Origin of the sequence: Winogradskyella psychrotolerans (assembly GCF_018860565.1) — a bacterium.
GTDB lineage: Bacteria > Bacteroidota > Bacteroidia > Flavobacteriales > Flavobacteriaceae > Winogradskyella > Winogradskyella damuponensis.
Map to the genome: position 1 here is coordinate 115,343 of NZ_JAHKPS010000009.1, position 57,671 is coordinate 173,013.

The following is a 57,671-nucleotide window of genomic DNA, read 5'->3' on the forward strand; positions in this document are numbered from 1 at the left end:
CAAACCAAAGGTTGCGGTTAATAGTGACACTTTTAGTCCACCTGCAAAAATTGATGGATCAGGATCTCCCATAGCTTCAACAGAATCAAAAGCTGTTATTAAGCCAATAACAGAACCTAAAAATCCTAATACTAAACCTAATAAACTAGAATCTACAGTTAGTTTCAGCATTTTTTTAGATTGTTCTCTATTCTTTTTTAAGGCGATAAAACCTTTTACCAAAAAAAACACAGATAATAAAAGACAGATTAAAATTAAGGACATAAAGAAAGGGCCGCCTTCATTAAACCGATCTACAAATGGATTTGATACTATGAAGTGATTTAAAACTAACTGTTCGTTCATGATTGATGATTTTAAATTAAATATAAGCCAAACTTAAATGATTTACACATTCAATAATTATAATTGCGACGAATAACCGTTTTAACTTGCGATTAAACCTATTGCTAAATCCATCACTAAATCCGTCATTCGTCTATAAAATCATTATACACTACAAAAATGCAGTATTATTGTATTAATATTATTGTAAATGCTTAAAAAGGAATTCATATTAAAAAAAATAGGACAAGGACTACTCCATGCACTTTTTTGGTGTGCTGTACTCCTATTCTACACCTATTTTTTTGGTGTGGGCAGTAATAATTTTAACGACACCCTTGTATTCTCATTGTTTTTAATGCCAATTACCATAGCCACAACGTATGTATCTATTTACAAATTAATACCAGATTATCTTATAAAAAAGCGCTATTTCCTATTTGTTCTTTACAGTAGTTATACACTGATTATTTCAGCCTATTTGGTAATGGTTTCTATCTTTTTTAGTTTGATTTATATTTCTAATTTCGAATATAATGACATGAATCCACTAACAAGAAACATCCTATTTGTAATGACAGGCATCTATCTTGTTACCTTTATTGTGAGTGCTTTTAAACTTATGAAGTTAAACATCAAAGCATCCCAAAAGACTAAAACCCTCGAAACCAAAATTCTTGAAACACAACTTAAATTAAAAGAACAAGAGCTAAAGTATTTAAAAATGCAAATTCATCCACACTTTTTATTTAACACACTAAATACCATGTACGGTTTTGCTTTAAAGAAAGCAGATGAAACTCCAAAAATGATATTAAAACTGTCTAACTTATTAGATTACCTACTGTATCAAGCCGACAAACCTTTTGTAAATTTAAAGGATGAAATAAATCACATTGAAGACTATATCAGCTTAGAGCAAATGCGTTTTAGCGATACTTTAAATGTAGAATTCTCCAAAAACATAAGTTTAGAGAATATTGAAATGGCACCAATGTTATTAATTCCGTTTGTTGAAAACAGTTTTAAACACGGAAAAATTAGAAACGGCAGTTTAGACATTTCTATTTATATAAAGGCAAATGCAGAAAACATTACATTCAAAATTAAAAACAGTTCTACTAAAGACTTAAGCATTAAAGAAGGTATTGGTTTAGAAAACATAAAAAAACGCTTAGATTTTTTGTATCCCAACCAGCATCAGTTAGAAATTATTAACAGCACCAATGATTTTGAAGTTTTACTAACGTTAAATCTAAAATCTAAATTAACAGATGTCTAAATCCATAACATGCATTATAGTTGACGATGAAGCTATCGCGAGAGAAATTATTGCATCTCATGTGGCGCAAATTGAAACTATTAAAGTTATAGCACAATGCAAAAATGCCATTGAAGCCTTTAATTTTATCAGCAATAACAAAGTAGACCTAATCTTTTTAGACATTAATATGCCTGAGATTTCAGGAATATCATTTGCCAAATCCATAAACAAAGACATCAAGATTATTTTTACTACAGCATACAGAGATTATGCTGTAGAAGGCTTTGATTTACAAGCCGTAGATTACCTTTTAAAACCCATTGCTTTTGAACGTTTACTGCAAGCTGTAAATCGTTATTTTGAAGTCACCTCTACTACTATTAATACGACTTTAACCACCACAGAATCTAACGACTTTATATTTGTACGCTCAGACAGACGCATGCTAAAAGTAGATTTTAATGCCATTATATATGTTGAAAGCTATAGCGATTATATAAAAATCCATCTTCAAGATGAAACCATAACCACTAGAGAAACCATTACGTCTATTGAAGCAAAATTACCTAAAACGCAATTTTTAAGAATTCATAGGTCTTATATCCTCTGTATTGCCAAAATTCAATCGTTTACTAACGAACATATTACAGTTAATCGAAAAGCGCTCTCCATTAGTCGAAGTTATAAGAAAGAAGTTTTGAAACGTCTAGAAAATTTTTAACTTTAAACCTGAGTTCGATATAAGAGTTAATTTCCAGAACCCTAAAAAAAGGTGAGATTTGAAGTATAAAATTTAAAGTAATATCGAGATATTTCAATAATTTTATACGAATAGATTGCATTTTTTTAGGTTTTCCGTAGGATTTGATGAATTTTTCCCAATTCTTGATATGATTTTTTTAAATTAACAAGTTAGTCCTTCAAAAATATATCTGCGAATTGAATAAAAATTCATTCAAACTGAAACAAATATTATATCAAACTCAGGTTTAAGAAAATAAACACCCAAATCTTAACGTTGTATAGCAAATGCTATTCTTTTGAAAACCTGCTAAATGAGTGATTATCTACACAAAACTATTCCAAATTTAAAACCTTTTAGCTATGAACGTCATCACGATTCGCATTTTATAAATCAGCGATGGGTTTTGGTGAATGGCATTTCTAATAAGAAATCAATTTATACGTTTAAAGAAGACAATATTCTTGAAATATCACAAAAAGACAATGTGATTCAAACCTCATGGAATATTAACATCCAAAATATATTTTCTATTGAAACTGAAGATGGCTTAATTACCGTTAAAGCCTATTTTAAGGACGATGATATATTAGTCCTTAACAATCAAAACAAAGACGAATTTGCACTTTACATAAATACTTCCAAATATGATGTTGAGTTAAATTCTATTGAAGACATCAACACCTTTTTAAAAGAAAAATACAAAAAGAAAGTCAGCACCATAATTTACGATCACGAATTTTATTACATCGAACAATCAAAAGAATATGGGCCTTTTACAGTAGAAACACTAGCTGAAAAAGTAAAATCTGGTGAGATTAGTGCGTATTGCTTTGTTAAGGATGTTAATGAATACGATTATAGTAAACGAATGCGAATCGAAGATTTAATCAAGGAACTATAATTAGCAACTATAAAAATAAAGCGAAAACCTAAATAGATTTTCGCTTTATCCTATTATTTATTTACAAACCGTTAGTTACTCCTGTAATCCAGGAATAGCAACCATTTCGTTAACATCTTTATCGTAATCAACTCCTTCAACATTAAAGCCAAACAAGTTAAAGAAATCCGTTTTATAACCTTCTAAATCACCAATGTTTGGTAACGTTTCAGTTGTGGCTTCTTTCCAAAGTTCTAACACTTTAGCTTGGATATCATCACGCATTTCCCAATCATCAACACGAATTCGTCCTTGCGCATCCAATTGTAAATCTTCAGCATATAAACGCTCGTTAAATAAACGCTCTATTTGCTCAATACAACCTTCATGAATCCCCTCTTCTTTCATCACTTTATACAACAACGAAATGTACAACGGAATTACAGGAATTGCAGAACTCGCTTGTGTTACTAAAGCTTTGTTTACAGAAACATAACCTTTTCCATTAATAGCCTTTAGTGAATCGGTAATTTCAAAAGCAGTGGCTTCTAAATGATCTTTAGCGCGACCAATAGTCCCTTTTCTATAAACCGCTTCAGTTAATGAAGGGCCAATATAAGAATAGGCAACCGTTTTAAAATCTTCCGATAAAACATCAGCAGATTTTAATAGATCAATCCACATTTTCCAATCTTCACCGCCCATTACAGCAATAGTATTATCAATATCATCACCAGAACATGGTGCTATTGATATTTCTTTTACGACTCCTGTATGAAAATCTACCGTATTATTGGTAAACGTATCGCCAATAGGCTTTAATACCGATTTAAAACGTTCTCCAGTATCTGGATGCGTTCTTACCGGTGAAGCCAAACTGTAAATAACCATATCAATCTTACCTAAGTCGTCTTGAATCAATTTTAAAGTTTGTGCTTTAATTTCGTTAGAAAAGGCATCACCATTAATACTCTTAGCGTACAAACCATCTTTATGAGCTTGGGTTTCAAAAGCGGCACTATTGTACCATCCTGGTGAAGCCGGACGCCCTTCTGTTGGTGGTTTTTCAAAAAACACACCAATAGTTGAAGCATTAGAGCCGTAAGCACTTGTTATTCTTGATGCCAAGCCAAATCCTGTTGAAGCTCCTATAACTAAAACGTTTTTAGGACCGTTAGTTGTTGGTCTTGATTTTATATAATCTATCTGATTTAATACATTTTTCTCACAGCCTGTTGGATGTGATGTTAAACATATAAACCCTCTAGTTTTTGGTTCTATTATCATATTTTATGTTCTATACGTGTAAAGCTCTATCGTCTGTGGCTGCTAAAGCAGCTTCTTTTACAGCTTCTGCAAATGTTGGGTGGGCATGAGACATACGTGAAATATCCTCGGCTGATGCTCTAAATTCCATAGCGGTTACAGCTTCTGCAATTAAATCGGCACAACGGGCACCAATCATATGAACTCCTAAAACCTCATCAGTGGTCTTATCGGCTAAGATTTTTACAAACCCATCAATATCTCCACTTGCTCTAGCACGACCTAAAGCTCTAAATGGAAACTGACCAACTTTATACTCCACATTATCAGCTTTTAATTCCTCTTCTGTTTTACCAACAGCAGCGACTTCTGGCCATGTGTAAACCACACCTGGAATTAAGTTATAATCGATATGTGGTTTTTGTCCCGCTATAGTTTCGGCTACAAAAACACCTTCTTCTTCCGCTTTATGCGCTAACATTGCTCCTTTTATAACATCTCCTATAGCGTAGATGTTAGACACATTAGTTTGTAAGTGTTCGTTAACTTCAACCTGTCCTCTATCTGTCATTTTTACACCTGCAGCGTCAAGATTTAAGCCGTCTGTATAAGGACGACGACCTACAGAAACTAAACAGTAATCTCCTTTAAATTCTACAACTTCACCTTTCTTATTTTCTGCTTTAACAATGACCTCATCACCATGACGCTCTACAGACTGTACTTTATGAGACAACATCATTTTGCATTTTGCTTTCTTAAAGACCTTATTTAGTTCTTTAGATAAGCCAGCATCCATAGTTGGTAAGATTCTGTCCATAAATTCTATAACAGTAACTTCTGCACCTAAACGACGGTACACTTGTCCAAGCTCTAAACCAATAACTCCACCACCAATAATAATCATGTGTTTAGGAACTTCTTTAAGTTTTAAAGCTTCTGTAGAAGTAATAATACGCTCTTTATCTAAAGTAATAAACGGTAAGTTACTTGGCTTACTTCCTGTGGCGATAATGATTTTTTTAGCTTCAATCTCTTGAGCGTCTTTACCTGCAATTTTTATATGAGTAGCATCTACAAAAGACCCTAAACCTTCAAAAACATCAATATTGTTTTTCTTCATTAAGAAATCAATACCTCCTGTAGTTTGATCGACAACAGCTTGTTTACGACCAATCATTTTTTCTAAATTCACTTTGATCTCACCAGGGATTTCAATACCATGATCTTCAAAATGTTTTGTTGCTTCTTCGTAGTGATGCGAAGAACTTAATAAGGCTTTACTTGGAATACAACCAACATTTAAACAGGTTCCTCCTAGTGTAGAATACTTTTCAATAATAGCTGTTTTCATCCCTAATTGTGCGCAACGAATTGCTGCTACATATCCACCAGGTCCTGAACCTATTATTGCTACATCGTATGATTTCATAAGAATACTTTTTTGTCTGATTAAAAAAACGATTACAAAAGTACAATTTTGATTAATGATTTACGAATTTTAAAACCCTATATTAAGGAAGAAAATTATTTAGTTCTTTTGTCCTAAATCTTCTAAAATCCATTCCAATTCTGGGTCAATAGATTGTAAGCGATCCTTATAACTTGGTAATAGCTCTACATCTGGCTTTACACCATAACCATCTGGTGTTACTTTGTAAGGTGCATCAATAAATGCCAATCCAATTCTTGCACGTACTTTGGTATGAGGCATCTCGTACATTTTATAGTATCCAGCCACGGTACCATTATATGCTCCTCCGGTTTCTTCTCCAACAAAAGTAGCGCGTTTACTACCTTGTAATTGTGTAGATAATATAGACGATGCCGAAAATGAGTTACCGTTAATTAACACATAAACCTTGCCTTTAAAATTTAAAGGTTTTGGCTCTTGTTCTTTAGATGACTTAAACTTATAATATAATTTGTTATCCTCTTTTTTAGTTTTAAAAAGGTCTATGGTAATTAGCACTGGTGACGCTATACCTGCAATGGCTTTAACTAAAGTGGGACTTGAATTAGCCATAAGGCTCTTCAAAAGAGGAAAGCGTGTATTTACTTCACTCGGATTAATCATTCTGAAATTTTCATCAGTAAGATACGAATACAAATAGGTAATTTCCTTTAAGCGTCCACCAAAATTATTTCGCAAATCTATAACCAATGCTTCTGCTTTAAGAGAATCTATTAGCTTAAAACTTTCATCATAAAAGTCCTCGTAATCATATCTAGAAAATCCTCTAATTTTTAACAACGCCACAGCGCTGTCTTTTCCTATAAAATTTAGATTTCTAGTGTACTCGTTTCTGTCAGGAATAAAACCATATTTTTCATTATGTTTTCGTTCTGCCTTGCGCTCCTTCTTTTTAGCCTTTCGCTCTGCTTTTGTAAGTTTTATTTTTTTTACGTCCTTAAGTTTAACAGAATCTTTCGCTAAAGAATCTTGCTTCAAATGCGCTAAATCCTTTTTTAATATCCGCTTGTATTGTTTTACAAACGTAGAATCTGAATTTCTAAAAGTGAGACTAATACTATCAAAACGGCCTTTGTCATTTACATAATAGCTCATAAAACGAGTGCCAACAACCCTCTGATGCAAAGTGGTATTATAACCATCTGAAGCTATAAGGTGTTTATATTTTTTAATTAAATCTTGTGGGCTTTCATCTTCTACTTTTAAAACTTCTGCATTAATTAAAACAGAGTCCTTCCCTCTTGCATTGGTAACAAAAAGTTTATTGTCTAAATATTCAAAATCTAAATTAGTGATATCAAATTTTGATCCTCTTAATGCTTTTCGTGCTTTTCTGTCAAACCTTTGACTGGGTGGCGACATTGACAAATGACCTTGACCAACATATTTAGTAACGGCAGACAATTGCTTATAAAATGTACGACTATCCATTGGCTCATCAATGGCTTTTTTTAAGCTATCAAATTTAAAATCTAAAACCTCCTTTGATGTAAACTGATATAAATGAGGATGATTTCGCTGTAATTGCTCATATACCTTATCGATATCTTCATGTATATCTTCAACCGAATGTAATTTTGAAATCTGTTGATTGTACTTTTCTACACTAGAGCAAGATGTTAGCAATAGGATTAAACATAAGGTAAACGACAATTTATAACTCATATTATCTTTATTTTCAGGGGGTCTAATTATGGATTTTTAACAAAATGATATACTATATTATATATAGACGTAAAAATATTAAGAATGATTGCTTTATAATGCAATTAAAAAAAGAAATGCTATGCGTTTTTTGCATTAAAAAAAATAGTCCAAACCTTTAGACTATATAAATAATCTAAGAGAATGGACGTATTCTACCCTAAGTTGCTAATAGCATGTCAAAGTTCCGTATTAAAGAATAAGCGGGCAATACTCAAATTGAGTATTTATACGATTTACAACCAATGTTGGTTCAGCTTTAACATACCAACCAACTCTCCTGTTGAGGATATATTAAACTTTTTCAATATATTTCTTCTATGTGTATCTACCGTATGAGAACTGATATTTAATTTATTAGAAATTTCTTTACTCGTGTAATTTAAAACAAGTAATCGTATAACATCACGCTCTCTATTGCTAACACCTTCATTTAATAGCTTTTGAGAAAAGTTGTTAAAATAAAGCGTTTCATATTCCTTTTTAGAGTTTAACAGCTTTGCAGATGCCGTTATATCCATTTTTATATTAGGATCTAAAACCGTGTAATGTGCTAAACCTATTATAGGCTTACCGTCTGAATCAAAAACCAATGGTGTAGTATTCTGAATTATATTTACATAAACACCATCTCCATTCTTAATTCTAAAATTCCAAGTATAATTTGTGTCTTTTCGTTTTGATTTTGATATTTCACCAAGTGTAAATTCCATTAACTTGTTAAGTGCGCTTAACCAAGCATCAATATCATCTGGATGAATTCTATTCCAAAAATAGCGCATACCATGAGTCTTTAGCACTTTAGCATCAAGCCCAAGACAAGCCATATAATTTTTACTGATGTATTCAAATGTTAAGTCTTGAGTATTTGTAACACAAAAAAACGTAGAGCTATATGGTAAATATTCATCAAGCTCCATAAACTTCTCTATGTGTTCTTTTAGTAATGGTTTATCATAGGATTTAAATATGAATCGGTATAAATCTTTTATTTGAGATTGTTTCATAATGTAAAATTAGAAATTTAATCTAAAAAATGATCATTTCAGTGAAATTACAGTGGTATGCTTTACTTCATTTATCATAAACATGCTATGTGTACTACCAATATGGTCAATTTTAGTTAATTTTTCTACCATAAATTCCCTAAACGCCTCCATATCTTTCACTAAGACTTTAAGCAAATAATCGTAATCTCCACTTAAATGGTAACATTCTAAAACCTCATTAAACTGCTTAACTTCACGTTCAAAACTTACAACATAATCTTGCGTATGCTGCACTAACTTTATATGACAAAAAGCCACAAAATCCTTTTGTACTTTATTCTTATCTATTAGAGCGACATACTTTTTTACAATACCATTTTTTTCAAGTTTCTTAATACGCTCGTAAACGGCAGTTACCGATAAATTTAATTGGTAAGCTAAGGCTTTATTGGTTTGTTTACTGTCATTTTGAAGCAAATGAAGCAGCTTTCTATCAATGTCGTCAAAAATCATTCTTATCTTTTTTCGGTTAAAATAATACAAAAACCAAATCTATACTTATAAAAACTAAAAATTGCACCTATTTTAGATAAATAATCTAAAGACTATCTTGTTGGTTGATTATTAATCTAAATTTAACGAGATTTGAAAGAATTAATCAAAATCAAATTATTATGGCTTTTAAACCCGCAAACAATATTCAAGATTTACAATACTTTGGTGAATTTGGAGGCGTAAACCCTTCTATTTCAGACTCATCAACCTATACGTTTTTATCCGCAAAAACCATGTTCGATACCTTTGAAGGTAATGCAGATGGTTGTTATTTATACTCACGTCACTCGTCCCCTTCAAACTTATATTTAGGAGAAGCTTTAGCAGCTATGGAAGGTACAGAAACAGCAACTGTTACAGCTTCTGGTATGGGTGCTATTACTCCAGTATTATTACAACTGTGTGGTGCTGGCGAACATATTGTAAGCAGCAGAACCATTTACGGTGGTACTTATGCCTTCTTAAAAAACTTTACACCGCGTTTAGGTATTAACACCTCGTTTGTTGATATTACTAAATTAGAGACTGTAGAAGCTGCCATTACTCCAAAAACAAAAGTATTGTTTTGCGAAACGGTAAGTAACCCCTTATTAGAAGTGGCAGACATTGCAAGCTTAGCCAAATTAGCAAAAAAGCACAACATTACATTGGTCGTAGATAATACCTTTTCTCCATTATCTATCTCACCTATAAAATTAGGAGCAGATGTCGTAGTTCACAGCTTAACTAAATTTATCAATGGCTCTTCAGATACTGTTGGTGGTGTAGTATGTGGTACACAAGAATTAATTGACGACCTACGAAACGTAAACAGTGGTGCAGCCATGTTATTAGGGTCTACTATGGATAGTATGCGTTCGGCTTCAGTATTAAAAAACTTGAGAACCTTGCACATTAGAATGATGCAACACAGTTATAATGCCACCTATTTAGCTGAAAAATTTGAAAATGACGGTTTAAAAACCGTTTACCCTGGCCTAGCCTCTCACCCATCGCATGAATTATTCAAATCTATGATGAATGAAAAATACGGTTTTGGAGGTATGATGACTGTCGATGTAGGATCTTTAGACAAAGCCAATGCCTTAATGGAATTAATGCAAGAACGCAACTTAGGCTATTTAGCCGTGAGTTTAGGATTCTATAAAACCCTATTTAGCGCACCTGGTAGCTCAACTTCTTCAGAAATACCTGAAGATGAACAAAAAGAAATGGGCTTAAGTGATGGCTTAATTCGTTTTTCTATTGGTCTTGATGCCGATATAGAACGTACCTACGATATGATGAAAACTTGCATGAAAGAATTAGACATTCTTTAAGCTAAAAATGCAGCTATATAATTAATGGTTAGATCCTTAGGTAACACTAAGGGTCTAACCCTTTTTTTTGCTTCAAATTCTAGGATTTGCATTCCATTTGCAAATGGCTTAACAAAATCGTAACATTACAGAACTAAACGGACTAAAAATGCAAGAAAACGACAACCTAAGTGAGATTAAAACAGAAGATCAAGTAATTATAGACAATAAAGCACTTAGTTTTTTTGAAGCACTTATACCTGTTGTTATTCTCATGGCCATGCTAGCCTATAACATCTTTTTTGTTGAGGATCAAGAATGGTTTGGAGGCTACACCAATCAAATTATTTTATTATTAGGTGGTGGCATTGCTGCTATTGTTGGCTTTTTTAATAAAGTGAATATCAAAATCATGCTCAAAGAGGTTTGGGAAAACCTAAGAAGTGTATTTGTGCCTATCATGATTTTATTCTTAGTAGGTGCTTTAGCAGGAACTTGGTTAGTCAGTGGAGTCATTCCAGCCATGGTCTATTACGGCTTACAAGTTTTAAGTCCAGAAATATTCTTACCAGCATCCGTCGTTATTGCCGCTGTAATTTCTATTGCTACAGGGAGTTCTTGGACCACCTCGGCAACCGTGGGTATTGCTTTAGTGGGTATTGGTACCGCATTAGGTATTAATCCAGGGATGATTGCTGGTGCTGTAATTTCTGGAGCTTACTTCGGAGATAAAATGTCTCCATTAAGCGACACCACAAACCTAGCTCCCGCTATGGCTGGTACAGATTTGTTTACACATATTAGATATATGGCCATCACCACCGTGCCTACCGTTATTATAACATTAATTGTATTTGCCATAATTAGCACCAATATAGACCCTACAGGAAATGCAGATGTTAGCAATTTATTAGCTTCAATTAAAAACACTTTTCACATATCACCTTGGTTATTTATGGTACCTGTTACAGTAGTGGCTTTAATACTACTCAAAACAAAACCACTAATAGCTTTAGCATCCGGAATTGTTTTAGCCATCATATTTGCATTCATTTTTCAAGCTCCAGTACTAGAAAACTTATCCGAATCTAAATTCTCGGCCGTTATTAACTCTATTTTCACAGAGACCTCTATCGCTACAGATAATGAAAATTTAAATGACCTCTTCTCTGCTAAAGGTATGCAAGGCATGCTCTGGACCATCTATTTAATTATATGCGCCATGGTTTTTGGAGGCATTATGGACGCCATTGGAGCACTATCCCGAATCACAAAAGCATTACTTTCTATAGCCACCTCTATATTTGGATTATTTGCCAGTACTGTGGTAAGCTGTTTAGGTTTAAATATCATTGCCTCAGATCAATACTTAGCTATTGTCATTCCTGGAAAGATGTTTAAGCAAGCTTACATAGATAAAGGCTTAGCACCAGAAAATTTAAGTCGTACACTCGAGGATTCCGGAACCGTAACCTCTGTACTAATCCCTTGGAACACCTGTGGAGCTTACCAAAGTGGTGTCTTAGGCGTTGGGGTGGGCGAATACTTTATGTATGCCATCTTTAACTGGTTAAGTCCTTTTACCACCTTAGTCTTTGTTGCTTTAAATCTTAAAATTAAGATGCTAAAAGACAAATAGTTTTTACTTATTAAAAATAAAATTTAGTATAGCTAAAACCTATTGCTTTATAAAAAATTAAAATTTGCTTAACGTATTAATTCCCTAATGAAAAGTATCTTTGTAGTCGAAAATTAATAATCAATTTAAAACTATAAAAAACATGGCATTAGTAGGAAGAGAATTTCCAAATTTAGACGTAAACGCAATGAACGATATGGGCGACACTTTTAAAGTGAACGTTCTAGAAGAAGCGCGTAACAACAACAAAAAAGTTGTATTATTCTGGTACCCAAAAGATTTCACTTTTGTTTGTCCAACAGAATTACACGCTTTTCAAGCGGCTTTAGGTGAATTTGAAAAAAGAAACACCCTTGTAATCGGTGCGTCTTGTGATACTGCCGAAGTACACTTTGCTTGGTTAAGCACATCTAAAGATAATGGTGGCATCGAAGGAGTAACATACCCAATATTAGCCGATTCTAACCGTAACCTAGCCTCTGCTTTAGGGATTTTAGATATTTTCAACGAACAATTTGATGAAGAAACAGGTCTAGTAACTGTTGAAGGTGATAACGTAACCTACAGAGCAACGTACATCATTGACGAAGAAGGAATCATTCAACACGAAAGTATTAACAACATGCCTTTAGGTAGAAACGTTAACGAATACTTGAGAATCATCGATGCCTTAACACACGTACAAGAAAAAGGTGAAGTATGTCCAGCAAACTGGGAAGAAGGTAAAGATGCAATGCAAGCCAATGCTAAAGGAACTGCTGAATACTTAGCATCTCACTAATAACGTACTGTCATTGCGAGTAAAGCGTGGCAATCTCAATTAAACCTGACAGGTTTCAAGCACCTGTCAGGTTTATTAAAAATTCAAGAATTATGATACAAGAATTAGAACAAGATAACCTGCAAGATATTATTAATAATAACGAGACAGTTATCGTACAGTATTCAGCGACCTGGTGTGGCAATTGCAGAATAATGAAACCTAAGTTTAAGAAATTAGCTACAGAGCATGAAGGAGCAACTTTCGTTATTGCTGATGCTGAAAAATTTCCTGAAAGTAGAAAATTAGCAACGGTAGATAATCTTCCAACATTTGCAACATTTAAGAATGGTGAATTTAAAGGTCAGGTACAAACGAATAAGTTTGATGTGTTAAAAGAACTGGTTGACGAAGTAGCTTAATTTGTTTAACCTTTTAATAGATTCCTGCTTTCGCAGGAAATGCATATGAAACTACCCGTAATAAAACACTTAACGCAGTTTATAGAAGACAATGACGAAGACTACATCATTGAAACTATTGAAACGCTAGAGGCCTTAACCGAAGTACCATCCTTAAAAGATGAAGAACTAGACGTCATTGGAGAATTAATCTCTAACATGTATGGAGCCATTGAAGTCAACAAAATGATCAAAGAAGGAGCTACTAAAAAAGATGCCGTTAACAATTTTATGAAACGTGTCTTAGGCTCTATTGATAAATAGATAGATAGAAAAAGAAAAATTAATAAGTATAAAACCACCTTGCGAAAGCTTGGTGGTTTTTACGTTTTATAAGGTTTTGAGATGTAAAAATTAGCCTTTACGGATTACCGTAAGTTTTTTAAAACAGAAGGTTTTAACTTGGTTGCTGATTACGAAATCTATACGTAAAGTTACGTATAGATTTTTAAGATAATATATTTAATTTCGTGACTCATGACTTTAAACATTTAAAACATTGGCTATTACCTACCTAATTAGTGGGATATGAGTGATAAAAGTTATGATATAACGAGTTAGCAAACATTTCGCGCGTGTCAACAATTTCAAGGCTTTTACCAAGTTCTGTACTTATTTGCTTCAAAAAACTAAGTTGGAATTTAAAGCTGAATCTTAAAAAAAATTACGCTGGAATTTTTTACTCTTGCGGAACGTTACGCACGAATTTCGGCTTACCCAACTTCAGTTCTTTAATTCAATATTATAGCAATCCTCAACTTTTAGCTGATAAGCGGACTGGCAAAACGTACGGCTGAACTGTTCGCAGATTAAAAAATTTGAAATTAGATGTTTAAATCAACTGATTCTGATATCACGAAAATTAGATAAAAACAAAACTGATTCTCTTTGCGGAAATGAACGAAATAATAATTCGGAGATTTTTTTGATATTTAAGTAAAAAATGAAACAACGTCTGAAAAACAAATCGTCCGGAAATACACAAAGGAGTAGCACGTAAAAAGAAAAAACGTTAGCTAACAATGTATATAATTTATAGCTGCTTGTAGCCTACTGTCGAAAAACCTCACGGTTTTTCTATTTCGGTTTTTATTTGCTAACTTACTCGCTTATAACACGCAACAAATCATATACGAGACCGTTAGAAAAAATTAAATTAAAACGCATGAAAAAAATTAAATGCTTATACCTATTTTTAATTCTTTACAACTGTTCAGTTGAGGATAATAGTAATGACTTACACTCGTACTCAGGAGATGTCTATTTAACATCCCAGCAAGAGATAAATGAATTTAGCACAAATCAATATGAAAAAATATTAGGTTCATTGACTATTTCTGATACGGCAAGTGACTTAACAGCTTTATCAGACCTTAAAATTATTGATGGATACCTCAGAATAACATCCTGCAACAATATTGAATCTTTGAATGGATTAAATAATTTGAGAAGAGTTACTCAGACTATTTGGATAGAAGAAAACTCATCTCTAACTGACATATCAGCACTAAATAATATAAACTCAAATTGTAATTCTCTAGAGATATATGATAATGACTTATTAACTAGTCTAGAAGGCTTAAACAATGTAAGATTTGAAAGTTTTATTATTATTCTAGAAAATTATAGTTTAACAGATTTTTGTGCAATTAGTAATAGTATTAATGGCACTTTTTCTGAAGATAGTGGTAATTACCAAGTAAATTACAATGCCTTCAACCCAACACAAGATAATTTTTTGAATGGCTATTGTAGCCAATAATAACTTTTCTAAGCAATTGCAAATAATTTATTGATGAACTATGTGTTGCAACGTTTTCGGTTATTAGCTCATTAAGTTTATAATTGTAGTGAAATTTGCAATCCTAGAAATTGAGTTAATTAAAGTTATACTAATTTAAGTTTTGCCATAATGCAAAAAAATATTTTATTATTAATAGTAATTTTAACTTCAAATTTAACTGAAGCCCAGTTTGTAAAAGAAATATCAATAAACGCTCAAATTGGATATGGTATTAGTTTTCCATATAATAGTATTGACGAAGTTGCTGATGATGGTGTTTTTGCACAAGGAGAATTAGTATTAAAAATCGCTTCTTGGCTTGAATTAAGACCTTACGCTGGTTTTATTTTGACAAATTCTGACGGAAAAGATTTGAATGACAATCCTACTAATGAAATAGCAGAATCAAAAGCATTTTTACTTGGTGGGAAAGCAAGAGTTCGTGCACCAATTCCTTGGGTTGCACCATATGTTGAAATTGGAATAGGAACCTCAATTGGAAAATTTGAAACATTAACAGTATATGACAATATCGATAAAAGTGGTGTAATTTATCACATACCTTTTGCAATTGGACTCGAATTAGGAAAAAATAATAATGTCGATTTAGGATTTACTTATTATTTTCAACCATCAGTTCAACAATTCGTTGGAGCATTTGCAGTTGGAATAACATTTCCGCTAAATAATTAAAAATAACGTTTTACAACACCGTGTTAAATTAATGGCTGGTTCTCGCCTACTTACAAAAATTCTCACAAACTTCTACCTGTGATTTATTTACTAACTTTAGTGTTTAACCACGTAACGAAACCATAAACAAAACCATTGTAAACAATTAAAACCCAATAATACGAATGAAAAAAATGAAATTATTTTATGGAATTTTAATTGGATTTATGATTTTATCATCTTGTTCAAGCGATGATTCTGACAATACAAATGTCACAAACGGATTTACAGTCAATGGTACTTTTTATGAGACAAATTTTGCAAAAGCTAACAGTGGAAATCCATACCATTTAATATTATCAAACCCATTAAACCATAATGTTGAAGAAGGACAATTTGGAAGTTTTTATATTAGGTCTGGAGCACAAGGAGACTTTATGCCACTTACAGAAGGAACTTACTCTACAAGTAATGGTCCAAACAACGTTTTTGGTGTAGACGGCTATCATCCTATACATTTTCAGGATAATTCAGAAGAAGGGAATTTCGCTTATTCTGGATATTGGCATCAAGATGACAATTTCCAATCAGGAAGAGTTACTGTGAATTCTGTTACATCGGAATCTGATGGTGTGAATAATCAAATAACTGAAATTGATGTGGATTATGAATTCAAATGGAACGGAATAACAATCATTGGAAATTATAGTGGAACTGTTGAACCTAATTAATAACTGTTTACAATACCGTATCTAATTTATTGCTAGTTCTCGCCTACTTCTAGAAATCCTCGCGGATTTTCAGTTTGGTGTGTACTTGCAGAGTTAAGTGTGAACCCACTCTACTACTACTCATAGCCGAGGCCGATGGTATGGAATTACCTGCGGCACATAGAATCGTATTTTGCAAATGCTACCCTTCTACTAATTTTATACCATCTTCCACTGTTAATTGCACCTCGTCAAATTTTGTACTATATTTAATCTAGTCGACATTAACTCATCAGAAACCATGAACAAAATTATTATCACACTTTTATTAAGTATCTTTTTTTTAATAAAAACTCAAGCGCAAAATCTCGTATTTATTGGTGAAAAAAGTTTCCCTTGTTCAGAAACTTTTATTTTAAAATCAAATTCAGCCAGCGAAAGAATAGATGATTTAAGCATTACATTTGCAAAAGATGATATAAAAAATCTAATTGTTGTAAGTTCAAAATTAGTCAGAACTGTAAGGATAAGTGGAAAACTAATAATATATCTCAAAAATGGAAATGTAATCACCTGCATGGATAAAGGAATTAAAGATAATGTCGACGATGTAGCAACTACAGCATATTATTTAACAAGTCAAGAATTATCAAAATTAAGGGAAAGTAATATTCATACTATAAGATATGAAGTCAAGTGTGAAGAATGTTTTTCCAACCCAATATATGAGGGAAATTACTCTGCATCAAACACAAAAGATTCAAGTATAGATTTTTCTAAAGTAACTCAAGAGTTTTTCAAGGATTAAATAGAAGATTTTTGCACAATGAAAAAAGGAAATAAGCATTATATAGTATTTAAGCGAAACAACGCAGTTCAAATCCATGAAAATATTAATAAAATAGATAAGTCAGAAGTGAGATTTGTAATAGAGAGAACTTATAGAAAACAATCATCAGGAGGTTATTATAAATACTTTACTAATACAATTTTAGATTCCGATCTAAAATCAACAGATAGCAAGTTATTTTATTGGGATAAAGTTAAATGCGAAATTATTAAGGATGAACATTGGACAGCTAAACGTAAAGATGGAAGCGGAGCAATTATTTTATTAAAAATTACGGACCATTTTAATAATGACAAAGAATATAAATTTAGAACTCAAAAGAAAAATGCCTTTGAAATTATAAAAAACAAACTCATCTCAATTGAAAAGTTTGGATTACACGAAAATGCAGCTGAATTTGAAAAACTGAATAGAAAAGTAAATAGCCTAGAAGCTAAAATAAATGAGCTTGAAAAAATTTTAAAGTCAATTCAATTATTAAAAACCTAAAACAAAAAACGTTTAAAATTGATTGCTATTTCTAAACTTCCCATGTAAATGATAACATATTACCTATCTTTTGTTAATTTACTAGATTAGATATCTATACACACTACACCCAAACAAACTCACAAACAAATTGCCAGTAACACCCAAAACGCAACATTTTTGACTTTTCTTAGAAACATTATTTTATTATTTATAATTATATGCTTAACGAGTTGTATAAGCAAAAATGAATATGGAATAGTAAGACCAAATAAAATTAGATTTTCTAATAAAAAATGTAGCGATACAAATGTGTATGATAAAATTGACACTTCTGCAATTTATGTAACCGAATACAAACGGCCTGGCGAAGAAGATAGCCATTATAACGCGTATAAGTTTTATTCTGATAACAAGATCGCATTTTTCATTAATATAAAAATGGATAGCGCTAATGCACTAAACCCTAAAAAAGCACAAATGGGATTTTACGCAACCTGTTCTGAAACTAATACCATTCAAATTGCTTCTCATTTCGTAGATGGAATATATAAATCAAAACAAGAATTTGAAATCATAAATGATACTTTAATAATTAAGACCCTAAAAAGTCCACTAGCACCATTTAGTATTGGTAAATATTATAAACAAAAATTAACAACTAACGAATTAATTTACAAACCTGATTGGTAAATAAAAACACCACAGCAACCTCCAACTCCCTATAAACATTTCAAAACCGCAATACCAACACTATCTTTAGCATTTAAAACATACAAAGCCCCATCTACCTCTTGGTAAAACCGCACACCAAGCACACAAAGCGCAGTACCAAGGCCACTAGGCAAAGTATCGGGTTCTAAAGTCAAAGTAGCTCCAGCATAAGAACCATCTAAAACCAACGAAGGAGCCAAATGTAGAGCGTAGTTTAGACTTTCAAAATCAAAATCCAACACACCATACGTCAGTGCAATATGGGTAGCACCTTCCACAAAGCCCACCTTTTCAATATCAAAATCAGCAATACTCAAAGCCAAATCAGTGTTAGAAACACGAAACTCAAAAGGTAAAACCTGCCGTACAAGGCACGCTGGTGTATAGTTAAACTGTTGTAATAATTGAAGACCTTGCGCCTGCCCTATCCCATCAGCAACACAGCGTTCCCCACGTTTATGTGTTGTATCCAAAGCCTTTATACGCGTAAACAAACCCATCAAACGACTGTGAAAATGTGTGAATTTGTGCCCCTTATAAAACGGGGACAATGCAGATCTAAACGCTTTATTCACCGCAGAACAATGACCAAACTCATCGGCATTTTCACGCACACGCTGCATACTAGCCTTGCTTTTTATTGCTTTTTTAGTAAATCCACCACCTGCTTTTCGTGCAATCGGCTTGCCATTCAAATAATAAAAATTAATACCATTTAACGTGCCTACTAAAGGAATAATTCCGGTCTGTTGTGCCATAATATCAAATTTTAAGTTAAACACCTACAATACAGCAATATACAAAATTTTACAATACAGGTTATAGCGTGGTTATAGCATGCTTATAATATGCTTAAAACAAGCTTATAGCATAAAAAATCACATGGTGTAACAAATAATACCAATACACAGAATAGTAATTAGTACTAATAACCTTAAAAGCTATATACATAATTTCGTAATTCTAACCTGTTCACTAAAATGCGATCAGATACGCTATTAGATTTATATTTGCTAAATTAGATATCAAAACACCCAACGACATCACATAAAAAACCGTAAGAATCCATACAACTTACAATTCTCCCCAACTCAATCCCACATGACACCATCACATCAGCATTATGCCATTGAAGACACGACACATTCACCACAAAAACAATGGTTACCGCACTTACTAAATGGCAGCTATAAATTACAAGGGTTAGAAGACAAAAGGGGAGTCTTGTTTTCAAATTCAGTTTTAGAAACCTATATTCAAGAGGAAGAAAAATACGATAATTTTGAGTTAACATCTGGCATAAACAGAAGCTTAAGAACCTTATCTACAGGTGAGCAAAAAAAAGCATTGCTGGCTTATCTACTGCAACAAAACCCAGATTTCATCGTCTTAAATAATCCTTATGAAACCTTAGACAAAGCATCGGTATCTGAATTAAAACAGCAATTAATAGCCTTGTCTAAAGACATGCCTATCGTTTTTATTTTCAATAGACAAGAGGATCTCTTACCCGTAATCACCCATGCCATTACCTTTGAAAAAGATAAGCTTAAAGCCGTGGTACCCATTGCAGACTATACGTTTAAAAAACGAGCCTTTGTTTTTGAGAAAGACATCCCTCCCGCAATAACAACGTACACCAATATTCCAGAAGTGCTCGTGGAGCTTAAGAATATACAGGTGAATTATGAGGATCGTTGTATTCTAAAAGATATCAACTGGACCATCAAAAAAAAGGAATTTTGGCATTTAATAGGCCCTAATGGCTCTGGCAAAACCACCATATTGTCTTTGATTTACGGAAACAATACCAAAGGCTATGGTCAAGAGTTATATCTCTTTGGTAAGAAAAAAGGCAGCGGTGAAAGTGTTTGGGATATCAAACAAAAGATAGGCTATATAAGTCCTGCCATGTTAGAATTATTTAATCGAAACCATACCGTAGAGCACATGATTCTGTCTGGATTTTTTGATAGTGTGGGCTTATACCAAACCCCATCAACCTTACAAATACAAACGGCTGCACAGTGGGTAGACGTCTTAAATTTAAATAAAGACAAAAACACCGCTTTTCTAAAACGATCTCCAGCCGAACAACGCTTAGTATTAATAGCTAGAGCCATGATTAAACACCCTCCATTACTAATCTTAGATGAACCACTAATTAATGTCAATGATGAAGGCAGAGCGCTTATTTCTGCGTTAATAAACAAAATAGCCAAGGAAAGTGAAACCAGTATTTTGTTTGTTTCACATCGTGATGAGGCTAATATTCACCCCGATTTCACTTTTGAGCTTCATCCCTCGCCTGATGGTTCTGTTGGCATACAAAAACAATAGATAGCGTTTTTAGGTGTCCTTTGATAGTTTACATTATGGCAAGCTTCACTTTAAAGAATTAAGAAGCTGAAATAAAAAGAATATAAGAACGACTGAAATTTAGTACTTTTAACAGTATAAGATTTTGGTTTTATGATTCAAACCTAGCCAAGCTTTAATCCAATACCTATGAAAAAACAATTTACAATTATTTTACTTCTTGCATTTACAGTTTCATTCGCTCAAAATGATAGTATTTTCAGTAGGTTACAAGCTATTTATAATAATGGAACATCGTTTTTTAATATTGACGGTTATACAATTACAAGTCAAACTTTAAATTATCCATTTACCGAAAAAGGGCTTAAAAAAGTCTACAGAAAATATGCCATAAAAAAGAACGAAGAGAAAACGAAAGACGAGCAGTTGCCTTATAATAATTACTACGTTGAGAATGCAGATAAAATTACCGAGAGTTTAGTTCAAAACAACTCCTATTATTTTATTGAAAATCATGAAAAACGGATTACAATTATTCAATTCAGTTCAATTAACAAAAGATACAAGGAATTTGAACGAACACTTATAAAACTTATAATTGAAGATAAAATACCAAAAGAAAATTATGCCGCAATGAAAATTGATAGTATCAATTTTGCTGGTAGAAAAATAAAATTAGGATCGGGTTGTAATTGGACCAACGTAAATACCGTGCAATGTCCATATTACGGTGAAATGAATTGGTCTGTACATAAAGATTTAGAGGATGCAAAGAACACAGTTGAACAGCAATTTGCAATAACTAAATCAAGAAAAAACGGAAAAGTAGTTTCGGAAGCCATAGTTGATATAGAATTTGAAGGAACAGAAACTAAAGCCAAAAAAGTGATTTATGATTTTACCGGATTGACTTCTGTTTTAGCAAGCATGTCTGGTGGCAAAACGTTGACCATTTTCTATGTTGCAACTGAAGTTAGAGGAAATTATGTGAGTTGTATTCTGAGCTTTTGGAATAATGACACAATAACAGAAAACGGACTCGCACCATTGTTGGAAGAAGTAATGAAACTAAAAGAGTAATGAACTAAAACAACCAATCAAGATAGGTTTATCATAAATGAGATCCATTTTCACTCAAAAAAACGCAAATACAAAATATAGGTTATAGCGTGGTTATGGCATGCTTATAATATGGCTATGATAGCCTTATAACGTGATAGATTCAGCTCAAACAAAGGTAAACTCCCTGTAAACACTAATAAAGCACACGCCCGACTTCAATCACAAAAAAAAACTGAGTTCAAAAAAAGCCATAACAAGCTAATTCTTAAACTCAGTTTATAATTTATGAAAATCTATCTATTAATTTAAAAGCCCAATAAGTTCGGTAAATTTCTTCTCTTTAGCATAATCTAATGCGGTTTTACCAGCAGTATCTTTAATACTCGCATCTGCATTTTGTTCTAAAAGTAATTTTACAATATCAATTTTGTTGTACTGGGTAGCAAAACTTAGCGCTGTAGTTCCATCTTTGTTAACTGCATTAATATCTGCACCATTTGCTAATAATGTCGTTGCTAAGGACGTATTTCCTTTGAAGCTTACACCAATCAACGCTGTATTACCTGAGCCATCTTTGGCATTAATATCTGCATTATTTTCAAGAAGAATACTAGTAGCTTCTTCATTATCAAAATAGGTCGCTAAAATAAGAGGCGTAAATCCACGTGCATCTTTTTCATTGACTAAGTTGGGATTTATACACATCAAAGCTTTTAATCGATCTTTATCTCCTGCTTTTATAGCTTCAAATAAAACATCTGTATCTCTTTTCATAATTTATAAAGTTTTAATTAAAAAGGAATGCACATATAAAGTCCATTCCTTTTTAAAATATCAATGTTTATTCGTTTTAAATATCAAAACGACCTAAGTTCATCACTTTTGTCCATGCGGCAACGAAATCGTTAACAAATTTGGCTTTGCTATCGTCTTGTGCATACAATTCTGAATACGCACGTAAAATAGAATTAGATCCAAAAACTAAATCTACACGTGTTGCAGTATATTTCACTTCTCCTGTATGACGGTTGGTGATTTGGTAAGTTCCATCGTCTTGAGATTTCCATTCGTAAATCATATCAGTAAGGTTGACAAAGAAATCATTGGTTAAAGCCCCTTCATTTTCAGTAAATACTCCGTGCTTTGTACCACCATAGTTGGTGCCCATAACACGCATACCACCTAATAAAACTGTCATTTCTCCTGCTGTTAATCCCAATAATTGTGTACGATCAAGTAACATTTCTTCCGGACTTACAACATATTCTTTTTTCTGATAGTTTCTATAACCATCAGCAAGTGGCTCTAAAGATTCAAAAGATTCTACATCTGTCATGTCTTGCGTCGCATCACCTCTCCCTGAAGCAAAAGGAACACTTACATTTAAACCTGCATTTTTAATGGCTTTTTCGACACCAACATTACCAGCTAATACAATCGTATCTGCAACACTAATATTGAATTCAGCAGCAATAGGTTCTAAAACCCCTAGTACTTTTTGTAATTGTTCAGGCTCGTTAGCTTCCCAAGCATTTTGAGGTTCCAATCGAATACGAGCTCCGTTGGCTCCTCCCCTAAAATCTGATCCTCTATACGTTCTTGCGCTATCCCAAGCTGTAGAGACTAATTCTGAAATTGTTAAATCTGTACTAGCTATTTTAGCTTTAACCGCAGCAACATCATAATTGTAATTTCCTTTAGGGATTGAATCTTGCCAAATCAAATCTTCTTGAGGCACATCTGGTCCAAACCAACGGTCTTTTGGTCCCATATCACGGTGTGTTAATTTAAACCAAGCACGTGCAAATGTATCAGAGAAATACTCAAAATCATTCATGAATTTTAAGGAAATCTCTCTGTAGATAGGATCCATTTTCATGGCCATATCGGCATCGGTCATCATAGGATTAAGTCTGGTTGTTAAATCCTCAACATCTACAGGCTTATCTTCTTCCTTAATACTCACAGGTTCCCATTGATCGGCTCCTGCAGGACTTTTTACAGATTCCCACTCGTGGTTAAATAACATTTCAAAAAAGCCATTATCCCATTTGGTTGGATGTGTTGTCCATGCTCCTTCCAATCCACTAGTTACCGTGTATCTGCCTTTTCCAGATTTTGTAGGATTAGCCCAACCTAAACCTTGCGCATCTACATCTGCACTTTCTGGATCAGGTCCCAAAATACTAGCATCACCATTTCCGTGGGTTTTTCCAACGGTATGTCCGCCAGCCGTTAGCGCCACTGTTTCTTCATCATTCATGGCCATACGCTTAAAGGTCTCACGTACTTGTTCAGCTGTTTTCAAAGGGTCTTGTTTGCCATTAACACCTTCTGGATTTACATAAATTAATCCCATTTGTACGGCTGCCAAAGGGTTTTCCATAGTGTCTGGCTTATCAACATTGCCATAACGCTCATCACTTGGTGCCAACCATTCTTTTTCAGCCCCCCAATACACATCTTTCTCTGGGTGCCAAATATCTTCACGACCAAAGGCAAAACCGTAGGTTTTTAATCCCATGTCTTCGTAAGCAATAGTTCCAGCAAGAATTATTAAATCGGCCCAACTAACTTTATTGCCATATTTTTTCTTGATAGGCCACAGTAAACGTCTCGCCTTGTCTAAACTTACATTATCTGGCCAAGAATTTAAAGGTGCAAAACGTTGGTTTCCGGTGCCTCCACCTCCACGTCCATCAGCTAATCTATAAGACCCTGCCGCATGCCATGCCATTCTAATCATTAAGCCACCATAGTGTCCCCAATCTGCAGGCCACCAATCTTGAGAATCGGTCATAAACGCATGAAGATCTTTTTTAAGCGCTTCAACATCTAATTTTTTTAATTCTTCTTGGTAATCAAAATCGGCTCCTAAGGGATTCGTTTTGGTATCGTGTTGGTGTAAAATATCTAAGTTAAGCGTGTTTGGCCACCAATCCGTTACTGACTTTTCGGTTGTGGTAATGGCACCTTGCATAAAAGGACATTTACCTGTTCCTGAGCCTCCATGTGGGTTAATTTCCTGATTTTCTGCATGTATTGCATCGGCAGAGTCTTTAGCTGAGTTTTCCATATATCATAATTTTTATGTGTTTAATTTTTTATAAAGTTATGCATTAATGCGCTTTAGGCTTAAGTTACGCATTTTTTTAATTAATTTTTTAATAGATAAAAACTATCCAAAAATAAAACATTATAGTCAACATAAATAAAATTATGATTTATTTAGTAAATAATCTCAAAAAAAAATCGTAACTTTTCTATATGAATTAATACCTATAATTATGAGCACTACAGAATATACAAAAGTTTACTACGGTAATTTTATTTTAGTTACACGAGTTAAAGACGAATTGGAAGCCTCTGGCATAATACCAATCATAAAAGACGAAGGAGAATCGCAACGTTTAGCAGGTTATGCATCAATGAATCAAGGCTTTCAAGAAGTTTTTGTCCATAATGATGAATTAGATAAAGCTATGGCGATTATTAATAGAGTAAAAGCAGAAATGGAAGCTGCTTCATAATGATAAGAAACGCTCTCCCATGAATAGAATGTACAACCTAAAATACTTAGTATGGTTTTTAAAACCTTGACTTAGTATGAATAGATACTTCGAGTTAAAACAAAAAAAATGCTGATATTAAAAAATATCAGCATTTTTATTTTAAAGGAATAAGATACTATTAAGCCGTTACATTATACATCTTTTCGCGTTGTTCTTTTATCTTTTTATCACTCATGTACTCATCAAACGTCATATAACGATCAATAACTCCACTTGGTGTTAATTCTATAATTCTATTACCAACGGTTTGCGCAAACTCGTGATCATGTGTTGTTAATAAAATGGTGCCTTTAAAGTTTTTTAACGAATTGTTAAACGCTGTAATACTCTCTAAATCTAAGTGGTTGGTTGGCTCGTCTAACATTAATACATTAGCTCTCATCATCATCATACGGCTAAGCATACAACGTACTTTTTCACCTCCAGATAAAACATCTGATGTTTTTAGAGCTTCTTCACCACTAAAAATCATTTTCCCAAGGAATCCTCTAATATTCACTTCCTCTCGCTCCTCTTCTGTTTGTGCCCACTGACGTAACCAATCGACCAAAGTCAATTTATTATTAAAAAATTCGCTATTATCTAATGGCAAATACGATTGTGTGGTAGTAACTCCCCAATCAAATTTTCCAGAATCCGCTTGTTCATTACCATTAAGTATTTGATAAAAAGCTGTTGTTGCTCTAGAATCTTTAGAATACACAACAACTTTATCTCCTTTATTTAAATTGATATCAATATTACTAAATAAAATCTCATTTTCTATACTAGCAGATAAGCCTTGAACATTCAAAATCTGATCTCCAGCTTCACGATCGCGTTCAAAAATGATAGCAGGGTAACGACGACTAGAACGTTTAATTTCTGATATATTTAATTTATCAATCATTTTCTTTCTACTCGTTGCTTGCTTAGATTTAGCTACGTTAGCAGAGAAACGACGAATAAAATCTTCTAATTCTTTCTTCTTTTCTTCAGCCTTTTTATTTTGCTGTGCATGTTGTCTTGCTGCTAATTGAGACGACTCGTACCAAAACGTATAGTTACCAGAGAAATGGTTAATCTTCCCAAAATCGATATCCGAAATATGTGTACAAACAGAATCTAAAAAGTGTCTATCGTGAGAAACCACAATCACACAGTTATCATAATTAGCCAAGAAATTCTCTAACCACGAAATTGTTTCATAATCCAAATCGTTGGTAGGCTCATCCATAATTAACAAATCTGGATTACCAAATAAAGCTTGTGCTAATAATACACGTACTTTTTGCTTTCCATCTAAATCTTTCATTAAGGTATAATGGTATTCTTCCTTAATTCCTAAGTTAGACAACATAGCTGCAGCATCACTGTCTGCATTCCAACCATTCATTTCTTCAAACTGCACTTGAAGCTCACCTATTTTTTCAGCATTTTCATCCGTATAATCAGCATAAAGCGCATCTAGCTGAGATTTCAATTCATATAAAGGTTTGTTTCCCTTTAAGATGGTTTCTAAAACCGTGTCTTCATCATGCTTATTGTGATTCTGTTCTAAAACAGACATACGCTTACCTGGCTCTAAATGAACACTTCCTGAAGTCGGATCCATTTTTCCTGCTATAATCTTTAAAAAAGTAGATTTTCCGGCACCATTGGCACCAATAATACCATAGCAATTACCATTATTAAATGTGGTGCTTACTTCATCAAAAAGTACGCGTTTTCCGAATTGAACTGATAGATTAGAAACTGATAACATATTTTAAAACTTTATTGTATTTGCCTTAAGCTTAACTAAGACCAAATTTTGAGAGTGCAAAAGTAGAAAATTTAAGCCAAACTCAACCATATAACTAGATTATCAATTTTAAAAAATCATAAAATTTTATATTTTTAAACACTTCCAAATCTTTTTTCCTATCCAAAATAAAAAAATAAAAACCTAATATGACTTATAACTCTATAGAAGGAACAATAATTATTAATAAAAGCATTATTTTATCACCTGTAAACGAAATAAATACACACTTAACAATATTTAACGAGGTCTTAACAAGAGTTCAGTAATGCATCACATACTTTTGTTATACTAATCTTTTATAAAAAAATCTTATGCTAATCCGACGTATAGTTATTGCTATTACTTTGTTATCTACTGTTTTTGGATGTCATTTCAAAGGAAATAACACGAGCGATTATGCATACCTAGGTGGAGAAATTATTAATCCAAAGAACAATAGTGTCACCTTATACAATACAGAGGGTAAAATATTAGATTCTATCACTTTAGACACCAATAATAGATTTATTTACAAGGTAGATAATCTAGAACCAGGATTGTATTCTATTACACATGGTGGAGAATATCAAATGTTATTGTTAGAGTCTAATGATAGTATTATGTTTCGACTAAATACATATGATTTTGATGAATCTTTAGTATTTACAGGAAAAGGAGCTAAAAAGAACAACTATCTTATTAAAACTTACTTATCTAACGAAAAAGAAGCTAAACAGTTAGTTAAGTACTCTAAAATGGAACCCGAAGCTTTTAATGATTTTGTTGAAAAAAGACGTAACTCTCAACTCGATGAATTTCATCAATTCTTAATGCAAAACGAAGAATCTGAGTTCTTTAAGTCCATTATTGAAGCTAATATTAATTATAATGCTTATGCAGATAAAGAGATTTACCCTTTTGCATACTTTGGCAATAATAAGTTAATTCATATTAAAGACTTACCTAAAGACTTTTTTGAACACAGAAACCATATCGATTATAACGCTAGCCACTTAAGCCGTTTCTTTGCCTATAACCGTTTTTTATCTTCACATATAGAAAATTTAGCTACACATACCTATTACAAACACAATGCTTTTCACAGCAAATTTAATAGGCATACTATGGACTATAATATGTCTAAACTCGATTTAATTGATAGTATTATTACTAATGAAACGATTAAGAACAATCTTTTAAAGTATAAAGCTATAGATTATATCAGTCATAATCATACTGAAATTGAAGCGAATAAATTTTTAGATTATTATTTAACAAAAAGTACTAATGATGAAGATCAACGTTACATGAAAGACTTGGTATCATCATTAAAGCGCTTACGTCAAGGTAATCCTCTACCAAATATAGCACTTGTTAATTATAACGATACAGAACATTTAATTACTTCTATAATAAACAAACCAACCATTATTTATTTTTGGACTTCTAACTCTAAATCACAATATAGAAATAGTCATTTTATGGTAGATAAGTTAAAATCTAATTTTCCACAAATGGATTTTATTTCTATTAATGTCAATGATAATGACGATAAATTCTGGAAAAAAATCATTAATAACTACAGCTTCCCTACAATAAATGAGTTTAAGTTTAAAAATTCTAAACTAGCACGTAAAACTCTAGCTGTAAACTACTTAAATAAGGCTATCATTGTAGATGAGAACGCCATGATTTTACATCCAAATGCCAATATTTTTAGCTCTGATTTTAAAGAAACACTTGAAGAATTATTACAAAAAAAGCATCTTATTGTTAAACAAGATGCTCTTTAATATGGGGTAAAATTAATTTTAATTTCCTTTCTTATAATCTGCTAAGAACTTTTCTAAACCGATGTCTGTTAAAGGGTGTTTTAATAATCCAGTAATAGAACTTAAAGGTCCTGTCATAACATCTGCACCTAATTTAGCACAATCTATCACATGCATTGTATGACGTACAGAAGCAGCTAATATTTGCGTTTCAAAACTGTAGTTATCGTAGATATGACGAATTTCAGCAATAAGATTTAAACCATCTGTAGAAATATCATCTAAACGGCCAATAAACGGAGACACATAAGTTGCTCCTGCTTTTGCAGCCAATAATGCCTGACCTGGTGAAAACACCAAAGTAACATTAGTTTTAATTCCTCTATCAGAAAAATATTTACAAGCCTTAATACCATCTTTAATCATTGGTAACTTAATAACAATCTGATCGTGTAATTCTGCTAAAGCTTCACCTTCTCTAACCATACCATCAAAATCTGTAGAAATAACTTCTGCAGAAACATCTCCATCTACAATATTACAGATGTCAACATAATGTTTTAAAATATTGTTTGTCCCTGTAATGCCTTCTTTAGCCATTAGTGATGGGTTTGTGGTAACACCATCTAAAATTCCCATATCTTGAGCTTCTTTAATCTGCTCTAAGTTTGCTGTATCAATAAAAAATTTCATAAAAACTTGTTTTGAATTGTTGTGTTTTTGATTGTCGCGAATTTACGACTTTAAGCCTCATTTAAAGAAATGATTTTATAGAATATATTAACAATAGCCATTACCAACTGCGGTCTACAATTTATAATGATTCATCAGTAACTTTTCATAAACTTTATCTGGAAGTATTCGTTTTAAAACAATAGAAAATTTCTGCATAAAAGCACCAACCTTATAATGGATTTTTGGATGTTTAGTTTCAATGATTTTATAAATAGCTTCTGCCATTTGCTTAGGGTCATTTCCACTATCTACATGCTCATCCATCATACGCAACGTATCTCCATACGTGGCTTTATAAGGTGAATTTTCTAAAACAGGAGCATGATAACGACCTGCAGCTATATTAGTTGCAAAATCTCCAGGCGCCACATTAGTCATATTAATATTAAAACCTTTTAATTCCATTCTAAAAGCTTCAGTTATTAATTCGAAAGCCCCTTTACTTGCACTATACACGCCTCTATATGGTAACCCCATATAACCAGCAATAGATGTTACATTAATTATTAAACCAGAATTATGCTGGCGCATGGTAGGTAAAACGGCTTTAATGACATTAATTGGACCAAATAAATTGGTTTCAAAATTGCGCTTAATTTCTGCATCAGGAATTTCTTCAATAGGTCCTGTAATTCCCGCACCTGCATTATTTAAAAGCACATCTATTTTAGATTCTTGCTTTAAAACCTCAGTAATACATTTAGAAATTGTTTCGGCTTTAGTAACATCTAAAGCTACAATTGGAAATTTACTATTAGGATACCTATCAGGGTTCCTACTTGTACCATAAACTTTAAACCCTTTAGCTTGAAGAAATTCACCAACAGATTTTCCTATTCCAGAAGAACCCCCTGTTATTAATACAACTTTAGACATACTGTTTTATATATTATAATATCGAAAATACAAATTATGAAATTAGTAGTGCTTTTAATAAGACACTAACCTCGATTAGAACCGCTATAAACTGAAAAAATCTCGATTCGCCAAGGCGTTCAAGATTTGAGTTTAGGGTACAAAAAAAGGCAAGCTACCTACATCACACCGCTACGACCATTTACCTTTGCTGCGTTCCCGCCCTGGAGGGTTCAACAGGAGCTGGTTGTGTAGGACTTGCCAGGTGCAAAGATACAATCTTTAATTACTTTCGCAATGATTTTTAAACTGAATTTTATTTAATAACTTGCTAAAAAATTAAACAGACCTTATGCAACTTTATAAATATTTCATTCTCTTATATTTAAGTCTAATAGTAACTAATTGTGGTAACACAAACACAGCAAAACAATCTAGCTTATCTATTAATACGACCGTAAAATCTTTAATGCTTGGAGATACGTTAAAACTATCCATAAATAATCCAAAACAATTAGAAATCAGCAATATTAGCTATAAAATTAACGGAAAGGCTGTTGATAATAATTCGGTTTTAAATAAAATTACGCTCGGCGAAAAAATTATAACTGCAACAGTAACTGTTGGTGAAAAGACTGAAACTCTTAAAAAATCTATTAAAGTCTTTAATAATATTATTCCAACTATTTATACTTATGAAATTGTAAACACCTACCCTCACGATATAACATCTTATACTCAAGGTTTAGAGTTTTACAATGGCGAATTGTATGAAAGCACAGGTCAGAAAAGAAAATCTAAACTTAGAAAAGTAAATTTTGAAACTGGTGAAGTTCTAAAAAACATCAATTTAGAAGATCAATATTTTGGAGAAGGTTTAACCATTCTTAACGATAAAATCTATCAGCTTACTTGGCAAGCCAAAAGAGGCTTTGTTTACGATGTAAATACCTTTGAAAAATTAAAAACGTTTAATTACGGAACAAGTAAAGAAGGTTGGGGAATTTGTAACGATGGAAAAACATTATTTAAATCTGATGGTACAGAGAAAATTTACCTTTTAAATCCTGAAAACTTAACTGAGGAAGGGCATCTTGAAGTTTATACCGAAAAAGGGAAAATTCCAAGTTTAAACGAACTCGAATGGATTAATGGCAAAATATATGCAAATATTTACCAACGTAATGGTGTGGTAATTATCAATCCTAACACAGGAGGTGTTGAAGGAGTTATAGATTTTAAACCTTTAAGAAAACTCGTAACTCAACATCCTGAATTAGACGTTCTAAACGGTATTGCTTACCACCCAGAACGTGAAACCATTTTTGTAACAGGGAAAAATTGGGACAAACTTTTTGAGGTTAAAATAAAAAAACAATAAGCTTTACTCACTGAAAAGTGTAAGTCACTCATTCATCTTTTTATTAAACCTATAACTTTTGGTTCTTTGAGATAACAATCAAACTAACCATGAGAAAAGTTATAACCATCAACATTCCAAAACCTTGCCATAAAGATTGGAATAAAATGACTCCAACACACCAAGGTCGTCATTGCTCTGCTTGCCAAAAAATAGTTATAGATTTCACAAAACAAACCGACGAACAAATTATTAAAACTTTAGAGTCTCATAGCCATCTTTGCGGTCGTTTTAAAACGCAACAAATCAACAGAGATCTTGTTATAGCTCGAAAAGACAAAAACAATTATAGGTCTTGGTTGGCCTCTGGCCTATTTGCTTTTTTTGCGTTTGGAACTCAAAGTACTAACTCTCAAATTGTTTCAAAAACCATTCAAACAGATAGCATACTAAAACCCATCGTAAAAGGGAAAATAGCAACTTCTATTTTAAATGAGCATATATATACGGGTTCGGTTACAACAGCTATAGACGGTTTACCGCTTCTTGGTGCCACTGTAGTTCTAAAAAGAACTAAACATAAAGTTTATACCAATTTTGACGGTGTTTTCTCTTTGAAGGCAAAGCCCGGAGACACAATTGAGTTTAAGTACTTTGGTATGTTTACTCAAAACCTTATTTTAAGTACTAAAAATAACATTACAATAGCATTGAAAGACGATGCGTGTAATAAAAATTATGTAATAGCTGGTTATGTATCTTATAATTATAAAAGCAATAACAAGTGTAAAAGACAAAAGAGAAAACTAAAACGTCTAGCTAAGCAAGAAGCCATAAAAAATGGTGAACAAAAAAGAACTGCTGTAGGTAAATTATTTTACGGAATTAAAAGGTTATTTAATATCTTTAAGCATCAAAAATTGAAGATGCAAATATTTGAAAAAACCATAACCGTTTCAGAAGAAGATATCGACGATCTTAACCACGTAAATAACGTGCGTTATGTACAATGGGTCCAAGATATTGCTAAAGAACATTGGCTTGCCTATGCTACAAAAGATATACTAGAGGCGTATTCTTGGTTTTTAGTGAATCATTATATAGAGTATAAAAGTCCGGCACTATTAGAAGATCAACTTTTACTAAAAACATACGTTTCAGAAGTTGCAGGTGTTAGTACCATAAGACATGTAGAAATCATCAATATTAATACCAAGAAACTCATTGTAAAATCCAAGGCAAAATGGTGTTTAATGGATTCTAAAACTCAACGTCCTACACGTTTAACACAAGAAATTGCCGAGCTTTTTAATTAATATTTAGGTTAAAGTTTTTTTAAAACACAGATTTCTTTCAACTTAATCACTTTTCTTTAACGCATCAATCAACTCAACCATGCGTCAACTTAGTATTTTAATCCTATTACTATGCTTACCATTAGCTCTAAAAGCTCAAGTTTTAAGAGGAAAAGTCTATAACAGTAAAAACACAATTGAAAACATAAAAGTATTTAACGACACCCAGAACCGTTTAACAGCAACAGATAAAAATGGAGATTTTACTATTAACGCCAAAGTAAATGATACCATTTTGTTTGAATCTCTATTCTACCATCCAAAAGTTGTTATACTTAAAGACATTCACTTTGAAGACATTGCCGTTTTTGAGCTCAAAGAAATACTAACTGAACTGGACGAAGTAGAGATTAAAGCAGAACCTGAGCAACCCGTTTTTAAAGAAGAAACCTACAATACAGACCTTCAAAACATCATTAAAGAAGACATTAAAAACAATCCTCACCTCTATAAGCCACCTGGTTCATCTTATGGTGTCGATTTTGTTTATCTTATTGGAGAAGTGGTTAAGCTCTTTAAAAAGAATAAAGTAAAAAGCCCTACTTACCAACCTATTACATATACGCAAATGGACTCTTTATTTGAAAAAAGTTCATTCTTCAATAAGCGTTTAATAACAGAAAATTTAAAAATTCCTGAGGACAAAATTTATCTGTTTTATGATTTTTGTGAAGCAAAATATATCAGTTCCGAATTACTAAAAGAAGAAAATAAGATGCAATTATTAGAAGCATTAGTTTTAAATAGTCAGCTTTTTTTAATATTACTGGAACAATACAGACAAGAAAATGTGATTAAAGATTAATAAAACAAATATAATTCTAGAACTTCATAATAAAACCTAACTTCAAAAGTTATATTTTTAAGCCTTAATTATATTTATTACTTATGAAGCGATTGCTATCATTTTTTCTCTGTTTCGGAATTTTAATTTTTTGGAGTTCTTGTCGTAACGATTTTGAATTTACTCCAAGCAAAGGACAACTAGAGTTTGCAAAAGACACCATTTATTTAGATACTGTTTTTACAAATATAGGTTCTAGCACTTATAATTTAAAAGTATATAATCGTAGTGATGAAGATATCGTAATTCCAACGATACAACTTGAAAATGGCGAAAACTCATTATACAGAATGAATGTCGATGGTTCTACGGGCATACAAAATGATACACAAATTGGTAAATTCTTTGAAAATGTTGAATTATTGGCCAACGATAGTTTATATATTTTTATTGAAACAACTATAGATATTGCAAATCCAGACTTGGGAGCTTTAGAAAACCAATTTTTATACACAGACCGTATTCTATTTGATTCTGGTAGTAATCAACAAGATATAGATGTTGTTACCTTAGTTAAAGATGCCGTTTTTATTTATCCTAATAGAACACCAATTGATGATGATGACAATTATATTATTGAAACCCTAACCTTTGATGTCGATGGAGATGGTACACCAGACGAAACCACACTACAAGGTCGATTTTTAGAAGATAGCGAGCTTACCTTTACTAATGAAAAACCTTACGTTATTTATGGCTATGCAGGTGTTGGCGCTGGTAAAACCTTAACTATGGAAGCTGGTGCACGCGTTCACTTTCATGCCGATTCTGGAATTATTATCACCAACGAAGGCGCTTTAAATATAAATGGATCACTTAGCACAGATCAAGATCTTTTAGAAAACGAAGTCATTTTAGAAGGTGATCGTTTAGAACCACTTTACGAAGATATTCCCGGACAATGGGGAACTATTTGGTTATACAACGGAAGTAAAAACAATACCATTAACTACGCAACCATTAAAAACGCAACTATTGGGATTATAGCCGATGGCAACCAAGACGCACCTAACGATAAATTAACCATTACTAATTCACAAATATATAATGTTAGCAGTTTTGGAATTAGAGGAACAGCAACGTCTATAACTGCAGAAAACCTAGTGATTAATAATAGCGGACAATCCGCTTTTGCTGGTACCTATGGCGGAAAATATAACTTTACACATTGCACTATTGCTAATTATTGGGATACCAGTTACAGAGAATTTCCAGCGCTACTTTTAAATGATTTTATTATAGATGAAAACAATACCTTATTTACTAACGATTTAACAGAAGCTAACTTTAACAACTGTATTATCTACGGAAATGATAATCCTGAATTTTTATTAGAAAATGAGGGCAGTGTATTTAATTACAAATTCACAAACTGTTTACTAAGGTTTGACAACGATAATCTTGAAGGCACAGGAAATTACAACTTTAATAACACTTTATTTTATGTAGACAATGTCTTTAACCAAAATCCTGATTTTAAAGATCCTTTTGAAAACAGGATGCAAATTGGTTCAGATTCAAAAGCTAAAGGAATTGGTAGTTCTGATTTTTCTGTACCAAATGATATTCTTGGATCACCAAGATCTGGAGCAATAGATGCTGGAGCATACAATTTTATTACGTTTGAAGATTAATTAAATTTAGTTACAACATTATTAATTATACAAAAAAGCCTTTCAAATTAAATTGAAAGGCTTTTTAAATATAAATTTCAACCTGAACGGTTTTTAATTTTTAAGCATTAAACAACGCACGTCCGCCCATTAATGCATTTACTTTTTCAGCAACACCTGCTAAAACCGTTTCATTATCGTGATTAGTTAACACTTCATCAATTAAATCAACAACATAAGCCATATCCGTTTCTTTTAATCCTCGTGTTGTAATTGCTGGTGTTCCTACTCTAATACCAGACGTTACAAAAGGAGATTCTGTATCAAAAGGCACCATGTTTTTATTCACTGTAATATCTGCTTTTACTAAAGCGTTTTCAGCATCTTTACCCGTAATATTTTTATTTCTAAGATCAATTAACATCATGTGGTTATCTGTTCCTCCAGAAATTAAATTGTAATCTTTAGCAACAAATGCTTTAGCCATAGCATCGGCATTATGTTTAACTTGTAACATATAATGCATAAACTCATCAGTTAATGCTTCACCAAAAGCAATCGCTTTAGCTGCTATAATATGCTCTAATGGTCCACCTTGGTTTCCTGGAAACACACCAGAATCTAATAAACCTGACATTTTACGAAGTTTACCACTCTTTAAGGTAATACCAAATGGGTTATCAATATTTTCACCCATCATAATCATTCCACCTCTTGGGCCTCTCAGTGTTTTATGTGTTGTAGTTGTTACCACGTGACAATGCGGCATTGGGTCGTTAAGAATACCTTTTGCAATTAAACCTGCAGGATGTGAAATATCAGCTAATAAAACAGCACCAACACTATCGGCAACTTCTCTAAACTTCGCAAAGTCAATATCACGAGAATACGCAGAAGCACCAGCTATGATTAATTTTGGCTGTTCTTTTTGGGCTTGGTCTGCCAACATATCATAATCTATACGACCTGTATCTTTCTTTACACCATAAAATGTAGGACGGTATAATTTACCAGAAAAGTTCACAGGCGAACCATGTGTTAAATGACCTCCATGAGATAAATCAAAACCTAAAATTGTATCACCTGGTTTTAAACAAGCATGAAAAACAGCTGTGTTTGCCTGACTTCCAGAATGCGGCTGTACATTGGCATAAGCAGCACCAAACAATGTTTTTGCTCTGTCTATTGCTATAGTTTCAACCTCATCAACCACCTCGCAACCACCATAATAGCGTTTACCAGGATAACCTTCAGCATATTTATTAGTTAACACAGAACCAGCAGCTTCCATGACTTGGTCACTGACAAAATTCTCTGATGCTATTAATTCAATACCATCGAGTTGGCGTTCTTTTTCGGCTTTAATGAGTTCAAAAATTTGTTCGTCGCGTTGCATATATAATGAGTTTGTTAAATCGATACAAAAATAGTGAATACATTAGTTTAAATATCAAAAATTATGTAGGTTTGAATGAAATTAATGAACATTTAATCAACAATTATACTATGCCATTATCAGCCAATAATCCAGATCGCACCTCATGGTTACATGTCGGTAAAAACTCAGATTTTCCAATTCAGAATATTCCTTTTGGTGTTTTCTTAACTAGAGACGACATTATAACTATAGGAACACGTATTGGAGATACAGCTATTGATCTTGGCGCTTTACATCAACTAGGTTATTTTGAAGGCATTCCATTAACCGATGATATTTTTCTTCAAGATACATTAAATGACTTTATAGCAGATGGCAGAAAAACTTGGCGTTTGGTTAGAAATAGAATCGCTGAGATTTTTGATGCTGAAAATGATACTTTAAAAAACAACGTACCTCATAAAGAAACTATTTTATTTCGTTTAGATGAAATTGAAATGCAACTACCTATACAAGTAGGTGATTTTACAGATTTTTATGCTAGTAAAGAACACGCTACTAATGTAGGCACAATGTTTAGAGGTGAAGAAAATGCTTTAATGCCTAATTGGCTACACTTACCTGTAGGTTATCACGGTAGAAGTTCTTCTATTATTCCATCAGGAATTCCTATTCACCGTCCGCAAGGACAAACACTACCTGCTGGCTCTGACACTCCTGTTTTTGGACCGAGTAAATTGGTAGACTTTGAATTAGAAATGGCCTTTATTACTACAGATGCAAATGATTTAGGAGAACCTATTCCTATTGATGAAGCTGAAGAATATATTTTTGGATTGGTTTTATTAAACGATTGGTCTGCTCGTGATATTCAAAAATGGGAATATGTACCTTTAGGCCCATTTTTAGCTAAAAATTTTGCTTCCTCTATTTCACCTTGGATCGTAACATTGGATGCTTTAGAACCTTTTAGAGTAGAAAGCCCAAAACCTGTAAAACCACAATTACCTTATTTACAATATAAAGGTAAAAAGAGTTACGATATTAATTTAGAAATGTCAATTCAGCCCAAAGGCTCTAAGGAAACTACAGTTTGTAAATCTAATTTTAAATATATGTATTGGAATATGGTACAACAATTAGCACATCATACTGTTAATGGCTGTCCTGTAAATTCTGGCGATATGATGGGAAGTGGAACCATTTCTGGTCCAACACCAGATTCTTACGGTTCTATGTTAGAGCTTACTTGGAGAGGTGAAAAACCATTAAAAATGAAAGATGGCACTGAACGTAAATTTATTAATGATAACGATACGGTTATAATGAGAGGTTATTGTGAAAATGATGACATCCGTATTGGTTTTGGACAAGTAAAAACACAATTATTACCTGTATTTAATCCAAAGAAAAAGAAATAAGCGAAACGCTCATAAATAGATAAAGAAGACTAAAGTTAAATTACTTTGGTCTTTTTTTTGTTTTAAAGTTAAAGACTAAAAAGGAGCTTTACAAGTAAAACTAACCCACGCTTTCTTTACAGGATGCTCAAAACTTAACGTTTCTGCATGAAGGTGTAGACGGTCTGAAATAGTGCCATATAAATCATCGCCAACAATTGGCGTATTTAAGCCTTTATGATGTGCTGCATGTACTCTTAATTGATGCGTTCTTCCTGAGATGGGGTAAAAATAAATTCTAGTTTTATTTCCCTCAATAGCAATAACCTCATAATTTGTAGTTGCCTTTTTGCCATGCTCATAGCAAACCAATTGTCTTGGTCTATTATTCAAATCTACACGAAGCGGTATATTAATAGTACCTTTAGTTGCTTCTAGAACTCCATCTAATAAAGCAACATAACGTTTTTTTACTTTACGCTCAATAAATTGCTTTTGAAGTTTTTTATGCGTTCTTTCATTTTTTGCCACCAATAACAATCCGGAGGTTGACATATCTAAACGATGTAATAATAATGGTCCTGTTGCTTTTGGTAAATAAGCTTGCATTCTAGTTAAAACAGAATCTTTAATCGTTTTTCCTGGCACTGATAAAAACTCGTGAGGTTTGTTAAGGACTAAAAGAAAATCATCCTCATAAATAATTTCTAATTCACCTTTAAAAACACCAGCTAAAGCTATAGGATTAGGTTCTACATCTAGACCTTGCATCATATGACCTAGAATAGGCTCACACCTCCCACGACAAGAGGGATAAAATTGTCCATGTTTCCGAACCTCTGCTGTTGGAGATACTCCCCAATAAAATTCGGCCATAGCAATTGGTTTCAAATCATTCTGATAAGCATACTGAAATAATTTAGGAGCTGCACATTCTCCTGCTGCAGCTGGCGGTTTTCCTAAATCTGTTTTTTTAAAAATATCAATTAAGTTTTGGGTTTCTCCATTGGCGTTTAAAAATTGATAGTGCTCATGGATTTGCTTTTGCAAACTTGCTGATAATGTTTTTCTTTCAAGCTTTAAACGTTCAATAGGTTGAATTAATTCTGTCAATAAATCTTCGGCTTTTTTAAGTTCAGCTTCAAGATTTAACTTTATATATTTTAAATCAATATTACTTTGAATACTTTGCTGCTTTAAGCGTTCTAAAAATACACTTTTCTCTAAGTCATTAAGAGTTTGCTCTGCTTCTACTCTAAGCTGTTTGCGTTTTTGTTTTTCAGCTTTAGCATTCCTTTTAAAGTCTTCAAGCTTTTGGATATTTTTTAGCTTAGTTTGTTTTAAGTTTTTTTCGGCTTTTTCTAATTCCGGATTTTGTTGTAATGCTTCAATCTTAGCCGTTAAAAGATTCAAATAAGCCTCATTTTGTTTATAAAATCCATCTTTATTTAATGTATCATAAATTGGAGGTACAAATCCTTTCAAATAATTGCTTTCTGCTAATTTTCCTGAAAATGCCGTGATGTAACCTAATTGTCCGTCTTTAGTTTCAACAATCATTACACCAAACATTTTTCCAATTTTTAGACCTTTTTTCGTCTCATCTAATCCAAAGTTATGTTCAAAATCTGACTGAGAAGACAAATACGTCTTCACCTCATCTGCAGCTTTAATACAAAGAGCATTTGGTGTATAATAAAACGGAAAAGTAAACTGTTTTGGTAATATTTCCGAATATGATTTTAGAGGATGAAAACAACCGTTTTCCGTATGAAACATAAGACTTTCAATTAATTTACAAAGAAACGAAAATATAAGTAATCAACATACCAAAAAAAGTTTGGCATCATAATTGGATTTACAATTATATAACCAATAAAATACAAGATTATGAAACGATTTTTACTTTTAACAGTCCTTGTTTCGGTACTAGCATCTTGTAGTGCCAAAAAACAAATTGAAAGCGCAATTAGCAACGGAAATTACGACGAAGCAATCTCTGAAGCTTTAAGAAAACTTGAAAACAACAAAGATAAAAACCGTAAGCAAGACTATATTGTAATGCTTGAAGAGGCATACTATAAAGTTTTAGATGAAGATTTAAATGACTTGGCTCACCTAAAGAAAGACGGTAATCCAGAACAATTTAAAACCATCTACACTATCTATTTAGATTTAGAGGAAAGACAAAATGCGATTAAACGTGTATTACCTTTAAAAATAAACGGCAAAACATTAGACTTAGATTTTAACGATTACAGTTCTGAAATTATAGATTACAGATATAAAACTTCGGATTATTTATTAAGTCAAGGAATTACGTTACTGGATTCTGGCGATAAGTTTAATGCGAGAAAAGCATATAGCATATTTAGTTATATAGAAGAAATAAATCCAAATTTTGAAGACACAAGAAATCTAATTAACGAAGCACACTTAAAAGGAATGGATTATGTACATGTGTCTATCCAAAATCAAACACATCAAATAATTCCACAACAATTAGAAGCCGAATTACTTGATTTTAACACATATGGACTGAATCAATTTTGGACAACTTATCACGCAAATGCTAATAATTCTATAGATTATGATTTTGCGATGCAATTACAATTAAAGCAAATTAATGTTTCACCAGAACGTATTAGTGAGCGTCAAATATTAAGACAAAAACAAATCGTAGATGGTTGGGAATACCAATTAGACAGAAACGGAAATGTAAAAAAAGATAGTCTTGGTAATGACATTAAGATTGATAAAATCATAACTGTAAAAGCTAGGTTTACTGAAGTTTTACAAACTAAATCTACACAAGTGATTGCCGATGTTGTTTATACAGATTTAAAACAAAATCAAACAATTGATACCTTTTCTATAGATAGTGGATTTATATTTGAAAATAGTTTTGGAATATATAAAGGAGACAAAAGAGCTTTAGTTAAAGACGACCTAAATCTTTTAAACCAAAGACAACTTCATTTTCCAAGTGATGAACAAATGGTTTTTGATTCGGGTGAAGATTTAAAACTTAAACTAAAAGATATAATGGGCTCATATCACATTAGAAGAAGTTAAAGCCATATCATTTATAATTATAAAAACTCTTACTTAGGTAGGAGTTTTTTCTTTATAACTGTTTTAGTAATAGAATCAATTTTACAAATAAATTGAGATAAAGATCTTAACGTAACGCAACCGTTGTAAAAATCTACATCTTGTAAAAACAAAACCTATCTACTATGAAAAAAATTACACTTCTTATTTTGCTCACTTTTTATTCCATGTTTTGTTTTTCACAAGACCCAACAGTGTACGTTACCAATAATGGTCAATTTAATTATTCTGTAATTGAAGGTAATGTATACACATTTACAGTAAGTATGTATAGTGCCGCTACTACTGATGTCATTGTAGATGTTAGCACCATCAACAACTCTGCTGATGGTAGTGATTTTGTTGCCCTGTCTACAACAGTAACTATACCTGCAGGACAATTAAGTAGCAATACATTAATTATTCCAACAACAAACGATTTTGATATTGAAGGTGATGAATTTTTTACTCTTCAAGCTTCAGTAACCTCAGGAAATACAGCTAATTCTAATGTATCCAGAACCATACGTATTTGGGATAATGATATAATCCCAACTGTAATTGCACATACAACTCCAAGAAAAATTGAAGGTCAAACAGCAAATTATAATATTAGTCTGAGTAATTATTTTCATTCAAGCGTAACCATAGATTTTGCTACTATAGCCGGAACAGCAGATGCTTCAGACTACAATCCTACAACAGGAACAGTTACTATTGATGTAGGCCAACGCTATAGTTCCTTTGTAATTAGTACACAACAAGATGCCATTGCAGAACCAGATGAAACCTACAATATTACAGCAACAATCACTTCTGGAAACACTACAAATAGTAGTATAGACATGTTGGTTACAATAATAGACGACGACACTGAGCCTACATTAAACCTAAGTTCATATAACACCAATGAAGGTAATACAGCGTATATATATGCTAATTTAGATAGAGCTTTTAACTCAGATATAGAAATACAAGTGACAACGTCTAATGGAACTGCTGATAATTCTGATTATACAAACTTATCACAAACCAAAACTATTGAAGCTGGAAATTACGGTACAAGCTTCCTTGTTTATACAACTGACGACACACTAGACGAACCTGTAGAATCTGTAAATTATACTGCAACAGTAATTTCTGGCAACACAACAAATACTTCCGAAACAGGAACTTTTAATATTATAGACAACGATGGCTTACCCGATTTTAGCCTACAAGCTGTATATAATGATAATGAACCAGGCAATCAATCAGGAGATAGTTTAGTTGCCGAAGAAGGTTTTGATCTTAAATTTACACCACGATTAACTTATCCTAGCGCTGTTGATACAGAGATTGAAATCACAACAACCAATGGAACTGCTGATAGTTCTGATTATACAACCGCTACCATACTCGTTACTATTCCTGCTGGTCAATATTATAATTATAACGAAACCTACAGTTACCCAACCATTTTAGACCAACTGGATGAAGACGATGAAAATATTTTTATCAACGCCCTTGTCACTTCAGGAAACACCTATAATTCTAATTATACTTTAGAAGGTTTTATCTTAGACAATTACCATCTAAATGCACAACACGACGAAATAACTTCTGTGCTCGAAGTTGGCACAACTTTTCAAGTCTTAGACAACGATACGTTTGAAGGCTTACCTGTGGTTCCCGAAAACTTAAATGTTGCTTTACTCGATACGAATGCATTAGGCATTACACTCAGTACTTCAGGTGTTTTAACAATTCCTGCTAATGTACCAATAGGTTATTACTCTATGGATTATGAAATATGCGACTCTTCAAATCCAAGCAATTGCGATACTGCAAGTATCATCGTTAGAGTAGAATCTCCTTTAGAAGTAACATACATAGCTCAGTATGTTGATTTTAATGGTGATGGTTTTATAAGTGTTGGTGACACAGTTGAATATGAATTTACTGTAACCAATAATGGAAATGCTCCAATAACAGATATTGATGCCGAAGTGCAATTTCAAGATTTAGACATCGTAGGTGGACCATTAGCCTCCTTAGATGCAGGATTAACAGATAGTACAACCTTTACAGCCTTATATATTATAACACAAAATGATATTAATTTTGGGTATTACGCAGGTGATTTAGAAGGAGCTTATTTTTATGGTACTTACTACGGAGTTGAACATCAAACATATTTGTATGACCAAAACCAAATGTTTAGTTTACAACAATCCGATGGCATAAAACTAAATGCCTTTGTAGATATTAACGGTAACGGCACTCAAGAAACAGGAGAAGTTAACTTTCCTTTAGGTCAGTTTAATTATGAAATAAATAATGATGGAGTCATCAATAACCTATATGTATCTCCTCATTATTTATATGAATCTAACCCAACAACAACTTATGAACTCTCATATACAGTAGATCCTAATTACGCTACTAATAATACAACAGCAACAACTTACTCTAACGTCACAGTTCCTGTAGGTTCAGGTATCACAACTTACGATTTCCCAATTTCAGTAACAGCCTATGATGATTTGTCTGCTAATGTTTCAGCGTCTTGGAGACCACCAATGCCTGGTTTTACATATTGGAATTACATCAGTTACACCAACAATTCTAACGAAACTGTAACTTCTGGTACTATAGACTTTACTATGGATAATGCCTTAAATTTACTTAATGTCTACGAAGCACCACAATATTGGAACGCAGGAAATAATATCGCTTCATTTACAACTACAGCTACAGGCTTCACTTACGTTTTTAACAACTTAGAACCTTACCAAACCAAACACTTATGGGTAAAAATGCAAGTACCAACATTACCAACAGTAAGCCTAGGACAATTAGTAACAAATACAGTAGATATTGAATTACTCGCTGGAGATGTTCTACCTTTAAACAACACCTCTAGCTTAACACAAACTATTGTAGGTTCTTACGATCCTAATGATATTACAGAAAAACATGGTGAAGACATTGTACATTCTACATTTACAACAGATGACTATTTAACCTATACCATTCGTTTTGAAAATACAGGAACGGCAAATGCCATTAACATAAGAGTTGAAGACATTTTAGACGAAAAATTAGATGAATCTACACTGAAAATGGTAGATGCAAGTCATACCTATTCTCTAGAACGTGTTGGCAAAAATTTAGAATGGAATTTCTTTGCTATAGACTTACCTCCTTCTGAAGATATTGAAGATTCACCAATTGGCCATGGTTTTATAACGTTTAAAATAAAACCGTTTCCAGATTATGCCATTGGTGATATAATACCAAATACAGCAGAAATTTATTTCGATTTTAATCCTGCTATAATAACCAACACATGGGAAACAGAATTCGTTGAGTCTTTAGGAGTTGAAGAATCTGAGTATAACAATTTAACGGTTTATCCTAACCCAGTAAAAGATATACTTCAAATTAATAATACCTCTATGATTACTACTATTGAAATTAGTTCAATCTTAGGCAAACAAATCTTATCAAAATCTGTGGACGCCTTAGCTACTAAAATTGATTTAAGTGAATTTTCTAATGGTGTTTATTTTTTAAAAATAATGAGTGATAATGGAGAAAAAACCGTGAAGATTCTAAAAGAATAATAGGTACTCTTATATATAAAAAACCTCTCCTATTGAGAGGTTTTTTTATATTAAATTTATTCGTTAATAATTATGGTAGCGTTCAAAAAACAAACCTACACTTCAAACATTTTCGTATTCTGTTATTCTCATTTAAAGACAACAACAACAATAGTAAGACTCCGCTTTTAAGTGATGATAAGTAGAAATTCAGCACATAGAACTGTCTAGATTTACAGAAACCTTTCCAAATCTAGCTCGTTAATACCACCATGACTAGCATGTGCCACCGCTACTCCATTCTTAATGACTAAAAGCTGAGGTGACTGATGCATAACTTGAAACTTATATCCCACTTCATTAGACACATCTCTATAACTCAACAAATCCAAATAATACAAATCGGCATTCATCTCTAAATCATAAGCAGACACAAACTGTTTCATTACCATACTACTAATGCCACAACGTGTAGAGTGTTTAAATATAAACTGCGTTTTAGTATTGGATTTACTAGCAATAGTACTTAATTGAGACACATCGCTTAGCGGTTGCCATGGCAACACCTTCTTTTCTTTTGGCTCTGAGGAACCGAATAATTTTTTAAACATATTAATTTTTTAAATTCAGTTTTAGTGATTTGGATAAAGTTGAAATAAAACCCTAAACTGACCAAAGTCATTACTTAAGTCGAAACTAATTCGTAATCTTACATAGCGACAAAACGTCACCATTAAAAAACACAAAAACAGACATTTTGTCGTTTATTTCTTACATTTCTAAAATGGTAAGATAATTGTCTAAAGATAGTCAAACACAATAACACAACAATAAAACAAGGTGGATTTGAAAACTGTAAAGATTTCAAATTAACTATAAAACAATAAAAGATGAATTTTAATAACTATACCATTAAATCGCAAGAAGCCATTCAACAAGCGCAGCAACTTGCCCAAGGTTTTGGTCATCAGCAAATAGAAAATGAGCACATTTTTAAAGCGCTCTTTAATGTTGATGAAAACGTATTACCATTTTTACTTAAAAAGTTAAATGTTAATATTCTAATGCTTCAACAAATACTAGACAAAGACCTCGAAAGTTTTCCGAAAGTTTCAGGAGGAGATATTATGCTCTCTCGTGAAGCAAGCAAAGCTTTAAACGAAGCATCTATCATTGCTAAAAAGATGAATGATGATTATGTGTCTATTGAACATTTAGTTTTAGCTATTTTTAAATCTAAAAGTAAAATTGCCCAAATTTTAAAAGACCAAGGCGTTACTGAAAAAGGTCTAAATGCAGCTATTGAAGAATTAAGAAAAGGAGACAGAGTAACATCTCAAAGTCAAGAAGAAACGTATAATTCACTTAGTAAATACGCTAAAAACTTAAATCAATTAGCACGAGATGGTAAATTAGACCCTGTAATTGGTCGTGATGAAGAAATTAGAAGAATTCTACAAATTTTATCGCGTAGAACAAAAAACAACCCCATTTTAGTTGGTGAACCAGGAACAGGTAAAACCGCTATTGCCGAAGGTTTAGCTCATCGAATTATAGATGGTGATATTCCTGAGAACTTAAAAGACAAGCAAATTTTTGCTTTAGACATGGGGTCTTTAATTGCAGGTGCAAAATTTAAAGGTGAATTTGAAGAGCGACTTAAAGCCGTAATAAAAGAAGTAACTGAAAGCGATGGTGATATCGTATTATTTATCGATGAGATTCATACACTTGTAGGTGCTGGTGGTGGACAAGGTGCCATGGATGCCGCTAACATTTTAAAACCTGCTTTAGCACGTGGCGAATTGAGAGCTATTGGAGCAACAACTTTAGATGAGTATCAAAAATACTTTGAACAAGACAAAGCTTTAGAACGTCGTTTTCAAATGGTAAAGGTAGATGAGCCAGATACAGAAAGTGCAATCTCTATTCTTCGTGGAATTAAAGAAAAATACGAAACACATCACAAAGTAAGAATTAAAGATGAAGCCATTATTGGTGCTGTAGAATTATCACAACGTTATATTACTAATCGTTTCCTTCCGGACAAAGCGATTGACTTAATGGATGAAGCTGCTTCAAAATTACGAATGGAGATTAATTCTAAACCAGAAGAATTAGATGTTTTAGACCGTAAAATCATGCAACTTGAAATTGAACATGAAGCCATTAAACGTGAAAAAGATGAAACTAAATTAAAAAGCCTAAAAGCTGATTTAGCTAATCTCAAAGAGGAACGAAATGAGCTGAATGCCAAATGGATATCTGAAAAAGAAGTGGTAGAAAACGTTCAGAATATAAAGGAAGAGATTGAAAACTTTAAACTAGAAGCCGAACGTGCCGAGCGTGATGGCGATTATGGTAAAGTAGCCGAAATTAGATACGGAAAAATTAAAGATGCTACTGAACAGTTAGAAAAATTCCAAAAAGAATTGGCTGAACAGAACGAAACATCTTTAATTAAAGAAGAAGTAACCTATGAGGATATTGCAGATGTCGTTGCAAAATGGACAGGCATACCTGTAACTAAAATGCTTCAAAGTGATCGTGAAAAATTACTTAAACTTGAAAACGAATTACACAAACGTGTTATCGGACAAGAAGAAGCAATTGAAGCGGTTAGTGATGCGGTACGTCGTTCTAGAGCTGGACTTCAAAATCCTCAAAAACCAATAGGAACCTTCTTGTTTTTAGGAACAACAGGTGTTGGTAAGACGGAACTAGCTAAAGCTTTAGCAGAGTATCTCTTTGATGACGAAAATGCAATGACGCGTATAGATATGAGTGAATATCAAGAACGCCATGCTGTTAGTCGTTTGGTAGGTGCACCTCCAGGATACGTTGGATACGATGAAGGTGGTCAGTTAACAGAAGCTGTACGAAGAAAACCATATTCTGTAGTATTGCTAGATGAAATTGAAAAAGCACATCCTGATACGTTTAATATTTTATTACAAGTCTTAGATGAAGGTCGTTTAACGGATAACAAAGGACGTGTTGCAGATTTTAAAAACACGATAATAATTATGACCTCTAATATGGGAAGTCATATTATACAAGAACGTTTTGAAGCAACTAAAGATATCCCTTCAGCTATGGAAGCTGCTAAAATTGATGTTTTAGCCTTATTAAAACAAACGGTAAGACCTGAGTTTTTAAACCGAATTGATGACACCATAATGTTTACTCCTTTATCTAAAGAAAACATTGTTGACATTGTAGGCTTACAGCTTAAAGGTATCACTAAAATGATAGCCAAACAAGGTATTACGTTTGATGCAACACCTGAAGCAGTAAACTATTTAGCTGAAAAAGGGTATAATCCAGAATACGGAGCAAGACCTGTAAAACGAGTAATCCAAAAAGATGTTTTAAACCAGCTAAGTAAAGAAATATTAGCAGGAAAAGTAACTACAGATAGTATCATTTTACTTGATGAGTTCGATGGACAACTCGTCTTTAGAAATCAGGGAGACTTAGTTACGGAAGAATTGTAAAATACAATTCAAATAAATTTTGAAATTAACCGTAACATTTTTGAACAGAAATAGTCAATATATTGATTGGTTGGTTAAGAACAACACAAATTCCAAGCGCTTGGAAGGAGTGTTGTTCTTCCTTTTTTAAAGCTAAAAACAAGATAAATTTTATTTTTTAGTAAAAAATACAGTTATTCTTCACAAAAATGAAACTTATATCATTCTAAAAATGAATAACTTTTATAGTTATTAACAATTATTCGATGAAATGCATAATAAAATTTCATTTTTCAATAGTCATTTTAACGGATAAATCATTAGTTTTGTCGAGCTATTAAATTCCAACACGACTTAAGACATTATTAATCTTGTTAGTAAACTCTCTAATTGTTAGAGAATTACTATAGTTAATCATTGCCTAAACCCCTAACCTTATACAATGGAATTAAATCGATACATAGACCACACCTTATTAAGTGCTTCTGCAACAGAATCAGACATCCTTAGACTTTGCGAAGAAGCTTTAAAATATAACTTTTATTCTGTTTGCGTAAATAGCTGTTATGTAGCTATTGCTAAACAAGCACTTGGCAGATCTGAAGTAAAAGTGTGTACTGTTGTAGGCTTTCCTCTTGGAGCCATGTCTACTGAAGCCAAAATATTTGAAGCCAAGAATGCTATAGAGCAAGGTGCTACTGAAATAGATATGGTAATGAATATTGGCCGTCTTAGAAGTAAAAACTATGTTGCCGTTTTAAAAGATATTGCCAATTTAAAACGCGCTATAGGCTTAACTCCTTTAAAAGTTATTCTTGAAATAAGTGAACTTTCTAAAAATGAGATTGTAAAAGCTTGTGAAATATGCGTAGATGCTAAAGCCGATTTCGTAAAAACTTCAACCGGATTTTCTAAAAGTGGTGCTACACTTACTGCCGTTAAAATAATGAGAAAAACGGTTAAAGATAAGCTTAAAATTAAAGCTTCAGGCGGCATTAGAGACACAGAAACAGCCCTTAAATATATTGAAGTTGGTGTCGATAGAATTGGCACTTCTTCAGGTGTAGCCATGATGAATAATATACCCTCAAATGCTTCATATTAATTGAAACACTTTTCTTAACTTTGCGATATGAGTGTACATATCGAAGCAAAAAAAGGAGAGATAGCAGAAACCATACTACTTCCGGGTGATCCCTTAAGAGCAAAATGGATAGCCGAAACATTTTTTGAAAACCCAACATGCTTTAACAAAGTTAGAGGTATGTTGGGTTATACAGGAACCTATAAAGGTAAGCGTATATCTACAATGGGAACAGGTATGGGAGTTCCAAGCATTTCTATTTATGCCAATGAACTTATCACAGAATACGGCGTAAAAAACCTTATCAGAGTTGGTAGCGCAGGTTCTTACCAAGAAAATGTAAAAATTAGAGATGTCGTTTTAGCCATGGCTGCTTCATCTACTTCTGGAGTTAACGAACTACGATTTGGTGGTGCAGATTATGCGCCCACAGCAGATTTTGGATTATTTATGAAAGCTGTAGAAGCTGCTCGTGCTAAAAATATTCCAATTAAAGCTGGTAATGTTTTATCTTCAGATGAATTTTACGAAGACGACAAAGAAGCCTTTAAAAAATGGTCTAAATTTGGAGTGCTTTGTGTAGAAATGGAAGCCGCAGGATTATATACCGTTGCTGCAAAACATAACGCTAACGCATTGGCTATCTTAACCATTTCAGATTCACTAGTTACAGGAGAACAAACAACGAGCAAAGATCGCGAAACGACTTTTAAAAGTATGATTGAAGTTGCTTTAGAATTGGCCTAAATTATTTTCTAGTAACTTGTAGCTAATTAAAATCTATAAACATTCCACTTATCATGAAAAAACTAATTACAATATTACTAGTTTCTTTGGTTGTATTTTCTTCTTGTAAAGAAAAAGTAGAGACAAACGAAGACATTGTTACAACTTATTATTTAATTAGACATGCAGAAAAAGATCGCTCAGATAAAACCAATAAAAACCCAGATTTAACAAAAAAAGGCTTACAACGAGCAGAAAATTGGGCTAAACATCTCAAAAATGTGAAGTTTGATGCTATTTATTCTACAAAGTATAATAGAACTACACAAACCGCTATACCAACTGCAAAATTGAATAATATTGATATTCAATTTTATAATCCCTCTAATCTTATGACTGAAGAATTCTTAGATAAGACTAAAGGAAAAACGGTACTTATTGTTGGTCACAGCAACACCATCCCAAAGCTTGCAAATAGCTTATTAAGTGAACAAAAATACGCAGATATTGCTGATGACAACAATGCCAATTTATACAAAGTAACAATAAAAAAAGAAGAAAAAACTTCCGAATTATCAGTCGTTAATTAACTTAACCTCCACATTTTTAAGTTCAATTTTAGACAATAATTTTAGTTGATTATTCTCAAAAGCGTTTCCTAAATTCTCTAAAGGAATAGAGGTGTCTTCAGGTTTGTAATTGTTATAATCTACAAATCGTAAACTATTGACATAACGCTCATTATAAGCTTCTCTAAAACGCATTCCAATGCCTTTGTCTTCATTATATGAATACGCTAGGTAACCTACCTTAAAATCCTCTACTCCAACCCAATAAACAAAAACATCCTCATAATCTTCACCACCGCCTTCTTCATTAAATGTTACTTTAATTTTATAATAGTCTTTACCTTTAATCTGTTCATTTTTTAAGCGTGTTTTATTCACTGCTTTAGCATTTAAACCATAAGGTAAAACTGAAAAATAATGTACAGAATTAACTGAAGCTTCATAGTTTTGAGCTATTGAATCTTCAAGCTTTACAAAGGCTTTATTATTATAACGCTCAAAACCGACATTGCTTAACATATCAAAAATAGAATCGTTATCTTTTACTGTAATTCGGACTAGAAGAAATTCATGATTTTTACGTAAGGCTTGATAATAAATATCACGAAACTCAAATTTAAGACTCGACTTTTCAAAATTTTCACCTCCAGAAATTTCAATCGATTTATCAATAATATCATCAGCTGTTAATACAGCTTTAACCGTTTCAATTTGAGGTTTAATGTCATTTGAAGTTTCGTTTTTACAGCTAAAAAGCATAAACACAAATAGGACTATGAGATAATTTTTCATTAGAGCATCGTTTTTAAATATATAGAGTCGCAAAACCAAAGGTAAGATTACAATTAAACTTCTTATATTTTCACAAAACTTTTACCGCTATGAAACTTTCCAACTAATAACTAAAAAACTATCTTTGTCAACCATGCAAAAAACAGTTAACATATTAAATAAGAAAGCAAAATTTCAGTACGAAATATTAGATAAATATACCGCTGGAATTGTACTTACCGGAACCGAGATTAAATCTATTAGGTCTGGTAAGGCATCTATTGCTGAAAGTTTCTGTGAGTTTAATGATAGAGGCGAGCTATTTGTAATAAACATGACTGTTGAAGAATATGCATACGGTAACTACTACAACCACAGGCCTAAAGCAGAACGTAAACTGCTACTCAACAAAAAAGAGTTAAAAAAGCTAAAAAAAGAAATGGATGTTAAAGGCATTGCTATTATTCCATTACGTCTATTTACTAACGAAAAAGGATTAGCAAAATTAGTCATTGCTATTGCAAAAGGTAAAAAACTCTACGATAAACGCGAAACGATTAAAGATCGTGATAACAAGCGTAATTTAGATCGAATTAAAAAAGATTTCCGATAATTTTTTAAGGTTCCTATAACTTTTATTAGCCTTTTTATTCTAAGTTTGAAACCACTTAAGCAACCTTTTATTATAAAATTACGTCTATAAGAATATAAAGGCATAAATTTTGTAATAAAAATTCGTGTCTTAACCAAACGTCATCAATTAAAACACTATGATAAAAAAACTACTCAGTATTTTCCTTATTGCTTTTAGTACTTTTATTTCTGCTCAAATCACAGGACATATTACAGATCAAAACAACGTGCCTCTTCCATTTGTAAACATTCTTATTGAAAATACCTATAAGGGCACTACAAGTAATGACGATGGCTATTACGAACTCAATATCTCAACACCAAAAAAGTATACTATAGTTTATAGCTATTTGGGGTATAAAACCGTAAAAAAAGACGTTACTATAGACCAATTTCCGTATAAAATAGATGTTACTTTAGAAGAAGAGTCCGTTTCGCTTACCGAAGTTGTAATTAGCGCAGAAGACAACCCTGCAAATGAAATCATGCGACAAGCAATTGCAAAACGAGAGGGAAACTTAAAAAAAATAAACTCATTTAAAGCAGATTTTTACTCTCGTGGTTTAATTAAAATTAAAGACGCTCCCGAAAAAATATTAGGCCAAGATGTTGGAGATTTAGGTGGCGCATTAGACTCTACACGTAGTGGCATAATCTACTTATCTGAAACTATTTCTAAAATTCAGTTTTTAAATCCTGATAAATTGAAAGAAAAAATCACAGCATCAAAAGTTAGTGGAGATGATAATGGGTTTAGTTTTAATAGCGCTTTAGATGTCGATTTTAATTTCTATAATAACACCATTGAATTGGGTAACGAAATTATTTCACCTATTGCAAATAATGCTTTTAGCTATTACCGTTATAAATTAGAAGGCGTGTTTTACGATGATAGAGGTCATCTTATCAATAAAATCAAGGTAATTCCAAAACGTAAAAACGATCCCGTATTTTCTGGAGCTATTTATATTGTTGAAGACCAATGGTCTATTTACGCTACTGAATTGAGTGTTACAGGTGTGCAAGCACGAATTCCTGTGGCAGATTTAATAACATTAAAACAAAGTTTTTCTTATTCTGAAAAAGAAGATATTTGGGCCATTATTTCACAAAGTATCGATTTTAGATTTGGTATGTTTGGTATTAAAGGGGATGGACGCTTTACAGCTGTTTATAGTAATTACGAATTTAATACAGGACTAACTAGAAAAGATTTTAGCAGAGAAATTGTCGCTTTTGAAAAAGAAGCCAACAAAAAAGACTCTATCTTTTGGAATACCATTAGACCTGTACCACTAACACTCGAAGAACGTACAGATTACATTAAAAAAGACAGCATACAAACGCTTCATGAGTCTAAACCGTATTTAGATTCTTTAGATCGTGCCAACAACAAATTTAAATTGGGTAATATTTTAGGCTATACATATCAAAATTCGCATAAAGATTACCGCTTAGGTTATAATGTTCCTATTTTAGGTAGTGTACAGTTTAATACTGTTCAAGGTTACACGGCTAATGCCAATGTGTTTTACACTAAAAATTACGACGATTACAACCGCTTTTTTAGAGCTAGTGGAAATATTCAATACGGATTTTCAGACGAGCGTCTACGTGCCACAGGTGCATTAACGTATAAGTTCAACAGCATTAGTAATGCGTTTTTAACATTATCTGGAGGAGTTACAGTAGAACAATTTAATCCTTCAAATCCTATTTCTCCATTAATTAATTCGGTAAGCACATTGTTCTTTGAAGATAATTACATGAAATTGTACGACAAGAGTCATCTCTCTCTTAATTATTCCGAAGAACTATTTAATGGCTTTAGATTGTATTCAGGCTTAAGCTACGAAAGACGAAAAGCACTTTTTAACACCACAGACCAAACGTTTTTTAACGACAAAAATGATGCGTATACCAGCAACAATCCGTTAGACGAAACTGCTTTTGGTGTTGCTCCTTTTGAAACGCACCATATTATAAAAGGAAGCATTACGGCACGCATTAATTTTGGTCAAGAATATTTAAGCTATCCTGATGCCAAATACAATGTCAGTAATGACGATTATCCTACCTTATACTTAGGCTACGAAAAAGGCTTTGGTGCAACAAATAGTGATTACAATTTTGATCAAATTAAAGCAAGTCTTACGCAGTCCTTCTCTATAAAAGATAAAGGCAGACTAATGTATAACTTAAAAGCAGGAACGTTTTTTAATGCCGACGATATTGCGTTTATAGATTACCAACACTTTAACGGTAACCAAACACACGTAAACTTAGACGGCAATTACACCAACGTTTTTAACAACTTAGACTATTATTCTGCAAGCACAAACGACGCTTATTTTGAAGGCCATATAGAACACGATTTTAATGGCTTTTTACTAGGAAAAGTACCTTTACTTAATAAGCTTAATTTTAATTTAATTGTAGGAGCACATGTATTAGCAATACCTGATTTTAAACCTTATCAAGAGTATTCTGTTGGTATAGATAATATTGGTTGGGGAAAATGGAGGTTGTTACGCGTAGATTATTTACGTTCCTATCAAAGTGGATTCCAGAGTGATGCTATTGTATTTGGCTTAAAATTCTTTTAATGATAGTAAGATGAGAAAAAAGGTTCTAGCTGGTATAGCTTTTATTGCTTGTTTTACACTTTTTAGTCAGAATATTGATGATTTAGAATTTACGCATACAAAAGATTCTCTAACATCAGCCTTACTTTCTGAATTTGATTATCTCAATTCTAAAATGTTTAAAATAAAATAGAAACTCGATTCAATAAAAATAGACAAGCAGATTGAGCTCATATCACAGCTTGAAGGCAAATGGGAATTTGTAAAAGTAGTTTGTCAAGATTGTATCATATCTAAAGCAGAAGAACAAACAAAAAAATATATTGAAATCACTAGAAAACACATCATTTTCTATAAAGATACTATTTCTGAAAAACATATCGTTTCAAAAGAAACCTTAAAATTTAGCGACTTCATAGATTCCTTTTCGGGACTTACAACTTTAGTTTATAAAGACAAACGCGCTTGGAATTATACCATTGATACCACAAAAACGTATGTCTCTGCAAGTTATATTGGAAATGAAAAAGAAGGCCGTATAGTAACATCTGTTAGTGGTAATTATTCTTATTTTTATAAACGAATAGAATAAATAATTTACAGAAAATCAAAATCAACAGTGATGAAAAAACAAGTTATAGCTATTATAGTTCTGTTAACTTTAAATCTTTCAGCCCAAGAAAAGAAAGACTACTCAAGTAAAGTCACTACTATAGACAGTACAATTGCCACTTTATATTCCGTAATTTCTGGTGACAAAGGTGAAGCACGTAATTGGAAGCTATTTAAACACTTATTTAGAAAAGACGCTAAGCTCATTCCTATAGGCAAAAAGGACAAAAAAACGACTGTACGTTACATGTCGCCCGAAGATTATATTAAAACCTCTGGAAAATGGCTTGTAAATAACGGTTTTTATGAACTAGAAATAAAACGTGAAACTCAAGTTTTTGGAGACTTTGCTCATATTTTTAGCACATACGAATCTTACAAGAGCAAAGAAGACGAAAAACCATTAATGCGCGGCATTAACAGTATTCAATTATTTAATGATGGTAAACGTTGGTGGATTATAAACTTATACTGGAAACAAGAATCTGAAGAAAACCCTATACCTGAAGCTTATTTACCCCAAAATTAATTGAGACATCATTATTTTAAAGCTGCGCAATTAATCTTCTATAACAGCATAACAAAAATTAACAGATCTTTTAAAAATTTTAAATTTCTATACATCATATTTGTAAGGTGAAATTTCAAAGTCAAATAAAACAACTTACCGCTCTCCTATCCGTAACAGGCTTAGTTGTGCTATTAGTTTTTTCACCTTGCAAAGTTCGCAATTCTATTCAAGAGGTTTTTGATGTTACCAAAACAGAGGTTTCAAACAAAAGCAGGTCTGCTTTAAAAAACGGGACTTGTAATGTGTATTCAGACGTCAATTCTGTAATTTCAAAAGCAAATTACAGCTTACAACTTTCACAAGATTTAGGGATTAACACCTCTCAATTTAACACAACAACTATTGCGCTTTCAGACAGACCAATAGCAAAGTATTATAATGCTAGAGCCGAAATTCCGCCTTTAGCCCCTTACTATATTCTCTTTCAAAATAACAAAGCTTATCTATAATTAATTTTCTTCAGACTTAAATCTAGCAATCTCAGCTAGTAGAAAATTATTAATACAATTATAGATACAAAAAAAATGAATTCACATATTAAAAACGATTCGGGTTTCTTAGCCCTTGCAGTCAGAATGGTCATTGGTTGGACTTATTTTTCTGCTTTTTTTAGACGCACTATTTTAGCTGATAAATTAGATCCTGAACTTGCAGGATATATTGGTGTAAAATTTAATCACTTTCTCCCCAACGCTTTAGGTATAAAACCTATTATTCAATATTTGGTTGAAAATCCAGATATACTTTGGTATAACATGGTCGCTTTCACTATTATTGAAGGTATTGTTGGCTTATTTATTATTTTCGGACTATTTACTCGACTTATGAGTATTGGGGTTTTTAGTCTAGCCATGGGAATCCTTTTAGGTTCTGGTTGGATTGGTACCACCTGCCTAGACGAATGGCAAATTGGAGTACTTGGTATTGCTACAGGATTTCTTTTGTTCTTAACAGGAAGTGGTCGATTATCCTTAGATAATTATTTAATGAAGAAGAACTTCGCTTTTACCCAAAAGAAATGGTTTGCTTGGCTAGGATCTGGTTTAATTCCTATTAAATACCGTGTCTTTTCTAAAGTGGTAATCATAGGCTCATTTTTAATTTTAGGATTAACCTTATATACCAATCAAGTATTTCACGGGGGACTTTGGGGAACTTTACACAACAAATCTGTAAAGCCAAAACTTGAAATTACAGAAGGACAATTAAAAAATGATGAACTTTCCTTTGATATTTTTAGAGTTGAAGGAGTTGATGTTTATGGAGCATGGATTATTAGTATAGAGCTTATAGACCCACAAAACAATGTAGTGATAGATTATACACAAAATGAGTTAGCAGCACTTCCTAAACATACAATAGACAATTATTATATAGC

The 57,671-nt window shown here is 32.6% G+C and carries 51 protein-coding genes and 1 other RNA gene (2 of these 52 running past the window's edge); 35 read left to right on the forward strand and 17 right to left on the reverse strand.

Translation table 11 applies throughout. The features are described from left to right. On the reverse strand, positions 1-345 hold the 5' portion of the coding sequence (locus KO504_RS03025) for a MotA/TolQ/ExbB proton channel family protein (protein ID WP_215924849.1). Its footprint begins 72 nt before the window's first position; the window shows 345 of its 417 coding nt (coding positions 1-345); its start codon is at positions 343-345; its stop codon lies beyond the left edge, outside the window. 190 nt (positions 346-535) lie between these two features. Here KO504_RS03025 and KO504_RS03030 point away from each other — a divergent pair, with 190 nt between their 5' ends. The 3 genes from KO504_RS03030 to KO504_RS03040 all read left to right on the forward strand — a co-directional run bounded on the left by KO504_RS03030 (position 536) and on the right by KO504_RS03040 (position 3,234). Further along, positions 536-1,606, forward strand: a complete 1,071-nt coding sequence (locus KO504_RS03030; RefSeq protein ID WP_215924850.1) for a sensor histidine kinase — start codon at positions 536-538, stop codon at positions 1,604-1,606. After that, positions 1,599-2,309, forward strand: a complete 711-nt coding sequence (locus KO504_RS03035; protein ID WP_215924851.1) for a LytR/AlgR family response regulator transcription factor — start codon at positions 1,599-1,601, stop codon at positions 2,307-2,309. The genes KO504_RS03030 and KO504_RS03035 overlap by 8 nt, the downstream gene beginning before the upstream one ends. A gap of 334 nt (positions 2,310-2,643) precedes the next feature. Next, the gene (locus tag KO504_RS03040) at positions 2,644-3,234 is read left to right on the forward strand and encodes a DUF4339 domain-containing protein (RefSeq protein WP_215924852.1); all 591 of its coding nucleotides are present in this window, start codon (positions 2,644-2,646) and stop codon (positions 3,232-3,234) included. A gap of 75 nt (positions 3,235-3,309) precedes the next feature. Here KO504_RS03040 and fabV read toward each other — a convergent pair whose 3' ends face one another. The 5 genes from fabV to KO504_RS03065 all read right to left on the reverse strand — a co-directional run bounded on the left by fabV (position 3,310) and on the right by KO504_RS03065 (position 9,159). Beyond that, positions 3,310-4,500, reverse strand: a complete 1,191-nt coding sequence (fabV, locus tag KO504_RS03045; protein ID WP_215924853.1) for an enoyl-ACP reductase FabV — start codon at positions 4,498-4,500, stop codon at positions 3,310-3,312. A 10-nt stretch (positions 4,501-4,510) separates the two neighbouring features. Next, positions 4,511-5,911, reverse strand: a complete 1,401-nt coding sequence (lpdA, locus tag KO504_RS03050) for a dihydrolipoyl dehydrogenase (RefSeq protein ID WP_215924854.1) — start codon at positions 5,909-5,911, stop codon at positions 4,511-4,513. Positions 5,912-6,010: 99 nt separating this feature from the next. Beyond that, positions 6,011-7,618, reverse strand: coding sequence for a S41 family peptidase (locus tag KO504_RS03055; protein WP_215924855.1), 1,608 nt, complete (start codon positions 7,616-7,618; stop codon positions 6,011-6,013). A 275-nt stretch (positions 7,619-7,893) separates the two neighbouring features. Next, positions 7,894-8,664, reverse strand: a complete 771-nt coding sequence (locus KO504_RS03060; protein ID WP_215924856.1) for a LuxR C-terminal-related transcriptional regulator — start codon at positions 8,662-8,664, stop codon at positions 7,894-7,896. A gap of 33 nt (positions 8,665-8,697) precedes the next feature. Further along, positions 8,698-9,159 carry an Lrp/AsnC family transcriptional regulator gene (locus KO504_RS03065; protein WP_215924857.1) on the reverse strand — a complete coding sequence of 154 codons (462 nt, stop codon included), beginning with the start codon at positions 9,157-9,159 and terminating at the stop codon, positions 8,698-8,700. Positions 9,160-9,320: 161 nt separating this feature from the next. Between KO504_RS03065 and KO504_RS03070 the strand changes: the two genes are divergently transcribed. From KO504_RS03070 to KO504_RS03120, 11 genes are all read left to right on the forward strand, one after another. Beyond that, positions 9,321-10,520, forward strand: coding sequence for an aminotransferase class I/II-fold pyridoxal phosphate-dependent enzyme (locus KO504_RS03070; RefSeq protein ID WP_215924858.1), 1,200 nt, complete (start codon positions 9,321-9,323; stop codon positions 10,518-10,520). Between the two features lie 148 nt (positions 10,521-10,668). Then, complete coding sequence (gene nhaC, locus KO504_RS03075; RefSeq protein WP_215924859.1) at positions 10,669-12,138, forward strand: Na+/H+ antiporter NhaC; 1,470 nt, start codon at positions 10,669-10,671, stop codon at positions 12,136-12,138. A 142-nt stretch (positions 12,139-12,280) separates the two neighbouring features. Next, positions 12,281-12,919, forward strand: coding sequence for a peroxiredoxin (locus KO504_RS03080; protein ID WP_215924860.1), 639 nt, complete (start codon positions 12,281-12,283; stop codon positions 12,917-12,919). Positions 12,920-13,011: 92 nt separating this feature from the next. Continuing rightward, positions 13,012-13,320: a thioredoxin family protein gene (locus KO504_RS03085; RefSeq protein WP_215924861.1), complete on the forward strand. Its 309-nt coding sequence runs from the start codon at positions 13,012-13,014 to the stop codon at positions 13,318-13,320. A 45-nt stretch (positions 13,321-13,365) separates the two neighbouring features. After that, positions 13,366-13,623 carry a DUF6952 family protein gene (locus KO504_RS03090; RefSeq protein ID WP_215924862.1) on the forward strand — a complete coding sequence of 86 codons (258 nt, stop codon included), beginning with the start codon at positions 13,366-13,368 and terminating at the stop codon, positions 13,621-13,623. A 901-nt stretch (positions 13,624-14,524) separates the two neighbouring features. Next, positions 14,525-15,121 carry a hypothetical protein gene (locus tag KO504_RS03095; RefSeq protein WP_215924863.1) on the forward strand — a complete coding sequence of 199 codons (597 nt, stop codon included), beginning with the start codon at positions 14,525-14,527 and terminating at the stop codon, positions 15,119-15,121. A 150-nt stretch (positions 15,122-15,271) separates the two neighbouring features. Then, positions 15,272-15,835 carry a hypothetical protein gene (locus KO504_RS03100; RefSeq protein ID WP_215924864.1) on the forward strand — a complete coding sequence of 188 codons (564 nt, stop codon included), beginning with the start codon at positions 15,272-15,274 and terminating at the stop codon, positions 15,833-15,835. Between the two features lie 164 nt (positions 15,836-15,999). After that, on the forward strand, positions 16,000-16,545 hold the full coding sequence (locus KO504_RS03105) for a hypothetical protein (RefSeq protein WP_215924865.1): 546 nt from the start codon (positions 16,000-16,002) through the stop codon (positions 16,543-16,545). Between the two features lie 280 nt (positions 16,546-16,825). Next, on the forward strand, positions 16,826-17,332 hold the full coding sequence (locus KO504_RS03110; RefSeq protein ID WP_215924866.1) for a hypothetical protein: 507 nt from the start codon (positions 16,826-16,828) through the stop codon (positions 17,330-17,332). Positions 17,333-17,350: 18 nt separating this feature from the next. Then, entirely contained in the window at positions 17,351-17,863 is a 513-nt protein-coding gene (locus KO504_RS03115) for a hypothetical protein (protein WP_215924867.1), read from the forward strand. Positions 17,864-18,022: 159 nt separating this feature from the next. Then, positions 18,023-18,535: a hypothetical protein gene (locus tag KO504_RS03120; RefSeq protein ID WP_215924868.1), complete on the forward strand. Its 513-nt coding sequence runs from the start codon at positions 18,023-18,025 to the stop codon at positions 18,533-18,535. 29 nt (positions 18,536-18,564) lie between these two features. Here KO504_RS03120 and KO504_RS03125 read toward each other — a convergent pair whose 3' ends face one another. Beyond that, positions 18,565-19,314 carry a hypothetical protein gene (locus KO504_RS03125; protein ID WP_215924869.1) on the reverse strand — a complete coding sequence of 250 codons (750 nt, stop codon included), beginning with the start codon at positions 19,312-19,314 and terminating at the stop codon, positions 18,565-18,567. A 343-nt stretch (positions 19,315-19,657) separates the two neighbouring features. Here KO504_RS03125 and KO504_RS03130 point away from each other — a divergent pair, with 343 nt between their 5' ends. Together KO504_RS03130 and KO504_RS03135 are read left to right on the forward strand one after the other, a co-directional pair. Then, positions 19,658-20,896: an ATP-binding cassette domain-containing protein gene (locus tag KO504_RS03130; protein ID WP_215924870.1), complete on the forward strand. Its 1,239-nt coding sequence runs from the start codon at positions 19,658-19,660 to the stop codon at positions 20,894-20,896. Between the two features lie 168 nt (positions 20,897-21,064). Then, positions 21,065-21,955, forward strand: coding sequence for a DUF4085 domain-containing protein (locus KO504_RS03135; protein ID WP_215924871.1), 891 nt, complete (start codon positions 21,065-21,067; stop codon positions 21,953-21,955). Positions 21,956-22,237: 282 nt separating this feature from the next. Here the strand turns inward: KO504_RS03135 and KO504_RS03140 are convergent, their stop codons facing one another. Both KO504_RS03140 and katG read right to left on the reverse strand, forming a co-directional pair. Further along, positions 22,238-22,711 (reverse strand): ankyrin repeat domain-containing protein, encoded by a 474-nt coding sequence (locus KO504_RS03140; RefSeq protein WP_215924872.1) that lies wholly within the window; start codon positions 22,709-22,711, stop codon positions 22,238-22,240. Between the two features lie 76 nt (positions 22,712-22,787). After that, the gene (gene katG / locus KO504_RS03145) at positions 22,788-25,013 is read right to left on the reverse strand and encodes a catalase/peroxidase HPI (RefSeq protein WP_215924873.1); all 2,226 of its coding nucleotides are present in this window, start codon (positions 25,011-25,013) and stop codon (positions 22,788-22,790) included. Between the two features lie 211 nt (positions 25,014-25,224). Here katG and KO504_RS03150 point away from each other — a divergent pair, with 211 nt between their 5' ends. Beyond that, a complete protein-coding gene (locus tag KO504_RS03150) occupies positions 25,225-25,467 on the forward strand; it encodes a putative signal transducing protein (protein ID WP_215924874.1) in 243 nt (80 codons plus the stop codon). A 160-nt stretch (positions 25,468-25,627) separates the two neighbouring features. Here the strand turns inward: KO504_RS03150 and KO504_RS03155 are convergent, their stop codons facing one another. After that, complete coding sequence (locus tag KO504_RS03155) at positions 25,628-27,253, reverse strand: ABC-F family ATP-binding cassette domain-containing protein (RefSeq protein WP_215924875.1); 1,626 nt, start codon at positions 27,251-27,253, stop codon at positions 25,628-25,630. Positions 27,254-27,606: 353 nt separating this feature from the next. On the opposite strand from KO504_RS03155, the gene KO504_RS03160 reads away from it, so the two are divergent. After that, positions 27,607-29,067 (forward strand): TlpA family protein disulfide reductase, encoded by a 1,461-nt coding sequence (locus KO504_RS03160; protein WP_215924876.1) that lies wholly within the window; start codon positions 27,607-27,609, stop codon positions 29,065-29,067. An 18-nt stretch (positions 29,068-29,085) separates the two neighbouring features. On the opposite strand, the gene fsa is transcribed toward KO504_RS03160, so the two are convergent. The 3 genes from fsa to ffs form a co-directional block, all read right to left on the reverse strand. After that, positions 29,086-29,739: a fructose-6-phosphate aldolase gene (gene fsa / locus KO504_RS03165; protein WP_215924877.1), complete on the reverse strand. Its 654-nt coding sequence runs from the start codon at positions 29,737-29,739 to the stop codon at positions 29,086-29,088. A gap of 114 nt (positions 29,740-29,853) precedes the next feature. After that, the gene (locus KO504_RS03170) at positions 29,854-30,657 is read right to left on the reverse strand and encodes an SDR family oxidoreductase (RefSeq protein WP_215924878.1); all 804 of its coding nucleotides are present in this window, start codon (positions 30,655-30,657) and stop codon (positions 29,854-29,856) included. A gap of 144 nt (positions 30,658-30,801) precedes the next feature. Continuing rightward, positions 30,802-30,900: signal recognition particle sRNA small type (gene ffs / locus KO504_RS03175), an RNA gene on the reverse strand. An 88-nt stretch (positions 30,901-30,988) separates the two neighbouring features. Here ffs and KO504_RS03180 point away from each other — a divergent pair. The 4 genes from KO504_RS03180 to KO504_RS03195 all read left to right on the forward strand — a co-directional run bounded on the left by KO504_RS03180 (position 30,989) and on the right by KO504_RS03195 (position 35,829). After that, positions 30,989-32,017, forward strand: coding sequence for a glutaminyl-peptide cyclotransferase (locus tag KO504_RS03180; RefSeq protein ID WP_215924879.1), 1,029 nt, complete (start codon positions 30,989-30,991; stop codon positions 32,015-32,017). Positions 32,018-32,106: 89 nt separating this feature from the next. After that, complete coding sequence (locus KO504_RS17420) at positions 32,107-33,312, forward strand: acyl-CoA thioesterase (protein ID WP_354667378.1); 1,206 nt, start codon at positions 32,107-32,109, stop codon at positions 33,310-33,312. Positions 33,313-33,391: 79 nt separating this feature from the next. Further along, complete coding sequence (locus KO504_RS03190; protein WP_215924880.1) at positions 33,392-34,156, forward strand: carboxypeptidase-like regulatory domain-containing protein; 765 nt, start codon at positions 33,392-33,394, stop codon at positions 34,154-34,156. A gap of 83 nt (positions 34,157-34,239) precedes the next feature. Next, the gene (locus KO504_RS03195; RefSeq protein WP_215924881.1) at positions 34,240-35,829 is read left to right on the forward strand and encodes a hypothetical protein; all 1,590 of its coding nucleotides are present in this window, start codon (positions 34,240-34,242) and stop codon (positions 35,827-35,829) included. A gap of 100 nt (positions 35,830-35,929) precedes the next feature. On the opposite strand, the gene glyA is transcribed toward KO504_RS03195, so the two are convergent. Next, on the reverse strand, positions 35,930-37,204 hold the full coding sequence (glyA, locus tag KO504_RS03200; RefSeq protein WP_215924882.1) for a serine hydroxymethyltransferase: 1,275 nt from the start codon (positions 37,202-37,204) through the stop codon (positions 35,930-35,932). Between the two features lie 110 nt (positions 37,205-37,314). On the opposite strand from glyA, the gene fahA reads away from it, so the two are divergent. Next, positions 37,315-38,607: a fumarylacetoacetase gene (gene fahA, locus KO504_RS03205; RefSeq protein ID WP_215924883.1), complete on the forward strand. Its 1,293-nt coding sequence runs from the start codon at positions 37,315-37,317 to the stop codon at positions 38,605-38,607. Positions 38,608-38,682: 75 nt separating this feature from the next. On the opposite strand, the gene KO504_RS03210 is transcribed toward fahA, so the two are convergent. Next, entirely contained in the window at positions 38,683-40,365 is a 1,683-nt protein-coding gene (locus KO504_RS03210) for an RluA family pseudouridine synthase (protein WP_215924884.1), read from the reverse strand. Between the two features lie 111 nt (positions 40,366-40,476). Here KO504_RS03210 and KO504_RS03215 point away from each other — a divergent pair, with 111 nt between their 5' ends. Together KO504_RS03215 and KO504_RS03220 are read left to right on the forward strand one after the other, a co-directional pair. Beyond that, positions 40,477-41,661 carry a hypothetical protein gene (locus tag KO504_RS03215; RefSeq protein ID WP_252723607.1) on the forward strand — a complete coding sequence of 395 codons (1,185 nt, stop codon included), beginning with the start codon at positions 40,477-40,479 and terminating at the stop codon, positions 41,659-41,661. A gap of 164 nt (positions 41,662-41,825) precedes the next feature. Then, a complete protein-coding gene (locus tag KO504_RS03220; RefSeq protein ID WP_215924885.1) occupies positions 41,826-45,287 on the forward strand; it encodes a T9SS type A sorting domain-containing protein in 3,462 nt (1,153 codons plus the stop codon). 212 nt (positions 45,288-45,499) lie between these two features. On the opposite strand, the gene ytxJ is transcribed toward KO504_RS03220, so the two are convergent. Then, entirely contained in the window at positions 45,500-45,877 is a 378-nt protein-coding gene (ytxJ, locus tag KO504_RS03225) for a bacillithiol system redox-active protein YtxJ (RefSeq protein WP_252723608.1), read from the reverse strand. 279 nt (positions 45,878-46,156) lie between these two features. On the opposite strand from ytxJ, the gene clpB reads away from it, so the two are divergent. The 4 genes from clpB (at position 46,157) to KO504_RS03245 (ending at position 51,142) form a co-directional block, all read left to right on the forward strand. Next, entirely contained in the window at positions 46,157-48,763 is a 2,607-nt protein-coding gene (clpB, locus tag KO504_RS03230; RefSeq protein WP_215924886.1) for an ATP-dependent chaperone ClpB, read from the forward strand. A 421-nt stretch (positions 48,764-49,184) separates the two neighbouring features. Then, a complete protein-coding gene (deoC, locus tag KO504_RS03235) occupies positions 49,185-49,847 on the forward strand; it encodes a deoxyribose-phosphate aldolase (RefSeq protein ID WP_215924887.1) in 663 nt (220 codons plus the stop codon). 27 nt (positions 49,848-49,874) lie between these two features. After that, positions 49,875-50,573, forward strand: coding sequence for a purine-nucleoside phosphorylase (deoD, locus tag KO504_RS03240; protein WP_215924888.1), 699 nt, complete (start codon positions 49,875-49,877; stop codon positions 50,571-50,573). A 53-nt stretch (positions 50,574-50,626) separates the two neighbouring features. Next, entirely contained in the window at positions 50,627-51,142 is a 516-nt protein-coding gene (locus KO504_RS03245; protein WP_215924889.1) for a SixA phosphatase family protein, read from the forward strand. Here the strand turns inward: KO504_RS03245 and KO504_RS03250 are convergent. Further along, positions 51,128-51,913, reverse strand: a complete 786-nt coding sequence (locus tag KO504_RS03250; protein ID WP_215924890.1) for a DUF6503 family protein — start codon at positions 51,911-51,913, stop codon at positions 51,128-51,130. The genes KO504_RS03245 and KO504_RS03250 overlap by 15 nt on opposite strands. 133 nt (positions 51,914-52,046) lie before the next feature. On the opposite strand from KO504_RS03250, the gene smpB reads away from it, so the two are divergent. From smpB to KO504_RS03280, 6 genes are all read left to right on the forward strand, one after another. Next, on the forward strand, positions 52,047-52,505 hold the full coding sequence (smpB, locus tag KO504_RS03255; RefSeq protein ID WP_215924891.1) for an SsrA-binding protein SmpB: 459 nt from the start codon (positions 52,047-52,049) through the stop codon (positions 52,503-52,505). Between the two features lie 157 nt (positions 52,506-52,662). Beyond that, complete coding sequence (locus KO504_RS03260; RefSeq protein ID WP_215924892.1) at positions 52,663-55,131, forward strand: DUF5686 and carboxypeptidase regulatory-like domain-containing protein; 2,469 nt, start codon at positions 52,663-52,665, stop codon at positions 55,129-55,131. Positions 55,132-55,141: 10 nt separating this feature from the next. Then, on the forward strand, positions 55,142-55,303 hold the full coding sequence (locus tag KO504_RS03265; RefSeq protein ID WP_215924893.1) for a hypothetical protein: 162 nt from the start codon (positions 55,142-55,144) through the stop codon (positions 55,301-55,303). Positions 55,304-55,732: 429 nt separating this feature from the next. Further along, on the forward strand, positions 55,733-56,251 hold the full coding sequence (locus KO504_RS03270; RefSeq protein WP_215924894.1) for a hypothetical protein: 519 nt from the start codon (positions 55,733-55,735) through the stop codon (positions 56,249-56,251). A 107-nt stretch (positions 56,252-56,358) separates the two neighbouring features. Then, positions 56,359-56,742 carry a hypothetical protein gene (locus KO504_RS03275; RefSeq protein WP_215924895.1) on the forward strand — a complete coding sequence of 128 codons (384 nt, stop codon included), beginning with the start codon at positions 56,359-56,361 and terminating at the stop codon, positions 56,740-56,742. A gap of 75 nt (positions 56,743-56,817) precedes the next feature. Continuing rightward, positions 56,818-57,671: the 5' portion of a TQO small subunit DoxD gene (locus tag KO504_RS03280; RefSeq protein ID WP_215924896.1), read on the forward strand. Its footprint extends 160 nt past the window's final position; 854 of the gene's 1,014 nt are visible here — the first part of the coding sequence; its start codon is at positions 56,818-56,820; its stop codon lies beyond the right edge, outside the window.

Coding starts and splice junctions, on each gene's coding strand:
- KO504_RS03180 (WP_215924879.1), top strand. CDS start 30,989: ATGCAACTTTATAAATATTTCATTCTCTTATATTTAAGTCTAATAGTA.
- KO504_RS03250 (WP_215924890.1), bottom strand. CDS start 51,913: ATGAAAAATTATCTCATAGTCCTATTTGTGTTTATGCTTTTTAGCTGT.
- KO504_RS03210 (WP_215924884.1), bottom strand. CDS start 40,365: ATGTTTCATACGGAAAACGGTTGTTTTCATCCTCTAAAATCATATTCG.
- KO504_RS03215 (WP_252723607.1), top strand. CDS start 40,477: ATGAAACGATTTTTACTTTTAACAGTCCTTGTTTCGGTACTAGCATCT.
- KO504_RS03190 (WP_215924880.1), top strand. CDS start 33,392: ATGCGTCAACTTAGTATTTTAATCCTATTACTATGCTTACCATTAGCT.
- KO504_RS03060 (WP_215924856.1), bottom strand. CDS start 8,664: ATGAAACAATCTCAAATAAAAGATTTATACCGATTCATATTTAAATCC.
- KO504_RS03140 (WP_215924872.1), bottom strand. CDS start 22,711: ATGAAAAGAGATACAGATGTTTTATTTGAAGCTATAAAAGCAGGAGAT.
- KO504_RS03260 (WP_215924892.1), top strand. CDS start 52,663: ATGATAAAAAAACTACTCAGTATTTTCCTTATTGCTTTTAGTACTTTT.
- deoC (WP_215924887.1), top strand. CDS start 49,185: ATGGAATTAAATCGATACATAGACCACACCTTATTAAGTGCTTCTGCA.
- KO504_RS03135 (WP_215924871.1), top strand. CDS start 21,065: ATGAAAAAACAATTTACAATTATTTTACTTCTTGCATTTACAGTTTCA.
- KO504_RS03130 (WP_215924870.1), top strand. CDS start 19,658: ATGACACCATCACATCAGCATTATGCCATTGAAGACACGACACATTCA.
- fsa (WP_215924877.1), bottom strand. CDS start 29,739: ATGAAATTTTTTATTGATACAGCAAACTTAGAGCAGATTAAAGAAGCT.
- KO504_RS03245 (WP_215924889.1), top strand. CDS start 50,627: ATGAAAAAACTAATTACAATATTACTAGTTTCTTTGGTTGTATTTTCT.
- KO504_RS03195 (WP_215924881.1), top strand. CDS start 34,240: ATGAAGCGATTGCTATCATTTTTTCTCTGTTTCGGAATTTTAATTTTT.
- KO504_RS03100 (WP_215924864.1), top strand. CDS start 15,272: ATGCAAAAAAATATTTTATTATTAATAGTAATTTTAACTTCAAATTTA.
- fabV (WP_215924853.1), bottom strand. CDS start 4,500: ATGATAATAGAACCAAAAACTAGAGGGTTTATATGTTTAACATCACAT.
- smpB (WP_215924891.1), top strand. CDS start 52,047: ATGCAAAAAACAGTTAACATATTAAATAAGAAAGCAAAATTTCAGTAC.
- KO504_RS03095 (WP_215924863.1), top strand. CDS start 14,525: ATGAAAAAAATTAAATGCTTATACCTATTTTTAATTCTTTACAACTGT.
- KO504_RS03160 (WP_215924876.1), top strand. CDS start 27,607: ATGCTAATCCGACGTATAGTTATTGCTATTACTTTGTTATCTACTGTT.
- KO504_RS03105 (WP_215924865.1), top strand. CDS start 16,000: ATGAAAAAAATGAAATTATTTTATGGAATTTTAATTGGATTTATGATT.
- KO504_RS03040 (WP_215924852.1), top strand. CDS start 2,644: ATGAGTGATTATCTACACAAAACTATTCCAAATTTAAAACCTTTTAGC.
- KO504_RS03085 (WP_215924861.1), top strand. CDS start 13,012: ATGATACAAGAATTAGAACAAGATAACCTGCAAGATATTATTAATAAT.
- clpB (WP_215924886.1), top strand. CDS start 46,157: ATGAATTTTAATAACTATACCATTAAATCGCAAGAAGCCATTCAACAA.
- lpdA (WP_215924854.1), bottom strand. CDS start 5,911: ATGAAATCATACGATGTAGCAATAATAGGTTCAGGACCTGGTGGATAT.
- deoD (WP_215924888.1), top strand. CDS start 49,875: ATGAGTGTACATATCGAAGCAAAAAAAGGAGAGATAGCAGAAACCATA.
- KO504_RS03055 (WP_215924855.1), bottom strand. CDS start 7,618: ATGAGTTATAAATTGTCGTTTACCTTATGTTTAATCCTATTGCTAACA.
- KO504_RS17420 (WP_354667378.1), top strand. CDS start 32,107: ATGAGAAAAGTTATAACCATCAACATTCCAAAACCTTGCCATAAAGAT.
- KO504_RS03065 (WP_215924857.1), bottom strand. CDS start 9,159: ATGATTTTTGACGACATTGATAGAAAGCTGCTTCATTTGCTTCAAAAT.
- KO504_RS03030 (WP_215924850.1), top strand. CDS start 536: ATGCTTAAAAAGGAATTCATATTAAAAAAAATAGGACAAGGACTACTC.
- KO504_RS03265 (WP_215924893.1), top strand. CDS start 55,142: ATGAGAAAAAAGGTTCTAGCTGGTATAGCTTTTATTGCTTGTTTTACA.
- KO504_RS03155 (WP_215924875.1), bottom strand. CDS start 27,253: ATGTTATCAGTTTCTAATCTATCAGTTCAATTCGGAAAACGCGTACTT.
- KO504_RS03115 (WP_215924867.1), top strand. CDS start 17,351: ATGAAAAAAGGAAATAAGCATTATATAGTATTTAAGCGAAACAACGCA.
- KO504_RS03170 (WP_215924878.1), bottom strand. CDS start 30,657: ATGTCTAAAGTTGTATTAATAACAGGGGGTTCTTCTGGAATAGGAAAA.
- katG (WP_215924873.1), bottom strand. CDS start 25,013: ATGGAAAACTCAGCTAAAGACTCTGCCGATGCAATACATGCAGAAAAT.
- KO504_RS03090 (WP_215924862.1), top strand. CDS start 13,366: ATGAAACTACCCGTAATAAAACACTTAACGCAGTTTATAGAAGACAAT.
- KO504_RS03150 (WP_215924874.1), top strand. CDS start 25,225: ATGAGCACTACAGAATATACAAAAGTTTACTACGGTAATTTTATTTTA.
- nhaC (WP_215924859.1), top strand. CDS start 10,669: ATGCAAGAAAACGACAACCTAAGTGAGATTAAAACAGAAGATCAAGTA.
- fahA (WP_215924883.1), top strand. CDS start 37,315: ATGCCATTATCAGCCAATAATCCAGATCGCACCTCATGGTTACATGTC.
- KO504_RS03035 (WP_215924851.1), top strand. CDS start 1,599: ATGTCTAAATCCATAACATGCATTATAGTTGACGATGAAGCTATCGCG.
- glyA (WP_215924882.1), bottom strand. CDS start 37,204: ATGCAACGCGACGAACAAATTTTTGAACTCATTAAAGCCGAAAAAGAA.
- KO504_RS03080 (WP_215924860.1), top strand. CDS start 12,281: ATGGCATTAGTAGGAAGAGAATTTCCAAATTTAGACGTAAACGCAATG.
- KO504_RS03270 (WP_215924894.1), top strand. CDS start 55,733: ATGAAAAAACAAGTTATAGCTATTATAGTTCTGTTAACTTTAAATCTT.
- KO504_RS03110 (WP_215924866.1), top strand. CDS start 16,826: ATGAACAAAATTATTATCACACTTTTATTAAGTATCTTTTTTTTAATA.
- KO504_RS03070 (WP_215924858.1), top strand. CDS start 9,321: ATGGCTTTTAAACCCGCAAACAATATTCAAGATTTACAATACTTTGGT.
- ytxJ (WP_252723608.1), bottom strand. CDS start 45,877: ATGTTTAAAAAATTATTCGGTTCCTCAGAGCCAAAAGAAAAGAAGGTG.
- KO504_RS03220 (WP_215924885.1), top strand. CDS start 41,826: ATGAAAAAAATTACACTTCTTATTTTGCTCACTTTTTATTCCATGTTT.
- KO504_RS03125 (WP_215924869.1), bottom strand. CDS start 19,314: ATGGCACAACAGACCGGAATTATTCCTTTAGTAGGCACGTTAAATGGT.